Annotated in this window: 53 protein-coding genes, 3 pseudogenes and 2 riboswitches (2 of these 58 running past the window's edge); of the genes and pseudogenes, 30 read left to right on the top strand and 26 right to left on the bottom strand. The window is 70.5% G+C overall.

All coding sequences use genetic code 11. The features are described 5' to 3' along the window. The 5 genes from QE428_RS01995 to QE428_RS01975 form a co-directional block, all read left to right on the top strand. A protein-coding gene (locus tag QE428_RS01995; RefSeq protein WP_091356260.1) for an ROK family transcriptional regulator crosses the window boundary here: on the top strand, positions 1–263 show its end. 874 nt of this gene lie to the left of the window's left edge; 263 of the gene's 1,137 nt are visible here — the last part of the coding sequence; its start codon lies beyond the left edge, outside the window; its stop codon occupies positions 261–263. A 95-nt stretch (positions 264–358) separates the two neighbouring features. Beyond that, positions 359–1,621 carry an extracellular solute-binding protein gene (locus QE428_RS01990; RefSeq protein WP_307462532.1) on the top strand — a complete coding sequence of 421 codons (1,263 nt, stop codon included), beginning with the start codon at positions 359–361 and terminating at the stop codon, positions 1,619–1,621. A 65-nt stretch (positions 1,622–1,686) separates the two neighbouring features. Then, positions 1,687–2,658: a carbohydrate ABC transporter permease gene (locus tag QE428_RS01985; protein WP_307462530.1), complete on the top strand. Its 972-nt coding sequence runs from the start codon at positions 1,687–1,689 to the stop codon at positions 2,656–2,658. Then, positions 2,655–3,617 (top strand): carbohydrate ABC transporter permease, encoded by a 963-nt coding sequence (locus tag QE428_RS01980; protein WP_133400289.1) that lies wholly within the window; start codon positions 2,655–2,657, stop codon positions 3,615–3,617. The genes QE428_RS01985 and QE428_RS01980 overlap by 4 nt, the downstream gene beginning before the upstream one ends. Position 3,618: 1 nt before the next feature. Further along, entirely contained in the window at positions 3,619–4,518 is a 900-nt protein-coding gene (locus QE428_RS01975) for an ROK family protein (protein ID WP_133400288.1), read from the top strand. A 21-nt stretch (positions 4,519–4,539) separates the two neighbouring features. On the opposite strand, the pseudogene nagA reads toward QE428_RS01975, so the two are convergent. Together nagA and QE428_RS01965 are read right to left on the bottom strand one after the other, a co-directional pair. Further along, positions 4,540–5,689, bottom strand: a pseudogene (nagA, locus tag QE428_RS01970) (N-acetylglucosamine-6-phosphate deacetylase). Further along, positions 5,677–7,155 (bottom strand): family 20 glycosylhydrolase, encoded by a 1,479-nt coding sequence (locus tag QE428_RS01965; RefSeq protein ID WP_307462527.1) that lies wholly within the window; start codon positions 7,153–7,155, stop codon positions 5,677–5,679. Before QE428_RS01965 ends, nagA begins: the two are co-directional and overlap by 13 nt. Before the next feature lie 73 nt (positions 7,156–7,228). Continuing rightward, positions 7,229–7,312: riboswitch (ZMP/ZTP riboswitch) on the top strand. 38 nt (positions 7,313–7,350) lie between these two features. Here QE428_RS01965 and glyA point away from each other — a divergent pair. Together glyA and QE428_RS01955 are read left to right on the top strand one after the other, a co-directional pair. Next, positions 7,351–8,625, top strand: a complete 1,275-nt coding sequence (glyA, locus tag QE428_RS01960; RefSeq protein WP_307462525.1) for a serine hydroxymethyltransferase — start codon at positions 7,351–7,353, stop codon at positions 8,623–8,625. Between the two features lie 124 nt (positions 8,626–8,749). After that, entirely contained in the window at positions 8,750–9,640 is an 891-nt protein-coding gene (locus QE428_RS01955; protein WP_307462524.1) for a bifunctional methylenetetrahydrofolate dehydrogenase/methenyltetrahydrofolate cyclohydrolase, read from the top strand. A gap of 145 nt (positions 9,641–9,785) precedes the next feature. On the opposite strand, the gene QE428_RS01950 is transcribed toward QE428_RS01955, so the two are convergent. The 3 genes from QE428_RS01950 to QE428_RS01940 are packed head-to-tail and all read right to left on the bottom strand — an operon-like array spanning position 9,786 to position 12,258. Beyond that, positions 9,786–10,535 carry an amino acid ABC transporter ATP-binding protein gene (locus tag QE428_RS01950; protein WP_307462523.1) on the bottom strand — a complete coding sequence of 250 codons (750 nt, stop codon included), beginning with the start codon at positions 10,533–10,535 and terminating at the stop codon, positions 9,786–9,788. Further along, positions 10,532–11,377, bottom strand: a complete 846-nt coding sequence (locus QE428_RS01945; RefSeq protein ID WP_091356230.1) for an amino acid ABC transporter permease — start codon at positions 11,375–11,377, stop codon at positions 10,532–10,534. The genes QE428_RS01950 and QE428_RS01945 overlap by 4 nt, the downstream gene beginning before the upstream one ends. Before the next feature lie 20 nt (positions 11,378–11,397). Further along, entirely contained in the window at positions 11,398–12,258 is an 861-nt protein-coding gene (locus QE428_RS01940) for a transporter substrate-binding domain-containing protein (protein WP_133400284.1), read from the bottom strand. A 165-nt stretch (positions 12,259–12,423) separates the two neighbouring features. On the opposite strand from QE428_RS01940, the gene QE428_RS01935 reads away from it, so the two are divergent. Continuing rightward, positions 12,424–13,227, top strand: a complete 804-nt coding sequence (locus QE428_RS01935) for an NAD(P)H-binding protein (protein ID WP_307462517.1) — start codon at positions 12,424–12,426, stop codon at positions 13,225–13,227. Positions 13,228–13,266: 39 nt separating this feature from the next. Next, complete coding sequence (locus tag QE428_RS01930) at positions 13,267–14,235, top strand: squalene cyclase (protein WP_307462515.1); 969 nt, start codon at positions 13,267–13,269, stop codon at positions 14,233–14,235. Positions 14,236–14,238: 3 nt separating this feature from the next. Here QE428_RS01930 and QE428_RS01925 read toward each other — a convergent pair whose 3' ends face one another. From QE428_RS01925 to QE428_RS01900, 6 genes are read right to left on the bottom strand one after another with little or no spacing between them, the layout of a single operon-like run. After that, positions 14,239–15,018: an HpcH/HpaI aldolase/citrate lyase family protein gene (locus QE428_RS01925; RefSeq protein ID WP_133400281.1), complete on the bottom strand. Its 780-nt coding sequence runs from the start codon at positions 15,016–15,018 to the stop codon at positions 14,239–14,241. Continuing rightward, positions 15,003–15,788, bottom strand: a complete 786-nt coding sequence (locus QE428_RS01920) for a 2-keto-4-pentenoate hydratase (protein ID WP_307462512.1) — start codon at positions 15,786–15,788, stop codon at positions 15,003–15,005. Before QE428_RS01920 ends, QE428_RS01925 begins: the two co-directional genes overlap by 16 nt. Next, positions 15,788–16,951, bottom strand: a complete 1,164-nt coding sequence (gene hpaD / locus QE428_RS01915) for a 3,4-dihydroxyphenylacetate 2,3-dioxygenase (protein ID WP_307462510.1) — start codon at positions 16,949–16,951, stop codon at positions 15,788–15,790. The genes QE428_RS01920 and hpaD overlap by 1 nt, the downstream gene beginning before the upstream one ends. Before the next feature lie 29 nt (positions 16,952–16,980). After that, positions 16,981–18,492, bottom strand: a complete 1,512-nt coding sequence (hpaE, locus tag QE428_RS01910) for a 5-carboxymethyl-2-hydroxymuconate semialdehyde dehydrogenase (RefSeq protein WP_116228552.1) — start codon at positions 18,490–18,492, stop codon at positions 16,981–16,983. Positions 18,493–18,515: 23 nt separating this feature from the next. Then, complete coding sequence (locus QE428_RS01905) at positions 18,516–19,199, bottom strand: GntR family transcriptional regulator (RefSeq protein WP_307462508.1); 684 nt, start codon at positions 19,197–19,199, stop codon at positions 18,516–18,518. After that, complete coding sequence (locus tag QE428_RS01900) at positions 19,196–20,692, bottom strand: fumarylacetoacetate hydrolase family protein (protein ID WP_307462506.1); 1,497 nt, start codon at positions 20,690–20,692, stop codon at positions 19,196–19,198. The genes QE428_RS01905 and QE428_RS01900 overlap by 4 nt, the downstream gene beginning before the upstream one ends. Positions 20,693–20,796: 104 nt before the next feature. Between QE428_RS01900 and QE428_RS01895 the strand changes: the two genes are divergently transcribed. The 4 genes from QE428_RS01895 to QE428_RS01880 all read left to right on the top strand — a co-directional run bounded on the left by QE428_RS01895 (position 20,797) and on the right by QE428_RS01880 (position 25,108). Further along, entirely contained in the window at positions 20,797–22,179 is a 1,383-nt protein-coding gene (locus QE428_RS01895; RefSeq protein ID WP_133400276.1) for an MFS transporter, read from the top strand. 16 nt (positions 22,180–22,195) lie between these two features. Further along, the gene (locus QE428_RS01890) at positions 22,196–24,076 is read left to right on the top strand and encodes an FAD-dependent monooxygenase (RefSeq protein ID WP_307462502.1); all 1,881 of its coding nucleotides are present in this window, start codon (positions 22,196–22,198) and stop codon (positions 24,074–24,076) included. Between the two features lie 87 nt (positions 24,077–24,163). Further along, the gene (locus QE428_RS01885) at positions 24,164–24,769 is read left to right on the top strand and encodes a DUF1349 domain-containing protein (RefSeq protein WP_065569810.1); all 606 of its coding nucleotides are present in this window, start codon (positions 24,164–24,166) and stop codon (positions 24,767–24,769) included. A 102-nt stretch (positions 24,770–24,871) separates the two neighbouring features. Further along, a complete protein-coding gene (locus QE428_RS01880) occupies positions 24,872–25,108 on the top strand; it encodes a PLDc N-terminal domain-containing protein (RefSeq protein ID WP_091356199.1) in 237 nt (78 codons plus the stop codon). Between the two features lie 89 nt (positions 25,109–25,197). Here QE428_RS01880 and QE428_RS01875 read toward each other — a convergent pair whose 3' ends face one another. Further along, complete coding sequence (locus tag QE428_RS01875) at positions 25,198–26,856, bottom strand: thiamine pyrophosphate-binding protein (RefSeq protein WP_307462498.1); 1,659 nt, start codon at positions 26,854–26,856, stop codon at positions 25,198–25,200. Between the two features lie 161 nt (positions 26,857–27,017). Between QE428_RS01875 and QE428_RS01870 the strand changes: the two genes are divergently transcribed. From QE428_RS01870 to QE428_RS01820, 11 genes are all read left to right on the top strand, one after another. Next, positions 27,018–27,359 (top strand): DUF6054 family protein, encoded by a 342-nt coding sequence (locus tag QE428_RS01870; protein ID WP_307462496.1) that lies wholly within the window; start codon positions 27,018–27,020, stop codon positions 27,357–27,359. A gap of 13 nt (positions 27,360–27,372) precedes the next feature. Beyond that, positions 27,373–28,398 carry a DNA glycosylase AlkZ-like family protein gene (locus tag QE428_RS01865; protein ID WP_307462494.1) on the top strand — a complete coding sequence of 342 codons (1,026 nt, stop codon included), beginning with the start codon at positions 27,373–27,375 and terminating at the stop codon, positions 28,396–28,398. Positions 28,399–28,500: 102 nt separating this feature from the next. Then, positions 28,501–29,052: an RNA polymerase sigma factor gene (locus QE428_RS01860; RefSeq protein ID WP_307462493.1), complete on the top strand. Its 552-nt coding sequence runs from the start codon at positions 28,501–28,503 to the stop codon at positions 29,050–29,052. Next, on the top strand, positions 29,049–29,627 hold the full coding sequence (locus QE428_RS01855) for an Asp23/Gls24 family envelope stress response protein (RefSeq protein WP_307462490.1): 579 nt from the start codon (positions 29,049–29,051) through the stop codon (positions 29,625–29,627). The genes QE428_RS01860 and QE428_RS01855 overlap by 4 nt, the downstream gene beginning before the upstream one ends. A gap of 4 nt (positions 29,628–29,631) precedes the next feature. After that, positions 29,632–29,982 (top strand): hypothetical protein, encoded by a 351-nt coding sequence (locus QE428_RS01850; protein ID WP_231916467.1) that lies wholly within the window; start codon positions 29,632–29,634, stop codon positions 29,980–29,982. 139 nt (positions 29,983–30,121) lie between these two features. Then, positions 30,122–30,595: an Asp23/Gls24 family envelope stress response protein gene (locus QE428_RS01845; RefSeq protein ID WP_091359704.1), complete on the top strand. Its 474-nt coding sequence runs from the start codon at positions 30,122–30,124 to the stop codon at positions 30,593–30,595. Continuing rightward, positions 30,592–30,780, top strand: coding sequence for a DUF2273 domain-containing protein (locus tag QE428_RS01840; protein WP_091356180.1), 189 nt, complete (start codon positions 30,592–30,594; stop codon positions 30,778–30,780). The genes QE428_RS01845 and QE428_RS01840 overlap by 4 nt, the downstream gene beginning before the upstream one ends. After that, the gene (locus tag QE428_RS01835) at positions 30,780–31,175 is read left to right on the top strand and encodes a hypothetical protein (RefSeq protein WP_091356174.1); all 396 of its coding nucleotides are present in this window, start codon (positions 30,780–30,782) and stop codon (positions 31,173–31,175) included. The genes QE428_RS01840 and QE428_RS01835 overlap by 1 nt, the downstream gene beginning before the upstream one ends. Continuing rightward, positions 31,172–31,756, top strand: a complete 585-nt coding sequence (locus tag QE428_RS01830; RefSeq protein WP_307462485.1) for a DUF6286 domain-containing protein — start codon at positions 31,172–31,174, stop codon at positions 31,754–31,756. Before QE428_RS01835 ends, QE428_RS01830 begins: the two co-directional genes overlap by 4 nt. Then, on the top strand, positions 31,753–32,367 hold the full coding sequence (locus tag QE428_RS01825; protein WP_307462483.1) for a hypothetical protein: 615 nt from the start codon (positions 31,753–31,755) through the stop codon (positions 32,365–32,367). The genes QE428_RS01830 and QE428_RS01825 overlap by 4 nt, the downstream gene beginning before the upstream one ends. Positions 32,368–32,428: 61 nt before the next feature. After that, the gene (locus QE428_RS01820) at positions 32,429–32,605 is read left to right on the top strand and encodes a CsbD family protein (protein WP_091356164.1); all 177 of its coding nucleotides are present in this window, start codon (positions 32,429–32,431) and stop codon (positions 32,603–32,605) included. Positions 32,606–32,726: 121 nt separating this feature from the next. Here QE428_RS01820 and efeB read toward each other — a convergent pair whose 3' ends face one another. From efeB to QE428_RS01800, 4 genes and pseudogenes are all read right to left on the bottom strand, one after another. Further along, the gene (gene efeB, locus QE428_RS01815; RefSeq protein ID WP_307462480.1) at positions 32,727–34,031 is read right to left on the bottom strand and encodes an iron uptake transporter deferrochelatase/peroxidase subunit; all 1,305 of its coding nucleotides are present in this window, start codon (positions 34,029–34,031) and stop codon (positions 32,727–32,729) included. Next, positions 34,028–35,266, bottom strand: coding sequence for an iron uptake system protein EfeO (gene efeO, locus QE428_RS01810; RefSeq protein ID WP_307462479.1), 1,239 nt, complete (start codon positions 35,264–35,266; stop codon positions 34,028–34,030). The genes efeB and efeO overlap by 4 nt, the downstream gene beginning before the upstream one ends. Beyond that, positions 35,263–36,213, bottom strand: a complete 951-nt coding sequence (gene efeU / locus QE428_RS01805; RefSeq protein ID WP_307462476.1) for an iron uptake transporter permease EfeU — start codon at positions 36,211–36,213, stop codon at positions 35,263–35,265. Before efeU ends, efeO begins: the two co-directional genes overlap by 4 nt. 152 nt (positions 36,214–36,365) lie before the next feature. Beyond that, positions 36,366–37,800: pseudogene (locus QE428_RS01800) on the bottom strand (helix-turn-helix domain-containing protein). 110 nt (positions 37,801–37,910) lie between these two features. On the opposite strand from QE428_RS01800, the gene QE428_RS01795 reads away from it, so the two are divergent. After that, positions 37,911–39,812: a phosphoenolpyruvate carboxykinase (GTP) gene (locus tag QE428_RS01795; RefSeq protein ID WP_307462474.1), complete on the top strand. Its 1,902-nt coding sequence runs from the start codon at positions 37,911–37,913 to the stop codon at positions 39,810–39,812. Between the two features lie 71 nt (positions 39,813–39,883). On the opposite strand, the gene QE428_RS01790 is transcribed toward QE428_RS01795, so the two are convergent. Together QE428_RS01790 and QE428_RS01785 are read right to left on the bottom strand one after the other, a co-directional pair. Continuing rightward, positions 39,884–41,758: an ABC transporter ATP-binding protein gene (locus QE428_RS01790; RefSeq protein ID WP_307462471.1), complete on the bottom strand. Its 1,875-nt coding sequence runs from the start codon at positions 41,756–41,758 to the stop codon at positions 39,884–39,886. A 4-nt stretch (positions 41,759–41,762) separates the two neighbouring features. After that, the gene (locus QE428_RS01785; RefSeq protein ID WP_065569826.1) at positions 41,763–41,975 is read right to left on the bottom strand and encodes a transcriptional regulator; all 213 of its coding nucleotides are present in this window, start codon (positions 41,973–41,975) and stop codon (positions 41,763–41,765) included. 104 nt (positions 41,976–42,079) lie between these two features. Here QE428_RS01785 and QE428_RS01780 point away from each other — a divergent pair, with 104 nt between their 5' ends. From QE428_RS01780 to QE428_RS01770, 3 genes are read left to right on the top strand one after another with little or no spacing between them, the layout of a single operon-like run. Then, a complete protein-coding gene (locus QE428_RS01780; protein WP_307462468.1) occupies positions 42,080–43,021 on the top strand; it encodes an ABC transporter ATP-binding protein in 942 nt (313 codons plus the stop codon). Further along, positions 43,018–43,899: an ABC transporter permease gene (locus QE428_RS01775; RefSeq protein WP_307462466.1), complete on the top strand. Its 882-nt coding sequence runs from the start codon at positions 43,018–43,020 to the stop codon at positions 43,897–43,899. The genes QE428_RS01780 and QE428_RS01775 overlap by 4 nt, the downstream gene beginning before the upstream one ends. Continuing rightward, positions 43,896–44,717 carry an ABC transporter permease gene (locus QE428_RS01770; RefSeq protein WP_133400261.1) on the top strand — a complete coding sequence of 274 codons (822 nt, stop codon included), beginning with the start codon at positions 43,896–43,898 and terminating at the stop codon, positions 44,715–44,717. The genes QE428_RS01775 and QE428_RS01770 overlap by 4 nt, the downstream gene beginning before the upstream one ends. A 9-nt stretch (positions 44,718–44,726) precedes the next feature. Here QE428_RS01770 and QE428_RS01765 read toward each other — a convergent pair whose 3' ends face one another. The 8 genes and pseudogenes from QE428_RS01765 to QE428_RS01730 form a co-directional block, all read right to left on the bottom strand. Then, complete coding sequence (locus QE428_RS01765) at positions 44,727–45,719, bottom strand: NADP-dependent oxidoreductase (protein WP_307462464.1); 993 nt, start codon at positions 45,717–45,719, stop codon at positions 44,727–44,729. A gap of 129 nt (positions 45,720–45,848) precedes the next feature. Continuing rightward, positions 45,849–47,297, bottom strand: a complete 1,449-nt coding sequence (locus QE428_RS01760) for an MFS transporter (RefSeq protein WP_307462462.1) — start codon at positions 47,295–47,297, stop codon at positions 45,849–45,851. A gap of 171 nt (positions 47,298–47,468) precedes the next feature. Then, positions 47,469–47,820 (bottom strand): annotated as a pseudogene (locus tag QE428_RS01755) (Fe-S protein). Between the two features lie 49 nt (positions 47,821–47,869). After that, positions 47,870–48,343 (bottom strand): 6,7-dimethyl-8-ribityllumazine synthase, encoded by a 474-nt coding sequence (gene ribH / locus QE428_RS01750; protein ID WP_091356115.1) that lies wholly within the window; start codon positions 48,341–48,343, stop codon positions 47,870–47,872. Then, the gene (gene ribA / locus QE428_RS01745) at positions 48,340–49,620 is read right to left on the bottom strand and encodes a GTP cyclohydrolase II (protein WP_091356111.1); all 1,281 of its coding nucleotides are present in this window, start codon (positions 49,618–49,620) and stop codon (positions 48,340–48,342) included. Before ribA ends, ribH begins: the two co-directional genes overlap by 4 nt. After that, on the bottom strand, positions 49,617–50,264 hold the full coding sequence (locus QE428_RS01740) for a riboflavin synthase (RefSeq protein WP_307462458.1): 648 nt from the start codon (positions 50,262–50,264) through the stop codon (positions 49,617–49,619). The genes ribA and QE428_RS01740 overlap by 4 nt, the downstream gene beginning before the upstream one ends. Further along, entirely contained in the window at positions 50,264–51,283 is a 1,020-nt protein-coding gene (gene ribD / locus QE428_RS01735; protein WP_307462456.1) for a bifunctional diaminohydroxyphosphoribosylaminopyrimidine deaminase/5-amino-6-(5-phosphoribosylamino)uracil reductase RibD, read from the bottom strand. The genes QE428_RS01740 and ribD overlap by 1 nt, the downstream gene beginning before the upstream one ends. 64 nt (positions 51,284–51,347) lie before the next feature. Next, positions 51,348–51,488: riboswitch (FMN riboswitch) on the bottom strand. Between the two features lie 69 nt (positions 51,489–51,557). Next, a complete protein-coding gene (locus tag QE428_RS01730; protein WP_133400257.1) occupies positions 51,558–52,517 on the bottom strand; it encodes a sugar-binding transcriptional regulator in 960 nt (319 codons plus the stop codon). 132 nt (positions 52,518–52,649) lie between these two features. Here QE428_RS01730 and QE428_RS01725 point away from each other — a divergent pair, with 132 nt between their 5' ends. Beyond that, positions 52,650–54,347: a glycerol-3-phosphate dehydrogenase/oxidase gene (locus QE428_RS01725; protein ID WP_307462452.1), complete on the top strand. Its 1,698-nt coding sequence runs from the start codon at positions 52,650–52,652 to the stop codon at positions 54,345–54,347. A 52-nt stretch (positions 54,348–54,399) separates the two neighbouring features. Further along, a protein-coding gene (glpK, locus tag QE428_RS01720; protein ID WP_307462450.1) for a glycerol kinase GlpK crosses the window boundary here: on the top strand, positions 54,400–55,103 show its beginning. The gene runs 829 nt beyond the window's last position; only the first 704 of its 1,533 coding nucleotides appear in the window; it begins with the start codon at positions 54,400–54,402; its stop codon lies beyond the right edge, outside the window.

Genomic DNA, 55,103 nt, shown 5'->3' with positions numbered 1-55,103 from the left:
GCGTCCTCCGCGACGCCGGGGAGCGACTCGGCATCGCCCTGGCGCCGATCGTCGGAGCGCTCGACCTTTCGGAGATCGCGCTCTCGGGGCCCGCCGACCTCCTCGGAGGGGCTCTCGCCGACGCCGCGGCGAAGACGGTCCGCACCCGCACCCTCGCCACGTTCCACGACGGGCTCCAGGTCCGCATGTCGACCCACAGCGAGGATATCGTCCTCCGCGGCGCGGCCGTCATGGTCCTGTCCGGCCGTCTCGGAGTCTCCTGATCCGCACCACCCGCACCACCCGCGTCACCCCCGCACCACCCGCATCCGCGACGGCTCGACCGGGCCGCCGCATCCCACACAGTGAAGGAACCGCTATGAAGAAGACCCTCGGAGCACTGTCGCTCCTCGGCGCGTCAGCCCTCGTCCTGTCCGGCTGCGCCGGCGGCGGCACACCCGCGAGCGGGAGCGCCGAAACCGGCGACCTGACCGTGTGGCTCGTCGGCACGGACACCCCGCAGGACGCGCGCGACTACCTGAAGAAGACGTTCGAAGACCAGAACGACGGCTGGACTCTCACGATCGAGGAGAAGACGTGGGCGGACACCGGTGAGGCGTACGTCGCGGCGCTCTCGTCCAACGACGCCCCCGACATCGTCGAGGTCGGCAACACGCAGGCGCCCGGGTTCATCTCGCAGGGCCTGTTCGCCGACCTCTCCGGCATCCAGGACGATCTCGGCGGCGACGACATGCTGAAGAGCTTCGTCGACCTCGGCTCCGAGGACGGCACCCTCTACGCAGCGCCGTACTACGCCGGATCGCGCGTCGTGTTCTATTCGCCCTCGACCTACTCGGGGGAGGTGCCCACGACGCTCGCCGATTACGTGAAGGCCGGCATCGATGGGACGACCGCGACGAAGTCGGGTATCTACGCCCCGGGCAAGGACTGGTACAACGCGCTGCCCTACATCTGGGCGAACGGCGGAGAGATCGCCACCCTCGACGGCGACCAGTGGGTCGGCGGCTTCTCGAGCGAAGGCGGGATCGCCGGCCTCGAGATGCTGCAGGACGTGTACACCAACGCGACGATCGCCCCCGCCGACTCCGACGAGGCCGACCCGCAGGTCCCGTTCTGCGCCGGTGAGGTCGGCTTCCTCTCCGCGCCCGCATGGGTCAAGTGGTCGATCCTCGCGGCGGCGGACGCCGAGGCTCCGGGGTGCCCCGACGAGGCCGGCAAGGACCTCGCGGCATTCGCGCTTCCCGGCATGACGGCAGGCGAGGTCGCGCCGGTGTTCGCGGGCGGCTCGAACATCGCGGTCGCCGCGAAGTCCGACGCCCAGGAGAAGGCGCAGGCGGCGCTGCAGGTCATCCTCTCGGAGGGCTACCAGAAGATCCTCGCCGAGAACGGATTGATCCCCGCGCGCACCTCGTTCGCGGAGTACCTGCCCGACGACGCCATCACCGCCGAGGCGGCGAAGGCCGCGGCATCCTCCAAGGCCGTCCCGGCCAGCCCCAAGTGGGCCGAGGTCGAGTCGGCCGGTGTCATCAAGGACGCCCTCGTGAAGATCGCGCAGGGAGGCGATGTCACCGAGATCGCCACCGCCCTCGACGGTCAGATCGAAGCGATCCTCAACTCCTGACCGGGCCGGTGCAGGGGGCGGTCACCGTCTCCTGCACCGCCGACCGACCTCTCACGGAGACGACGATGTCCGGAACACTCACCCGTCCGCGGCCGGGGACCTCGCCGCGCGACCGCCTCGCGTCGACAGCCCGCGCGCGCGGGCGTCGACGCAAGGACGGCGCGGCGGCGCTCACGCTGCTCGGCCCGTCGCTCGTGATCCTCGCGGTGATGGTGGGCTACCCCGCGGTCCTCATGGTCGTCCAGTCGTTCACCGACTACTCGATCCGCGACAAGGTGCAGGGGACCCTCCCCGACATCGTCGGCTTCGAGAACTACCTCGAGGTGTTCACCGCGTCGGACTTCCCGGCGGTGCTCGTCCGCAGCCTCGGACTCATGCTCGTCATGACGGTGTTGATCGTCGGGCTCGGCGCGCTCGTCGCGGTGCTGATGACCCGCCTGACCCGCGGCTGGCGGTTGCTCGTCTCGATCGGCCTGCTCCTCGCCTGGGCGATGCCGCCGCTGGCGGCGACCACCGTCTGGGGGTGGATCTTCGACGCGCAGTACGGACTCGTGAACTGGCTGTTCAACACCGTGACCGGCACGACCGACTTCACGAACCACTCCTGGCTGCTCGACCCGTGGTCGTTCTTCGTCGTCCTCACGATCATCGTCGTCTGGCAGGGCGTTCCGTTCGCGGCGTTCACGCTCTACGCCGCGCTCGGCCAGGTCCCCGGCGAGGTGCTCGAGGCCGCTTCGCTCGACGGTGCGACGGGCCTCCAGCGGTTCCGACTGGTCGTCTACCCCTACCTCCGTAACGTCGTCACGGTCGTCGTCGTCCTGCAGGTGATCTGGAACCTCCGCATCTTCACGCAGGTCTACACGCTGCAGCAGCGCGGCGGCCTCGTCTCCGAGACGAACGTCCTCGGCACCTACATCTTCCGGCAGGGGGTGGGGGAGTTCGGCGTCACGAGCGCGATCGGCGTGCTGACCGTCATCCTGCTGCTCGCCCTCTCGTGGGGTTACGTCCGCACGACCCTCAAGGAGGAGGAGCTGTGAGCACGCAGATCACCCCTGCCGCGCAGTTGTCCACGGTCGGCGTCGACGAGATCGCCGGCCCCGTCGGCGACGCCCGGACGCCCCTCCCCGGCTCGCTCGCCGCGCGACGGCGGCGCCGCTCGCCCGTCGGCCGCATCCTGCTCAACCTGGCTGCGCTGGTCGTGTTCGCCTGCTCCGTGTTCCCGGTGTACTGGATGCTGAACATGTCGTTCACGAGCGGCGAGTCGATCATCAGCCGTACGCCGAGCTTCCTGCCGCTGGACTTCACGCTCCGCAACTACGAGACGGCGTGGACACGGCCCGCAGCCCCCGGTCAGACCGACTTCGTGCACGGGCTCCTCAGCTCGAGCCTCGTCACCGTCGGCGTCCTCGTCGTCACCCTGCTCGTCGCGTTCCTCGCCTCGATCGCCGTGGCCCGCATCCGCTTCCGCGGACGTCGCTCCTTCATCGTCTCGGTACTCATCGTCCAGATGATCCCCGGTGAGGCGATGATGTTCACGATCTACGGGATGATCGACGACTGGCGTCTCATGAACACCCTCCTGGGCCTCGGGATCGTCTACGTCGCCGCGGTGGTCCCGTTCACCATCTGGACCCTGCGCGGCTTCGTCGCAGGAGTCCCCGTCGACCTCGAGGAGGCGGCCATGATCGACGGCTGCACGCGGTCGCAGGCGTTCTGGAAGGTCACGTTCCCGCTCCTCGCCCCGGGGCTGGTCGCGACCGGCGTGTTCGCCTTCATCCAGTCCTGGAACGAGTTCACGATGGCCCTCCTCCTGCTGCGCGGCCAGAACCTGACGTTGCCGCCGTGGCTGCTGTCGTTCCAGTCCGCGACCGAGGCGACCAACTGGGGGGCCGTGATGGCGGCATCCACCCTCATCTCGATCCCCGTGGTCGTGTTCTTCCTCATCGTGCAGGGACGGATGTCCGGTGGGCTCGTCTCCGGCGCTGTGAAGGGCTGAGATGCGCGTCGGAGTGGATGTCGGCGGGACGAAGACGCTCGCCGTCGCGGTGGACGAGGCCGGTCGCGTCCTCGGGGTCGAACGCCGTCCGACCGGCCGCGGTGCCGCCGCGGTCGTCGAGGGGATCGCGGCGGTCGTCGAGGTGCTCGCCGGCGGCCGAGAGCTCGACACCCTCGGCGTCGGCGTCCCCGGCCAGATCGCAGGGGACGGCGTCGTCCGTCACGCCCTCAACCTCGGTATCGCGGAGTTCGATCTGGCCGCGGCGCTCGCCGCACGGCTCGGACTCCGGCCCACGGTGGACAACGACGTGCGAGCCGCTGCCGTCGGGGCCCGAGCGCTCCTCCCGGGTGTCGATTCGCTCGCCTACCTCAACCTCGGGACGGGCGTCGCCGCGGGGATCGTCCGGGACGGGATGCCGTGGCGCGGCGCGCGGGGCGCGGCCGGGGAGATCGGGCATCTCAGCGTGGACCCCGCCGGTCCCGTCTGCCCCTGCGGGCAACGGGGCTGCATCGAGGCGCTCGCCGGAGGTGCTTCGGTCGCGGCGCGATGGGGGAGGCCCTCCGCGTTCCCGGTGGCCGACGTGTTCGACGCGGCCGCCGCCGGCGATCCGTTCGCCGAGTCGCTGCAGGCGGACGTCGTGCGCGGCGTGGCCGCCGCGGCGCAGCTTCTCGTCCTCACAGCAGACGTCGACGTCGTCGTGCTCGGCGGCGGGGTCTCGCACCTGGGGGAGCGGCTGCTCGGGCCGGTTCGCACGGCCCTGCGGGCCGCGGCATCCGGGTCGGCCTTCCTCGCCTCGCTCGATCTGGCGGACCGCGTCGCGCCGGTTCCGTCCGGCGCGCCGGTCGGCGCGGTCGGCGCGGCGCTCCTGGCGGAAGCCCCTGCCGGGGTCGTGCCGGGCTGAGCGTGGCGCGGACGCCGCGGCTCAGACCATCCCGCTGAAGACCCGCCGCACGCGGAGCCCGGCGTCCAGGATCACCGCGTCGGCGACGGACCCGACGGCGAGCGAGCCGAGTTCGGGCCGGCCGATCGCGCGCGCAGGAGTCGTCGTGAGGGCCGTGACGGCGTCGGGCAGCGCCACTCCCCGCGGCGACAGCGGTGCGGAGCGCGGCATCCTGTGTCAGCGTGGAACCCGCGATCGTGCCGTCGGCCAGGCGTGCGACGCGCGCCTCGACCGTCACCGGGAGCGACCCGAGCAGGTAGGTCCCGTTCGCCGCGCCGGCGGCGGCCATCGCGTCGGTGATGAGCGCGATGCGTCCGGGAGCTGCCGCGAACAGCATCCGGATGACGTCGGGGTGCACGTGTACTCCGTCGGCGATGACCTCGATCGTCACACGCGGGTCGCCGGTCGCGGCGCCGACGGGGCCGGGGGCGCGGTGATGGAGTCCCGGCATCGCGTTGAACGCGTGGGTGAGGACGGTGGCGCCCGCATCGAACGCGCGGCGGGTGGCCTCGACGTCGGCGTCCGTGTGACCGACCGCGACGACGACGCCGGCCGCGGCGAACTGCGCGATCGCCTCGTGTCCGCCCGGTAGCTCGGGCGCGAGTGTCACCTGTACGAGCGATCCGCGGGCCGCCTCGATCAGTGCCGCGACGGTCTCGGGCTCGGGGTCGAGCAGCAGCGCCGGATCGTGTGCGCCGTGGTGCCCCGGGTCGAGGAAGGGGCCCTCGAGGTGCGCGCCGAGGACCGAGGCATCCGCTTCGGCGAGGTCGGCGATCGCACCGAGGCGGGCCGCGAGGTCGGCAGGTGAGCCGGCGACCAGCGAGATGACGGCGCGCGTCGTGCCGTGCGCGCGGTGGGCTGTCCGGGCCATGCGGATCGCCTCGACGCCCTCCTCGTGCGCGCGGCCGCCGCCGCCGTGCCCGTGCAGGTCGACGAAGCCGGGCGTCAGCACGGCGTCCGCCCCGGCGACCGCGCCCGCGTCGACGACCTCGTCGGCGTCGAGCGCTCGCCACGATCCGCCGGTGCCGGATGCCGCGACCCGGCCCGCCTCGATGCGGATCCACGCGTCGGGGGTCTCCGTGCCCGCATCGATCAGCCGGGCGGAGTGGATGATGCGGGTCACGTCGTCCACGTGACCTCCGCGACTGCGGGGAAGCGGATGCCGAGCGAGGTCCACAGCGGCCCGAGCCCGCCGACCCGCGCCCGGAACGAACCCCACGTGCGCTCCGATCCGGCTGGTGCGGACCAGGCGATCTCCGCCGCCGCTGCGATGCGCGGGAACGCGAGCGCGTCGATGTCGGCGAGGCTCGCGACCGTCTCGGTCCACAAGGGTGCCTCGATCCCGAGGATCGCGTTCTCGGGGAGGCCGTCGACGACCTCGGTCGGCTCCCACGAGTACGCGCGCTCGAGGCTCGTGGGTCCGTTCGCCCAGGTGAGTCCGAGGGGCGCGTCGTCGGTCGGCTTCATGTCGAGGTAGATCGCGTCGGCGGGAGAGAGGATGACACGACCGCCGCGCTCGGCGAAGGCGCGGGCGTGCTCCGGTGCGGCATCCGTCGGCATGACGAAGCCCCAGTACTGGCCGATCGTGCCGGGAGCCAGGCCCGCGGCGGCGCCGGCCTCGTGCCAGGCGATCGGCGTCTTGCCGAGGTCGGCGATCACGGTGCTCGCGCGGGCGACGAAGTGCGCGAAGTCCTCGGGCGTCGTCCCGTGGGACTCGTCGCCGCCGAAGTGCAGCCACGGTCCCGGGGTGAGCTCGGCGAGCTCGGCGAAGACGTCGCGCACGAACGCGTAGGTGGCGTCGTCGTGCACGCGGAGCGACGAGAAGCCGACCGCGGTGCCGGTGTAGGGCTCGCCGGCGACCGGGATCGCGCCCTCGGTGATGACGTCGGTGACGGGTGCTTCGGCGATCTCGGGATACGCGAGGGCGACGGCGTGCGTGTGTCCCGGCATGTCGAACTCGGGGACGACGGTCATGTGACGGGATGCCGCGTACGCGACGATCGCGCGGTAGTCGTCGCGCGTGTAGAAGCCTCCGGGAGCCCCGTCGACCGCCGTCGCCGATGCCCTCTCGGTGAGCTCGGGACGCGATCGCAGTTCGAGCCGCCAGCCCTGGTCGTCCGACAGGTGCAGGTGCAGGACGTTGAACTTCAGCGATGCGGCCCGGTCGATGTACGCCGTCACCGTGTCGACCGCGTGGAAGTGCCGGGCCACATCGAGCATCACCCCGCGGTAGGCGAAGCGCGGGGCGTCCGCGATGCGGACAGCCGGCACCACCCAGCGCTCGCCGTCACGGCGGACGAGCTGCACGAGCGTCTGCACGCCGTAGAACAGGCCCGCGGCATCCGCTCCCGTGATCCGGATACCGGTGGTCTCGACCTCGAGGGTGTACGACTCCGTCGGGCCACCGTCCTGCACGGCGAGCGAGATGGCGTCGCCGTCCGGCAGGTCGATGCCCGTGCGCGCGGCGACGATCGACCGGAGGGCGGTCGCGGCATCCGGATCGCCCCACAGACCGGCGCGCGACAGGTCGAAGGCGGGTGCGTCCGCGACGTCGACGTCGACGTCCGCGGGGAAGGGCACGAGGGGGAGGGGGAGCATGTCCGCCGCCGATCTGTAAGGTGTCCTAACAAAACCGATCGCGCCAGCCTATCAGCGGCCTCATCCGTTATGCTCGCAGTGTCGCGACTGGCGTTGAGGTGGGCTACCACCGGGGAGCGATTGACACGGCATTCGACCGCGCGCCTGGGCCGATGCGAGATTCCTCATCCCGAAAGCCGTCGTCAGGAGATCGTCATGACCGATTCGCTGTTCAACGCCCCCCTCTCCGAGGTCGATCCCGAGATCGCCGATGTGCTCGAGCGGGAGCTCGACCGTCAGCGCGGGTTCCTCGAGATGATCGCCTCCGAGAACTTCGTTCCCGTCTCGGTGCTGCAGTCGCAGGGCTCCGTCCTCACCAACAAGTACGCCGAGGGCTACCCCGGCCGCCGCTACTACGGCGGCTGCGAGGTCGTCGACGTCGCCGAGGAGCTGGCGATCGAGCGCGCCAAGGCGCTGTTCGGTGCCGGGTTCGCCAACGTCCAGCCCCACTCGGGTGCGTCGGCCAATGCCGCCGTCCTCCACGCGATCGCCCGTCCCGGCGACACGCTGCTCGGCCTCTCGCTCGACCACGGCGGCCACCTCACGCACGGCATGAAGATCAACTTCTCGGGCCGCCTGTACGACATCGTCGCGTACGGCGTCGACGCCGAGACCTCGCTCGTCGACATGGACGAGGTCCGCCGTCTCGCGGTCGAGCACAAGCCGAAGGTCATCATCGCCGGTTGGTCCGCCTACCCGCGCCAGCTCGACTTCGCCGCCTTCCGCGCGATCGCCGACGAGGTCGGCGCGCTCCTCTGGGTCGACATGGCGCACTTCGCCGGTCTCGTCGCCGCGGGCCTGCACCCGTCGCCCATCCCGCACGCGCACGTCGTCTCGACCACCGTGCACAAGACGATCGGCGGCCCGCGCTCGGGCCTCATCCTCACGAACGACGCCGACATCGCGAAGAAGATCAACACCGCCGTCTTCCCCGGCCAGCAGGGCGGCCCCCTCATGCACGTGATCGCCGCCAAGGCCACCGCGTTCAAGCTCGCGATGACCCCCGAGTTCAAGGAGCGTCAGGAGCGCACGCTCCGCGGAGCGGCGATCCTCGCCGACCGCCTCACGCAGGACGACGTGAAGGCAGCCGGTGTCGCGGTGCGCTCCGGCGGCACCGACGTGCACCTCGTGCTCGTCGACCTGCGCGACGCGGCGATCGACGGCAAGCAGGCCGAGGACCTGCTGCACGACATCCGGATCACCGTCAACCGCAACGCGGTGCCGAACGACCCGCGCCCGCCGATGGTCACCTCGGGGCTCCGCATCGGCACGCCCGCGCTCGCGACCCGCGGTTTCGGCGACGCCGAGTTCACCGAAGTCGCCGACGTCATCGCGCTCGCGCTGCTGCCGGGCGCCGACCACGAGGCGCTCCGCGCGCGCGTCGCCAAGCTCGCCGATGCGTTCCCGCTCTACCCGAGCCTCCAGCAGTGACCGCCGGCATCCGGCCCCTCCTCCGCCCGCGAGACTGCACGCACGCCGCGAGACAGTGGTCCCGGACCGCAGTCTCGAGCTTCGGGTGCAGTCTCGCGGTCGAGGGGCGACGACAGGAGGCATCATGACCGCGCAGATCCTCGACGGGAAGGCGGCCTCGGCCGCGATCAAGACCGAGCTCGCCGAGCGCGTCGCCGTGCTGAAGGAGCACGGCGTGACGCCTGGGATCGCCACCGTGCTCGTGGGGGCGGACCCGGCATCGCAGCTCTACGTCGGCATGAAGCACCGGCAGTCCGAGGCGATCGGAATGAACTCGATCCAGCGCGAGCTGCCCGCCGACGCGGCGCAGCAGCAGGTCGAGGCGCTGATCGACGAGCTCAACGCCGACCCCGCCTGCCACGGCTACATCGTGCAGCTGCCGCTGCCGAAGCACCTCGACACCGACCGCATCCTCGAGCGGATCGATCCCGAGAAGGATGCCGACGGCCTCCACCCGACGAACCTCGGTCGCCTGGTGCTCAACGTCAACACGCCGATCACGTCGCCGCTGCCCTGCACGCCCCGCGGCGTCATCGAGCTGCTGGTGCGCAACGGCTACGACCTGGCGGGCAAGCACGTCGTCGTCGTCGGCCGCGGAGTCACGATCGGCCGGTCGATCGGTCTGCTGCTCACGCGCCGCGAGTACAACGCGACCGTCACGCTCACCCACACCGGGACGACCGACCTCGGCGCGCATCTGCGCGAGGCCGACGTCATCGTCGCCGCGGCGGGCGTCAAGCACATCGTCACGGCCGAGCACGTGAAGCCCGGTGCGGCCGTCCTCGACGTCGGCGTCACCCGCGAGGACGACCCCGAGACCGGCAAGAGCCGCGTCTACGGCGACGTCCACCCGGATGTCGCCGAGGTCGCGGGCTGGGTCTCGCCGAACCCCGGGGGTGTCGGACCGATGACCGTCGCGCTGCTCATGACCAACGTGGTCGAGGTTGCCGAGCGCGCGGCGGGGCTGCGGGTCTGAGGCTTCTCACGACCTCAGCCGTTCGCGGACGGGCCGTTCGCGGACGCAACAGATCGCGCCCGCCACGCCGGTGAGGTGACGAGGGATGCCGCGTGTCGCCCGGCATCCCTTGCATCCGTCGACGCCCGGCGGCTGCGCGCGCCGCTCAGGCGGTGACGCGTGCGAGGAAGGCGCGGGTACGGGCCTCCTGCGGGTTCCGCAGCACCGATGCGGAGGGGCCCTGCTCGACGATCGTGCCGGCGTCGAGGAACACGACGCGATCGGCGACGTCGCGCGCGAACGCCATCTCGTGCGTCGCCATGAGGATCGTCGCGCCTTCCGACGCGAGATCGCGGACGAGCTCGAGGACCTCGCCGACGAGCTCCGGATCGAGCGCCGAGGTGATCTCGTCGAGCAGGAGCACCTCGGGGTCGGTCGCGATCGCGCGCGCGATGGCGACGCGCTGCTGCTGACCGCCCGACAACCGATCGGGGTGATCCCTCGCCTTGTCGGCGAGCCCTACCCGGGCCAGCAGCTCGGCCGCGCGGGCCTCGGCGTCGCGGCGCGGCATCCGGTGCACCACTCGCGAGGCGAGCGTGACGTTGTCGAGCACGGACAGATGCGGGAACAGGTTGAAACTCTGGAACACCGCGCCCAGGCGCGCCCGCACGCGGTTGCCGTCGACGCGGGGATCGGAGATGTCCTCGTCGCCGAGGAAGATCTGCCCGTCGTCGATGGGTTCGAGAAGCCCGAGGCAGCGCAGCAGCGTCGATTTTCCCGACCCGCTCGCGCCGATGAGCGCGACGACCTCGTGCGCACCGAGCGTCACGTCGACGCCCTTCAGGACCTCACGGTCTTCGAACGACTTGTGGATGCCCGTGGCTCGAAGGACATCCGCCCGCAAGACGTCGCTCACAGGACCGATCCCGACTGCTCGCGCTCGCGGAGTCTCGCCGTGTACCAGTCGGTCAGACGGATCGTGGGGATCGCGAGCAGGATGAAGAGGATGCCGGCCACGACGTACGGCGTGAAGTTGTAGGTCGTCGCCACGACGCCCTTCGCGCGCGCGATCGCGTCGAGCCCCGCGATGATCGAGATGAGTCCCACATCCTTCTGCATCGAGATGAAGTCGTTCATGAGCGCTGGCGTCATCTTGCGGAGCGCCTGCGGCAGGACGACCCGTCGGAGCGTCTGCACGTGGTTCAGGCCGAGCGCGCGCGCCGCGAGACGCTGCGACGGGTGCACCGATTCGATGCCCGCCCGGATCACCTCGGCGACGTACGCCGAGTATGTGAGGGTGACCGCGAGGATGCCGAGGAACAGCTCATCGATGCGTTCTCCGACGATCGTGGGCAGGCCGAATCCGACGAGGTACAGCACGATGATGAAGGGCAGCCCGCGGAACAGGTCGGTGTAGCCGGCCGCGACCGCGCGGACGGGGAAGAAGACGGGCCCGCGGAGCGTCCGGAGCAGAGCGATGAGGAGTGCGACGGCGCCCACGGTGAAGATCGAGATGCCGAGCACCGTGAGGTTGATGAGGAAGCCGTCCCACACCTTGGGAAGAGCCTCGAGCGCGGTCGCAGGATCGAAGAAGCCCTGCTGGACCTTCGCCCAGCCTTCCGTGTTGATGACGGTCGCCCAGACGATCACCGCGAACGCGGCGGTCGAGAGGATCGCGATCAGCACGGACCGCCGCTCTCGGCTCCGCCGATAGGCGCGGCGGTCGAGCTCGAGCGCGCTCGGGGTAGGGGTACTCACGGATCGACGCTAGCGCGTCCTCACTTGAGTTCCGTCACACCCTCGGTGAGCCCCGACAGCCACTCCTTCTCGAGCTCCGCCAGGGTGCCGTCCTCGCGCAGCTCATCGACGGCGGCGCTCACGGCGGGCGTCAGCGGCGAGTCCTTCGCGAGCAGGAGTCCCCACTGGTCCTCGATGCCGGCCTTCGGGAGCTCGCCGACGAAGAACGAGTCCTCGATGTAGAAGTTGACCGCGACGTAGGCGGTGGGGGTGTCGAGGACGACGGCATCCACCTGTCCGGCGCCGAGGGCCGCGGTCGCGTCCTCGTTCGAGTTGTAGAGCTTCGGCGTCACGCCGAGGTCGAGGGCGTCGAGGGTGAGCGCGCTCGTCGAGTTCGCCATGGCGCCGATCGTCAGGGACTTGAGCCCCGCGAGGTCGGTCACACCGTCGGCCTTGCCGCCCTTCAGGGCGATGATCGACTGGGACGCGGCGTAGTACGGCGACGAGAAGTCGACGCCCTTCTTGCGGTCATCGGTGATCGTGTACTGCTGGATGTTGACGTCGAAGCTCTTGGGGCCGGGGGCGATCGCGGCTTCGAAGCTCGTGCGCACCCACTCGACGTCGTCCTTCGCGAACCCGAGCTTGTCGGCGACGGCGTACGCCACGGCGGCCTCGAAGCCCTTGCCGGTCTCAGGCTTGTCGTCGATGACGTAGGGCTCGTACGCGGTCTCGCCGGTCGCGACTGTGAACTTGCCGGCCGTGACGTAGTCGTCGGGGGAGGGTGCGGCATCCGAGGACGGCGCGGACCCGGGTGCGGCGCTCGTCGCGCAGCCTCCGAGGAGCAGAGCGAGGGCCGCGGCGGAGGCGGCGAGTGCGGTGCGCAGGGCGGGACGTCGGGTCATGAGGGCCTCCGGGGGCGCCGAGGGTGCTCGGACGAGGGGTCGGGTGGGCATCGCCGCGTTTCGCGGGGAGCCGGAGTTCATTCTCGCGCGCAGACGGATGCCGCGGGTGCGGCGGCGTCGCTTTGTTACACGGCCGTCATCCCGCGCCGCTGAGAGGATGGGGGCATGGTCCCTCCACGCACTCTCCTGGTCGGTTCCGGACGCATCGGATCGCGGGTGGCGGAGGAACTGCGCCGCGCGGGCGGCGAGGTCGTCACGCTGCGGCGGTCGGCGGCATCCGGTGCGGACGGCTGGCGGCACATCGCCGCGGACCTGTCCCAGCCGCTCACGGAGTCGCTGCCGGCGGTCGACGCGGTCGTCGTGACGCTGCCGCCGGGGGATGAGCCGGACTTCCTCGACGGTGCGATCAGCCGTGTCGCCGAGGCGCTGCCGGCGCGGCCGGCGCGCACGATCTGGGTGTCGTCCACCCGGGTGTTCGAGGGGTACGGCGACGAGAGGCCGCTGACCGAGAGCGACGAGCCTCGGCCCCGCGGGGAGCGCGCGCACCAGCTCGTCGATGGCGAAGAGCGCGCGGTCGCGCTGCTGGGGGCGACGATCCTGCGACCCGCGGGCATCTACGGACCGGGACGTGACCGGCTCATCCGTCAGGTGCTGGCGGGCGCCGACGTGGACCACGACCGCCGCACCAACCGCATCCACGAGACCGACGTCGTCCGCACGATCCTGACGCTGCTGCAGGCGGACCAGGTGCCTGCTGTGCTGCACGCCGTCGACAGGCGCCCGGCGACCCTGGGCGAGGTGGTCGCGTTCCTCGCCGACCGGCTGGGCGTGCCGGTGCCGCCGCGCGGCGAACCCGCCGAACGGCGCGGCACCGTGCTCGACGGTACGCGCTTGGGTGAGGTCGTCGACGGCCTCGCGTACCCGACGTTCGAGGACGGCTACGGCGAGATGCTCGCTCAGCGGGGCTGAGCCCTGGCGGATGTCGGCGGCCCGCGCGAGGATGCGGACATGACCCTCACGCAGGCGACGCTGGACTGGCTGCTGGACTCGGACCCTTCGCTCCGCTGGCAGGTAGAGCGCGACCTGCTCGGCGCGCCGCCCGCGCAGTGGGAGGCCACGCGTGCGCGCGTCGCGACCGAGGGGAACGGAGCGACGCTCCTCGCGCATCAGGGGGACGACGGGCAGTGGGAGGGCGGTGCGTACTTCCCGGCCGGGTTCTTCGGCAGCCCCGAGTCCGAGATGCCGGGCCAGCCGTGGACGGCGACGACCTGGACGCTCAAAGACCTGCGCGAGTGGGGAGTGCCGGCATCCGCTCTCGGGGACACCGCGGCGAAGCTCGACCGCAACAGCCGCTGGGAGTACGACGACCTGCCGTACTGGGGCGGGGAGGTGGACGTCTGCATCAACGCATTCACGCTCGGGACGGGCGCCTGGCTCGGCGCGGACGTCTCGACGCTGGTGCGCTGGTTCCCCGCGCATCAGCTCGCCGACGGCGGCTGGAACTGCGAGGCGGAGGAGGGCGACTCGGTGCGTGGGTCGTTCCACTCCACGCTGAATGCCCTGCGCGGCATGCTCGCCTACGAGACGTCCACCGGCGACACGGCACTGCGCGACAGCCGCCACCGCGGCGAGGAGTACCTCCTCGAACGGCGGCTCGCGTACCGGCTGTCGACAGGGGACCTCGTCGGACCGTTCGTGACCGATTTCGTCTACCCCAACCGGCATCGGTACAGCACGCTCGCCGCGCTCGATCACTTCCGGGATGCCGCTCTGCTGGACGGCACCCCGCCGGACCCGCGGCTCGCCGAGGCGATCGAGATGGTCCGCGCCGCACGTGACGCCAACGGCACGTGGCACCAGGGGCGGACGCTCGAGGGCAGGCGCTGGTTCGACATCGACGCACCCGAGGGTCAGCCGTCGCGGTGGCTCACGTTCCTCTCGCTCCGCGTCCTGCAGTGGTGGGATGCCTCCCGCTGACGCTCAGCGCGGAACTGACCATCGAGCGGCCAGCGCCTCGGAGCCGCGGGCGAGGAGGGCCACGTCGGCGCCGACCAGCACGAACGACGCCCCCTCGTCGAGGTACCGCTGCGCGGCATCCGGATCGAAGGCGTTCACGCCGACCGGCTTGCCTGCACCGCGCACGGCCATGAACGCCTCGAGGACGGCGGCGACGACGTCGGGATGCGTCTGCGCGCCGAGCAGGCCCATCGAGGCCGCGAGATCGCTCGGACCGACGAACACGCCGTCCACACCGTCGACCGCCGCGATCTCGGCGGCGTTCCGGACGCCCTCGGTCGTCTCGACCTGCACGAACAGCGACACGTGGCGGTCAGCGCCGGCGAGGTAATCCTCGACGCGGTTCCAGCGGGCGGAGCGAGCGAGGGCGGACCCGACCCCGCGGCGCCCGCGCGGGGGGTACCGCACGGCGTCCACGAGCTCCGCCGCCTGCGCGGCCGTATCGACCATCGGCACGAGGATGTTCTGCGCGCCGAGGTCGAGCACCTGCTTGATCGTCACGACGTCACCGATCGGCACGCGGACGACCGCCGTCACGGGGGCGGCGGCGACGGCCTGCAGCTGCGCGAGCACCGACTCGAGCCCGTTCGGAGAGTGCTCCATGTCGATGAGCAGCCAGTCCAAGCCCGAGCCTGCGCAGATCTCTGCGACCAGCGGCGATCCGGAGCACACCCACATGCCCGCGAGGGGACGGTCGGCATCCGCCAAGGCGTCCCGGAACGTCGGGTTCAGATGAAACGGCATTCGATGACTCCCATCGGCCCATAGTCGCAGCGCACCTCGTCGCCCCGCGACACCCACATCGGGCGCGTGAACGAGCCCGCGAGGATGATCTCGCCCGCCTCGAGCCGCGCACCGTGCTGGTGGAATTTGTTCGCGAGCCAGGCGACGCCGGTCGCGGGGTGTCCGAGGACGCCCTGGGCCACACCGGTCTCTTCGATCTCGCCGTTCCGGGACAGCACCCCCGGCACCCAGCGGAGGTCGATCTCGTCGGGGCGGCGATGCTCAGTCCCGAGGACCATCGCCCCGTACGCGGCGTTGTCGCTGATCGTGTCGACGATCGTCCGCCCCTCGAGTTCGATATGCGAGTTCAGCACCTCGAGCGCGGGCACGGCGTAGTCGATCGCCGCGAGCGCGTCGTCGAGCGTGCAGTCGGGACCTTCGAGGGGCCTCGCCAGGACGAAGGCCAGCTCGACCTCGATCCGCACGTTCGAGAAGTGATCGACGGGGATGCTGTCGCCCGACCGGTAGACGGTGTCGTCGAACATGACCCCGTAGTCGGGCTCCGTGATCCCGGTCGCCTGCTGCATCGCCTTCGAGGTCAGCCCGATCTTGCGGCCGACGAGACGCCGGCCCGACGCGATCATCCGGTCGCGCCAGACGCCCTGGATGGCGTAGGAGTCCTCGACCGTCGCCTGCGGGTAGCGGGTGGTGATCCGCGGGATGACGCCGTGCGTGCGGTCGGCCTCGGCGAGCTCGTCGGCGATGCGCGAGACGTCGTCGTCGGACAGCATCAGAGCTGGTTCCCCAGCTTGTACTCGCCCTGCTTCCACGACGGCATCGCCTCGTCGTCGCCCTCGCGGGTGTACGAGAAGCCGTCGGCGCCGATCGTGACCGCCATCTCGCTGCGGTGCTCGCGGGTGCGGACCGGCTGCGGGTTGCCGTCGAGATCGAGGACGAGGGATGCCTCGGTGTACCAGGACGGGACCACGGGGTTGCCCCAGAAGTCGCGGCGCTGGTTGTCGTGCACGTCCCACGTGACCACGGGGTTGTCGGGGTCGCCGGTGTAGTAGTCCTGCGTGTAGATCTCCACACGGTGGCCGTCGGGGTCGCGGAGGTAGAGGTAGAACGCGTTCGAGACGCCGTGACGGCCCGGCCCGCGCTCGATCGCGTCAGAGCGTCGCAGGGCGCCGAGCTTGTCGCAGATCGCGAGGATGTTGTGCTTCTCATGCGTCGCGAAGGCGACGTGGTGCATGCGCGGGCCGTCGCCGCCGGTCGCGGCGGTGTCGTGCACGGTGGGCTTCCGCCGCATCCACGCCGCGTAGACCGTGCCGTCCTCGTCCTGGATGTCCTCGGTCACCCGGAACCCCAGGTCCTGGTAATGGCGCACCGCGCGCGGGACGTCGGGCGTCACCTGGTTGAAGTGGTCGAGGCGCACGAGCTCGCCGGGGATCTGCAGGTCGTAGCGCCACGACAACCGCTCCACGTGCTCGCTCTGGTGGAAGAACTCGTACGGGAAGCCGAGCGGGTCCTCGACGCGCACCGAGTCGCCGATGCCCTTCGTGAACCCCTCGGTGCGGCGCTCGACGCGGCATCCGATCTCCTCGTAGAACGCGACCGCCCGGTCGAGGTCTTCGGGCGTGCGGACGCGGTACGAGAACGCGGCGACGGCGGCGACGGGACCCTTCCGCAGTACGAGGTTGTGGTGGATGAACTCCTCGGTCGAGCGCAGGTAGATGACCTCGTCGTCCTCCTCGGTGACGTGGAGTCCCAGGATGTCGACGTAGAACTGGCGGGATGCCGCGAGGTCGGTGACGACCAGGTCCATGTACGCGCAGCGCAGGATGTCGGGGGCGGGGGAGGTGGGGGTCTGCACCGGGTCGTCGGTGTGGATCGGGGCTTCTTGCGAGACGAAGAACCCGGAGGAGGTCTTGGTCATGCCGTCGCGGTGGCTCATGTCAGCGTCCTTGCGTGATCGAGGCGGGTTCAGCGCGTGCCGAAGGTGGGATTGTGGACCTTGCCGAGCGTGATGTGCACGGCCTGCTGGTCGGTGTAGAAGTCGATCGAGCGGTAGCCGCCCTCGTGACCGAGTCCGGAGGCCTTCACGCCGCCGAAGGGCGTACGCAGGTCGCGGACGTTGTTCGAGTTCAGCCACACCATGCCGGCCTCGACGGCTTGCGAGAAGTTGTGGGCCCGCTTCAGGTCGTTCGTCCACACGTAGGCGGCGAGGCCGTATTTCGTGTCGTTGGCGAGGGCGAGAGCGTCCTCATCGGTGTCGAAGGGCGTGATCGCGACGACGGGTCCGAAGATCTCCTCCTGGAAGATGCGCGCCGTCGGGGGCACGTCGGCGAACACCGTGGGCGCGACGAAGTTGCCGTCCGCGAAGCCGTCCGGGCGGCCGCCGCCGGCGACGAGTCGGCCCTCGGTCTTGCCGAGCTCGACGTAGGACATCACCTTGTCGTAGTGCTCCGGGTGCACGAGGGCGCCGACCTCGGTCGCGGGGTCGTGCGGGAAGCCGACCTTCACGCGCTGCGCCTGCGCCGCGTAGCGCTCGACGAACTCGTCGTAGACCTCCCGCTGCACCAGGATGCGGCTGCCCGCCGTGCAGCGCTCGCCGTTGAGCGAGAAGACCCCGAAGATCGTCGCGTCGACCGCGGCGTCGAGGTCCGCGTCGGCGAAGACGACGGCGGGGCTCTTGCCGCCGAGCTCCATCGACAGGCCCTTCAGCCACGGCGCCGCGTTCGCGAAGATCAGCTGGCCCGTCGAGCTCTCGCCGGTGAAGGAGATGAGCGGCACGTCGGGGTGCTTCACGAGCGCATCCCCCGCGTCCTCGCCGAGCCCGTTCACGAGGTTGAAGACGCCCTGGGGGAGTCCCGCCTCCTCGAAGATCCCGGCCCAGAGGGATGCCGACAGCGGCGTGAACTCGGCGGGCTTCAGCACCACCGTGTTGCCCGTGGCGAGCGCCGGTCCGAGCTTCCAGGACTCGAGCATGAACGGCGTGTTCCACGGGGTGATGAGCCCTGCGACGCCGATCGGCTTGCGGTTGACGTAGTTGATCTGGCGACCCGGCACCTTGAACGTGTCGTCGGACTGGGCGACGATCAGGTCGGCGAAGAAGCGGAAGTTCTCGGCGGCGCGACGCGCCTGACCGAGCGCCTGCGTGATCGGCAGGCCCGAGTCGAAGGACTCGAGTTCGGCGAGCCGGGCGTCGCGGGACTCGACGAGGTCGGCGATCCTGTGCAGGATGCGCGAGCGCTCGCGGGGCAGCATCTTCGGCCACGGGCCGTCGGTGAAGGCGCGGCGCGCGGCGGCGACCGCGGCATCCACATCGGCCTTCTTGCCGGCCGCGGCCTGCAGGTAGACCCGGTTCGTGACGGGGTCGAGGACGTCGAACGTGTCGCCGTCCACAGAGTCGACGAACGCGCCGTCGATGTAGTGCTGGATGCGGGTGGGCAGGTCCGCGGGCGTGTGCGGCGCGGCCAGGGTGGGATCCGTCATGTCGTGCGTCCTCGCTCGATGGGTCAGAAGTTCGGCAGGCCGAGGGCCTGGTCGGGGTGTTCGTGGGTCATGTAGGCGTCGAGGGTCGCCGAGCGGTGCCGACGTGCGGCGTGCTCGATCTCGCTGAGGGGAGCGCTCCGCTCGATGAGCACGAGGATCTGCTCGTGCTCGCGGACCGACTCCTGCGCGCGCCCCGGCACGAAGCTGAACGTGGAATCGCGGAGGTGCCCGAGCCTCGCCCACTCGGTCTGGACGAGCTCCAGCATCCGCGGGTTCGCGCAGCGCTCGAAGAGGGTCGCGTGGAACTCCTGGTTCAGGCGGGTGAACGCACGTGGGTCGAAGTGGTCGAGCGTCTCGATCATGAGCTCGTTGATGTCGCGCGCTCGCCGGACGTCGGACTCGGTGAGGGCGCGGGCGGACAGTGCCGTGGCGGTGCCCTCGAGGATCGACAGCGCCTGCATGCTGAAGCGGTACTGCGAGTCGTCGACCATCGCGACGCGCGCGCCGACGTTGCGTTCGAAGGTGACGAGCCCCTCGGCCTCGAGCTGGCGGATCGCCTCGCGCACCGGCACGACGCTCATGTCGAGCTCGCCCGCGATGCTGCCGAGCACCAGGCGGTAGCCGGGCGTGAAGGTCTCGTCGACGATCCGCTCCTTGAGCCAGGCATACGCCTGCTGCGACTTGCTCTGCGCGGCGACGCCGCTCATCGGCTGCTCCGCTCGGCCTCGTAGCGCTCGCGCCACTGCGCGTTCATCGGGAAGAGTCCGTCGATGGGCTCGCCCTCGGCGACGCGGGCGGCGATCCAGGCGTCCTCGTCCTCCTGGGCGAGGGCCGCGTCGGCGACCTCCTCGGCGAGCGCGGGCGGCAGCACGATGACGCCGTCGCGGTCGCCGACGATGATGTCGCCGGGCTGCACGGTCGTGCCGCCGCAGGCGATCGTGCCCCCGGCATCCCACGGCACGTGCTTGCGACCGAGGACCGCCGGGTGCGCTCCCGCCGTGTAGACCGGGATGCCGACCGCGGCGACCGCGGCGGCGTCGCGCACGCCGCCGTCGGTCACGATGCCGGCCGCGCCCTGCGCGTGCGCACGGATCGCGAGGATGTCGCCGAGCGTTCCGGATCCGGCCTCGCCCCGCGCCTCGATCACGATGACCTCGCCCTCGCGGACCGCGTCGAACGCGCGCTTCTGCGCGTTGTAGCCGCCGCCGTGGCTCTGGAACAGGTCCTCGCGGTTCGGGACGAAGCGGAGCGTCGCCGCGACGCCCACGAGCTTCGCGTCGGGGTGGAGCGGGGCGACGCCGTCGATCGTGACGTTGTCGAGCCCGCGCCTGCGCAGCTGCTGCGACAGCCCCGCGACCGGGACGCGCTCGAGTTTCTCGCGGAGGTCGGGGGAGAGGGCGGATGCCGCGACCAGCCCGGCGGCCTCGCGGGAGCCCCACGCCTCTTCGCGCTGCGTGTCGTCGACCTGGGGGAGTGAACCGAGCGCCGCGTCGAAGGGGATGTCGGGGCCGTCGACGACAGTCGTCGTGAGCCGGCCGGTGGACGCCCCGGTGTCGGGGGCGTCCACCTCGACCTCGACGACGTCGCCGGGGACGATGACCGACGAGCCCGCCGGCGTGCCGGTGAGGATGACATCGCCGGGCTCGAGCGTCATGTGCTGAGACAGGTCGGCGACGATCTGCGGGAGGGGGAAGAGGAGGTCGTCGGTGGAGCCCTCCTGGGCGAGCTCGCCGTTGACCCAGGTTCGTACGCGCAACGCGGCCGGGTCGAGCAGGCGGGCGTCGAGGACGACGGGGCCGAGCGGGGTGAAGCCGTCGCCGCTCTTGGAGCGGACGTTCGACCCCTTGTCGTTCGCGCGCAGGTCGTACAGACCGAGATCGTTGGATGCCGTGACCCCCGCGACGTGCTCCCACGCCCGGTCCGCGCCGACGCGACGGGCGGGCGTGCCGATGACGAGCGCGATCTCACCCTCGAAGGCGAGCAGTTCGGTCCCGGCGGGCCGCTCGACCGTGCCGCCGGAGGCGGCGACCGAACTCGAGGCCTTGAAGAAGTAGGACGGCGCCACCGGGGTGCGACCGCGCTGTGCGGCGCGCGAGCGATAGTTCAGGTGGACGGCGATGATCTTGCCGGGTCGACCGGGGAGGGCGGCGAAGCGCGGGTCGCGGGATGCGGCATCCGTCACCGTGTCGTCGTTCTGCATGTCCGGAGCTCCCTCGCTCTTGCGTCGTATCTCAAATCGTATATGATCGTGCTGCACCGGACAACCGGTAATCGACGAAGACGTCGGATGACACAGGAGTCAGCATGAGCACTTCCCCCTCACCGGACGGGTTCACCCCCACCGGGACCATCGCCACCGCCGCGGACCGCCGTCGCGTCGTGTTCGCCACCGTCGTCGGGACCACCGTGGAGTGGTACGACTTCTTCATCTACGCGACCGCCGTCGGCCTCGTCTTCGGGCAGCTCTTCTTCGCGCCGCTCGGCAAGGACAGCGTGCTCATCGGGTTCGCGACCGTCGGGGTGAGCTTCCTCTTCCGGCCGCTCGGTGCGTTCCTCGCCGGGCATCTCGGCGACAAGTACGGTCGCAAGGTCGTGCTCATGTGGACGCTCATCCTCATGGGGATCGCCACCGCGCTCATCGGCGTGCTCCCGAGCTACGAGTCGATCGGGCTCGCCGCGCCCATCATCCTCGTGCTCCTGCGCATCCTGCAGGGCATCTCCGCCGGCGGCGAGTGGGGCGGCGCCGTGCTCATGGCCGTCGAGCACGCCCCCAAGACCCGCCGCGGCGCGTTCGGAGCGTCGCCGCAGATCGGCGTACCGCTCGGCCTTCTGCTCGCCTCGGGCGTCATGGCGCTCATGTCGGCGATCGCGCCGGGGGAGCAGTTCCTCCAGTGGGGCTGGCGAGTGCCGTTCCTGCTCAGCGTCGTCCTCATCCTCGTCGGCTGGTACGTCCGTCGACGCGTGGAGGAGAGCCCCGTCTTCCTCGAGCTCGCCGAGCGCAAGGAGCACAGTCGGATGCCGATCGTCGAGCTGTTCCGCAAGCACGCGGTGCTCGTGATCATCGCCGCCTTCGTCTTCGCCGGGAACAACGCCGTCGGCTACATGACCACCGGCGGGTACATCCAGGGCTACGCGACCAACCCCGAAGGCCCCCTCGGCCTCGACCGCGGCCCGGTGCTCTGGGCGGTGACCGGGTCCGCGGTCACGTGGCTGCTCTCGACGCTCGTCGCGGGATTCGTCTCCGACCGGATCGGGCGCCGCACGACCTACATCGCGGGCTGGATCATGCAGCTCGTGGGCGTGTTCACGCTCTTCCCGCTGGTCAACACGGGGAACGTCTTCGTCCTCTTCCTGGGGCTCGCGATCCTCACGATCGGCCTCGGCTTCACGTACGGACCCCAGGCCGCGCTCTACGCCGAGCTGTTCCCCGCGTCGATCCGCTTCTCGGGCGTCTCGATCTCGTACGCGATCGGAGCGATCCTCGGCGGCGCCTTCGCACCGACGATCGCGACGGCGCTCGTCGCCGCCTTCGGCTCGACCACCCCGGTCACCTGGTACCTGGCCGGCATGACCGTGCTGGGCCTGGTGGCGACGCTGCTGCTGCGCGATCGCAGCGGCATCCCGCTCGACCCCGATCACGAGGCGGAGCAGGCGGTCAGCCCGGTCCGCGGCCTCACCCGCGCCTGACCGTTCGAGGAGAACCATGCAGTTCCACCACCACGGCTACGTCTCGGGAGATCCGCGGGTCCTGCCCGCCGCCGGCACCGGGATCGGCCGCCCCGAGGAGCTCCCCGACGAGACCGACGTGCTCATCGTCGGCTCGGGCCCGGCGGGGATGCTGCTGGCCGCCCAGATGTCGCAGTTCCCGCAGGTCTCGACGCGCCTCATCGAGCGGCGCACCGGCCGGCTCGAACTGGGTCAGGCGGACGGCATCCAGCCGCGGTCGGTGGAGACGTTCCAGGCGTTCGGGTTCGCGGAGCGGATCATCGCCGAGGCGTACAACATCGGCTACATGAACTTCTGGGGCCCCGACCCGGCCGATCCGAGCCGCATCCGCCGCACGTCGCGGACCGACGACTACGGCCTGAAGATCAGTGAGTTCCCGCACCTCATCGTCAACCAGGCGCGTGTGCTCGACTACTTCGCCGAGGCCGCCGCGCACGGTCCCGGCCGGATCGTGCCCGACTACGGCGTCGAGTTCGTCGGGCTGGAGGTGCCCGAGGATGCCGGTGCCCCCGTCGCCGTCACAGTCCGCCACGTCGGCGGCCCGCGTGCGGGGGAGGAGCGCGTGATCCGGGCGCGATACGTCGTCGGTTGCGACGGCGCCCGGAGCGGTGTGCGCCAGGCGATCGGTCGCGTGCACGTCGGCGACGCGTCGAAGCATGCCTGGGGCGTCATGGACGTGCTGGTCGACACCGACTTCCCCGACTGGCGCATCAAGTGCGCCATCAACAGCTCGGCGGGGAACATCCTCCACATCCCCCGCGAGGGCGGGTACCTCAGCCGCATGTACATCGACCTCGGCGCGGTCGCCGCGGACGACAACCACCGCGTCCGCGAGACGCCCATCGAGGAGGTCGTCCGCCGGGCGAACGAGATCCTCCACCCGTACACGATCGACGTGAAGCAGGTCGCCTGGCACAGCGTCTACGAGGTCGGGCACCGCGTCACCGACGGGTTCGACGACGTCCCCGAGGGCGTCGATCGCGATCCGCGGGTCTTCCTCACCGGCGACGCCTGCCACACCCACAGCGCCAAGGCCGGGCAGGGCATGAACGTCTCGATGCAGGACGGGTTCAACCTGGGGTGGAAGCTCGGTCACGTGCTGACGGGGCTGGCCCCGGCATCCCTCCTCGCCACCTACGGTGCCGAACGGCGGCCCGTCGCGCAGCAGCTGATCGACTTCGACAAGGAGTGGTCGTCGCTGATGGCGCGCAAGCCCGAGGAGATCACCGATCCCGAGGACCTCGCGACCTACTACCTCGCGACCGCCGAGTTCCCCTCGGGGTTCATGACGCAGTACGGGGCCTCGGCGATCGTCGCAGGGGCCGAACACCAGGACCTCGCGACGGGGTTCCCCCTCGGCAAGCGACTGAAGTCGGCCGAGGTCGTCCGGGTCGCGGACGGCAACGTCGTGCACCTCGGCCACCACGCGACCGCCGACGGGCGGTGGCGCGTGTACGCCTTCGCCGACGCCTCGGGCGAGGACCTCTTGGCGTGGGCGGAGTGGTTCGCCTCGGCATCCGGTCCGATCGCCCGGCACACGCCGGCGGGCGCCGACCCCGACGCCGTCTTCGACGCGAAGGTGATCTACCCGCGGCGGTACGAGGAGGTCGAGATGGCGGCGGTGCCCGCCGTGTTCCGGCCGCACTCGGGGCCGCTCGGGCTCATGGACTGGGAGAAGGTCTATGCGACCGGACCCTCGACCTGGACGGACGTCGACATCTTCGCCGAGCGCGGGATCTCGGCGCGCGGCGCGGTCGTCGTCGTCCGCCCCGACCAGTACGTCGCCGCCGTCCTGCCGCTGGCCGCGACCGCCGAGCTCGGCGAGTTCCTGGCCGGTGCCTTCCGTCCCGCCGACTGAGACGCGACGCGTCGAGCCGTCGCAGATGGCCGCTTTCGCGGCATCCCGCCGACCATCTGCGACGGCTCGATCTGATAGAAACGCGGCATGCGCCTTCCTGACCTGCCCTTCGAGCTCCACGCCTCCGACGAGTCCGGGTGGACGCTGAGGGGGACGGTCCTCGAGGGGGTCGCCCCTGCCGGTACGGATCTGTTCGTCGATCCCAGCGGGACGACCGGGGTCGCCGCGGAGACACTGCTCAACGCGAACACGCTCCTCGGCGCGCCCCCGGAGGGCGACTTCACCCTCGTCGCTCGGGTGCGTCCCGAGCATCACGCGACGTTCGACGCCGGGGTGCTCCTCGCGTGGGTCGACGACACGAACTGGGCCAAGCTCTGCGTCGAGCGGTCCCCGGCGGGCGAGTCGATGGTCGTCTCGGTCGTGACCAAGGGGACCTCCGACGATGCCAACGCGTTCCTCCTCGACTCGTCCGAGGCTCGGCTGCGGATCGCGCGGGTGGGGAACGTCCTGGCGTTCCACGCCCACGACAGGGGCGTCTGGACCTTCGTGCGCGCGTTCACGCTGCCGGGTGTCTCGGACCGACTGAGAGTGGGTTTCGAAGTGCAGAGCCCAACCGGCGAGGGATGCCGCGCCGCGTTCGACGAGGTCGGCTTCGAGCGCCGCACCGTCGCGGACCTGCGCAGCGGCGACTGAGCGGCGCCCCGACGTCTCGGCGAGCCGAGCCGACGCGAACTGCACCCACGCGGCGGGAATGAGCGCCGTTCGTGTCGGGTCGAGCGCCGCTAGGGTCGGGGTGTGGACACCGTGAACCCCCTGCTCCCGGCCGGATACGACATCGTCTGGTCGGTCGTCGCTCTGGTGGCGGCCGTGCTGGCGATCGTCGCCCTCGTCTCGCTCACGCGGTCGGCGCGGCGGCTGACGTCGACGCAGGCGCTGGTGTGGGTGCTCGTGGTGCTGCTGGTCCCGGTTGCGGGTCCCGTCGCGTGGCTCGCAGTCGGCCGACGAGCAGGGATGCCGCGACGCGAGGCGTGAGCGGGACGCTCGCCGTCGACCCGACGCAAAGTGCGGCCAAACCGGCGCGTTGACGACAGTTCGCGTCGGCTCGACGCCTGGCCGGCGCCTCAGCGCCGCAGGTTCACCTGCAGGATCTCCTCCTGGTAGGGGGCGCGGACGGCGCCGGAGACCCTCAGGTCGAGCAGCAGGAACGGCCGCTCGTCGGCGGGGAGCTCGCGCCAGCGCGCGAGCGCCTGCAGGTCGTCGAGCGTCCGCACGATGACCCCCTCCGCCCCGACGGCGCGCGCGAGGCCGGCGAAGTCGACCTCGGGGATCTCCATCGGCCCGCGGGCGAGGCCCATGACGCCGTAGAGGTGGACCTCCGCGCCGTACGCACCGTCGTTCCACACCACCGCGAGCCCGCGGCCGCGCGCCACGCGCACGGCCGACTCGAGGTCGGCGATCGCCATCAGCCCGCCGCCGTCGCCGGTGGTCAGGACGATGGTCGACTCCGGCCGTGCGCGAGCGGCACCCGGCACCGACGGGAAGCCGAGGCCGATCGACTGGTACGCCGTGCCGATCATCATCATCCGGTCGGGCGAGGCCACCGGCCAGAACATGTTCGCCCAGCCGATGAAGTGCCCGCCGTCCGAGACGACGACCCGGTCCTCGGGCAGCAGCTCCGCGATCGCCGCGGCGGCGCTCCGGGGGTCGAGCCGTCCGTCGGGCGCGAGACCGTCGCCGGCGTCGTACGTCCGGAGCCCCGCGACGTCCACCGCCTCCCGCCAGCCCGACGGCGCCCCGCCGAGCTGCTCGAGCTCGTCGGCGAGCGCGCGCGCCGCGAGGGCGGCATCCGCCCGCAGATACCGGCCGACCTGCGGATGAGTCGCCGCGGCCGCCACATCGACCTGCACGATCGTCGCGTCGGGAGAGAACAGCTCGCCGAACCGCATCGTGAACTGGTTGAGCGATGCCCCGAACACCACGACGACGTCGGCCTCGCGGATCGTCGCCATCGCGCCCTCCGCCCCGAATCCGCCGGTGACCCCCAGATCGTACTCGGCGCGCGGGAACACCCCACGGCCGAGGGCGGTGGATGCCGTGAGTGCCCCGACCGCGTCGGCGAGGCGCCCGAGCTGCTCGCCGGCGCCCGCCGTCCACGCGCCGCGGCCGGCGAGGAGCAGGGGTCGCTCGGACGCCGCGAGCGCACGGGCGACGGCCGTGACCGTCGCCAGCGCGTGCGGTCCGGTCGGGGCGAGGGGCGCGGGCAGGACGGGATCGGGCGTCGCCGGGATCTCGCCCGCGTCGCGCCCGCCGACGTCGTAGGGGATCGCCAGGACGACGGGGATGCGGAACGACAGCGCGTGCTCGATCGCGATGACCGTCGTGGCCGCGGCATCCGTCCGTCCCACGGTGTACGTGCGTACTCCGACGGCCGACGCGAGCGACAGCTGGTCGACGTCCCACGGCCGCGGGCCGGAGGTCGGTTCGTCTCCGACGACGAGCACGAGCGGCACGCGCGCCTGCGCGGCCTCGGCGAGCGCGGTGAGCGTGTTCGTGAAGCCCGCCCCATACGTGGATGTGGCTGCGGCGAGGCCGCCGCCGGCGCGGAAGTGCGCATCGGCGGCGACGACCCCGCCGGCCTCGTGGCGGACTGCGGTGAACGTCACGTCGTCGCGCCGCTCGAGGGCGTCGAGGACGAGGGCGTTGCCGTTGCCCATCACCCCGAAGACGTTATCGACGTGGGCGGCGAGGGCGGCGGCGACGTGGGCGGCGACGGTGGGCATGACAGCTCCTGGAGACGATGACGACGGATGCCGTATATGTCTCGCGCTCCGCGACGATGCGGGTGGCTGCGTGCCCCTTTTCCGAGCACCAGGACCTCGAGCGGTCCCGGACGCCACAAGTATAGGCACGCGGAGAGGCGCGCCCGTGGCACACTGCGATCATGCTGCAGACGATGGAGATCAGCCTCACGCCGTTCGACGCTGCCCGGATCGTCCTCGACCACGTGCAGTCGTCGGGGATGACGGTCGAGTGCGTGGGACAGCACGCGACGGCGACGGATGCCGGGCATCAGAGCGCGCTGCTGATCTTCGAGAAGTACTACATGCGCACGAGCAGTCGGGCCTCGCTGACGGTGCTCTTCGAGAACCTGGCGGGTCCGTCGAAGGTCGTGTTCCGCGGCTCGGGCGGCGGGGAGGGCGCTCTGTTCCGCTTCGACTGGGGCGCGAGCGCCGATTTCGCCGCCACCGTCGTCGATGCGCTCCAGCCGTACGCGACGGCCTGACGCGGGCCGACGAATGGATGCCGCAGAGGTCCGCAGCCGGCGACTCCGGTCGCACCTGCTCGCCGAGCCGGCGGCGACCGTCACCGACGTCGCGGGCCGCCTTTTTGCGGTGCAGGCGCAGGATTTCGCTGCGGGCCGGTTGGCCCTCGGCATCCGTACCTCCGGCGAGGTCACCGTCGGCGAGGTCGACCGCGCGTTCGACGACGGACGCCTCGTGCGCGCCTGGACGCAGCGCGGGACCCTGCACATCGTCGAGCCGGCCGCCGTCGGCGCCATCCTCGCCGTCACGGGCGAACGGCAGGCGCGCGCGTACGGGATCGACGCGGAGGTCCTCGATCGCGGCGAACGCGTCTTCCGGACCGTGCTCGCCGCGGCAGGGTCCCTGACGAGAGCGGCGTTCGTCGACGCGCTCCAGCGAGACGGCATCGCCGGGTCGGTCACGGCGGGCAGCCGCATCCTCACCGCGCTGTCGATCCGCGGCGTCCTCGCCCTCGGCCCCGTCGTCCCGCGCGAGGAGGGCGTCGCGCGGGAGCAGTACCTCGTCGCCCTTCCTCCCCCCGGCGCCGCCTCGGAAGATCCGACGGCGGACCTCCTGATCGCCTACCTCCGCGGGCACGGGCCTGCGTCGAGCAGCGACTTCGCGTGGTGGGCCGGCCTGCCTGCGGGTGCAGCCCGCGCCGCGGCCGATCGGGCCGAGGAACGGCTGATCTCGCTCGGCGACGGGCTGCTCGCCCTGCCCGACACGGGAGGGGCAACCCTCGTCGGGACCGTGGCCCTCCCCGCCTTCGACGAGTACGTCCTCTCCTACGCCGACCGGTCGGTCGGGATGGGCGCCGGCGACCGGCTCACGGTCGGACCCACCGCCAACGGAATGGTGCGTCCCGTTCTCCTGCGCGGCGGTGTCGCCGCCGGGACGTGGGCTCTGTCGCTCGCTGCCGGCAGCCGCGGCATCCCGGAAGCGACACTCTTCCCCGCCGAATCGGATGCCGGAGTCAGCGAGGCGCTCGCCCGGGTTCGCGGCTTCTTCGGATTCGCTTAGCGATCCTCGCGTCGTTGCGCAACAAGTTCTTGCTCTCTTCCGGCCGGATTACCGTGCTCTCATGCGCGCCGATCCCGGCGGGCCCGTCGAAGGGAGAGCATGATGCCCTCTCTTCCGCGCGATGTTCCCGACCGGATCCTCGTCGAGCGGGCCATCGACGGCGACGCGGTCGCGTTCGGTGAGTTGCTCCGGCGTCACTCCTCGCTGGTCCGCGCCTACGTCTACCGCATCGTCGGCTCGATGGCCGACACGGACGACGTCGTGCAGGATGCGTTCGTCACGGCCTGGAAGCAGTTGCCGACCGTCCGGGACCCGGCGGCCTTCCGGTCGTGGCTCATGCGCATCGCCGGCCGCGAGGCACTCGCCGTCGCCACGCGCAGGTCGAAGGAGGATCCGCTCGATGAGGCGATCCTCCCGGCGTCGTTGCAGGCGCAGCCGGAGCGGACGGCCATCCAGAACGACCGCTTGGCAGCCCTGTCGAGAGCGCTCGATCGACTGAAGGAGGATCAACGCCGATGCTGGTTGCTGCGGGAAGTCGCAGAACTGAGCTACGCCGAGATCGCAGAAGAGATGACCATGACCGAGAGCACCGTCCGAGGAGTGCTCGCCCGCGCGCGGGCGAGCATCGCGATCGAGATGGAGGGATGGCGATGACCGACGACGACTCCGCGCTCGACTGCGGCCGCACCATCGAGCACCTCAGCAGGTACGTCGAGGCCGGTCGCACGCCGCGCGACCCCCACATCGAGTCGTGCCCCGACTGCCTGAACGCGATCGAAGCGCTCGAGCGCGTCGGCCAGTTGTCCCGCGACCTGCTGGCGGATGACGCAGAGCGGATGCCGCGCCCTCCCGAGAGCTGGTTCGAAGGGATCCTCTCCGTCATCCATTCCGAGCTCCGCGCCGGTCGCAGCTTCCCCATCCATCACCCCGACCCCCGCGTCACGATCACGGTCACCGAGGGCGCCGTCCGCTCCCTGGTGCGATCGAGCGCCGACGAACTCGACGGCATCTACCTCGGCCGAACCGAGATCGTCGGCGACGCCGAGACCCCGGGTGCTCCGGTGCGTATCGAGCTCACGGCATCCGTCGCCTGGGGGAAGTCCATCCCGGAACTCACGAGTTCCCTGCGCACCCTCGTCTACCGGGTGCTCGCCGAGCACACCGAACTGAATGTCACCGCCGTCAACGTCGCCGTGGATGAGCTCCACGGAACAGAAGGGAAGGAGTGAGCACATGACCGGACCGCTCTCCACCGACCACCCCGCGGACAACCCCGACGGACAGGCCGACCAGCTCGACCTCGTCGCGCGCGTCCGCGCCGTCGACGGTGTGACCGACGTCTACTCGCCCCGATCCGCCATCAGCCGCGTCCCGGGGCTGATCGCGGCGGCCGCCGGAGCCGCCGACGACCGCATGGCGGAGATCGCGGTGACCGTCCGGGACGGGATGCCGCTCGTCGCCGCACGGATCGCGACAGCCTCGCACGACAACACGCCCGCTGCTGCCCGCCGCGTCGCCGATGCACTCCTGACGAACACCCCGGAGGACGCGCAGATCAGCATCCAGATCGCCCGGATCCACTAGGCCGAACCTCTCCTCGAAGATTCTCCGAACTTTTTTGTGACGAATCGGGACGCCGGTCCCTCTTATGTACGAGGCCGAAAGCAACGGCCCGAGACGCGGAACCCGCGTCGACAAGATCGTTCGAGAAAAAGGAGACATCATGGCCACCGAGACCCCGAAGACCACCACCCCCGCCGTGACCGGAACCGGCCGCGTCGACCGCACCTTCCCCACCGCGGAGGAGACCTCGTCCGCGACGAGCGGCACGACCGTCATCGCCGATGGCGTGGTCGCCAAGGTCGCCGGTATCGCCGCCCGTGAGATCCCCGGTGTGCACGCCCTGGGCGGCGGCGGAGCCCGCGCTCTCGGCGCCATCCGCAACGCGATCAACGCGACGGACCTGGGTCAGGGCGTGAAGGTCGAGGTCGGCGAGACGCAGGCTGCCGTCGATCTCACGATCGTCGTCGAGTACCCGACGCCCGTCCACCAGGTCGCGTCGCAGGTCCGAGACGCCGTCGCCGGCGCCATCACCCGCCTCGTCGGACTCGAGGTCGTCGAAGTCAACGTGACCGTCGACGACGTGCACATCCCGGGTGACGAGGACGAGGAGCACGAGGAGTCGCGCGTCTCATGAGCACCACTGTCATCGGCGCCCTGACCGGCGCCATCCTGGCCGTCGTCGGTCTCGTGTTCGGGTTCTGGGGATTCCTCCTCACCGCCCTGTTCATGGCCATCGGCGCCGTGATCGGGCGAATCGCGTCGGGCAAGCTCGACGTCCGAGCCGTCACCGACGCCTTCACGGGACGGCGCACCTCCTGATGCGTACCGACACCGACGGAACGGCGGGCGGCGGGTCCGTGCGACCCGCCGCCGCGGCCCCCGGCGTCGCCGGCCGTACCGATGTCGCCGAGCGTGTGCTCGTCGGCGTCGCGCGGGCGGTGTCCGCCGATGTCATCGGCGTCCCGCGGGGCGAGGTCTCCGTGGGTGTCGCCGATCGGCGGGACGGCATGGCTCTCAAGGTTTCGAGCCCCCTGCCCGTCCCCGACCTCGATGACCCGGACGCGGTGCGCAGCACCGTCCCCGTCCTCGAGCGCGCTGCGCAGATGCAGGAGCAGCTGCGCGAGCGACTGACCCATCTCCTCGGGCGTGATGTCGCCCGTGTCGACATCACCATTACCGGTGCCCGGATGCCGGAAAGGAAGCGTGTGCGATGACCACCCCCGTGCTGCGTCGCGTCGTCCGCCGCGAGACCCACTCGCCGCGCAGCGTCGCGTTCGCCGTCGTCGTCCTCGTCGGGATCGTGCTGGCCCTGTACGTCGCGGTCGAGCTGATCCTCGCCCTCGCGTCCCAGACTCCGCTGCTCGTGCGGCCGATGACCGCCCTGGAGTGGCTGGCGGGGCTCCCGGGCAACGCGCCTGTGGCGGCCGGCGTCGCCGGAGGTGTGGCCGTGGCGGCTGTGGGCCTCTGGCTCGTCATCCTGGCCATCTCGCCGGGGCGCCTGTCAAAGCACGAAGTGGATGCCGGCGGCCGCGTCGCCGTCATCGACAACGGTGTGCTCGCTTCGGCGCTGGCGCAGCGGGTGAGCGACGAGACGGGGATCGCCCGCGACCGCGTGACCGTCGGGGTCGCCCACCGCAGCGTGGATGTCTCCGTCCGGCCGGGAGCAGGCATCCCGATCGAGAAGTCCCAGGTCGCGTCGTTCGCGGAGGCGGAGGTCGCCTCGCTGAAGCTCGCGCGCCCCGTCCGCACCCGCGTCCGCATCGACCGCACCGATGACGAGGAGAAGGTGGCATGAACGGCACGAACCGAGCGCTGAACCGCACCGTGGTCCTGATCGTCGGACTCGTCCTGCTGATCGGCGGAGGAGCGGCGGCGACGGCAGCAGCCGTCCCGGCCGTGGCCGACGTGTGGACCACGACGGGTAAGACCGTCGTCGACGGGCTCCGCGCCGCCGGCGACGCCACGACGATCGCCGGCACCACGCTCAGCTGGGCCGTGATCGGTGCGACAGCCGTCGCGATCGTCATCGCAGGCGTGCTGTTCGCGAGCCTCACCACCCTCGTCAGCCGTCGCACCCGTACGGTCCTGCGCTCGAGCGGATCGCAGACACCGCTCGGCCGGGTCACCGTCACCGAGGGATTCGCCGCCGACGCGGTCAAGAACTCGCTCGCCCGTCAGGACGGCGTGCTCTCTGCCTCCGTCACGGCTCATGCGGTCAAGCAGGAGCCTGTCCTCCACGTGAGCGTGACGGCTCGTCAGGGGGCCGACCCCCGGAGCCTCGTCGACGACGTCGACCGCGTCATGGACGGGCTGGCGGCTGTGACCGGCGCGGAAACCGCTGCGTACATCTCCGTCCACGGGGGGCTGCGAAGCAGACTCGCCACCGACGCACCGCGGGTCAGCTGACCCGCCCCGAGCCCCGGTCCAGGCACCGGTTAACCACCCACCACACAGAAGGGAGACCCTCATGGGACTCGACGACAAGATCAAGAACGCCGCCCAGGACATCACCGGCAAGGCGAAGGAAGCGATCGGCAAGGCCACCGACAACGACAAGCTCGTTGCCGAGGGCAAGGCCGACCAGACCAAGGCCGACGCGAAGAAGGCCGGCGAGAACGTGAAGGACGCCTTCAAGAAGGACTGATCTTCACCACTCGCGCCATCGGGCAACTGGGGGGCGGCGCGAGAAGAGCGGGGAGCACGAGGGGACCGTGCTCCCCGCTTTCGCGCGCCGACGGGGCGCGCACGTCGACCCGGGGTCGTCCTCAGCCGAACAACCCCGCTCCCACGAACGATCCGCTCTTCGCGCCGGGCGGGATCACCCAGATGCCGGACGCGATGTGCCGGACGTACTCGTTCATGAGGTCGGTCGAGAGGGCCCGCTGGAGCGTGACGAACTGGTCGGGGCTCCGCTGGTAGGACAGGAAGAACAGCCCGGCGTCGAGGCGACCGAGACCGGTGTTACCGTCGACGTAGTTGTACCCGCGCCGGAGGATGCGGATGCCGCCGTTGAGGTCCGGATGGGCGAGGCGCACATGCGAGGCGTGGTCGATGGCGGGGGAGCCGGCGGCATCCTTCGTGCGGAAGTCCGGCGCCGTCGTCTCCTTCCCGCCCGACAGCGGCGCGCCCTCTGATTTGTCGCGGCCGATGATGCGCTGCTGCTCCGAGAGCCGCACGCGGTCCCAGGTCTCGATGAGCATCGCGACCTTCCGCGCGACGAGGTACGAGCCGCCGGCGAGCCAGGCGGGTTCGTCCGTCCCGCCGACCCACACGTGGTCGGCGAGCGCGGCGGTGTCGTCGGCCAGGATGTTCGCGGTGCCGTCCTTGAACCCGAAGAGGTTGCGGGGTGTCGCCTGCGCGGCCGTCGTCTTCGAGGTCTTGCCGAATCCCAGCTGCGACCACCGCAGGCGCGCACGCCCGAACGCGATCCGGCTCAGGTTGCGGACCGCGTGCACGGCGACCTGCGGATCGTCGGCGCACGCCTGGATGCAGAGGTCGCCGTTCGACGCGTCGGGCGCGAGGTCGTCGCCGAGGAAGGCGGGGAGCTTCGCCAGACCGCGCGGCCGCTGCGACGCGATTCCGTAGCGATCCTTTCCGTCCTCCGTCTCGAAGAGGGTCGGACCGAAGCCGATCGTGATGGTGAGGCCGGATGCCGGCAGCCCGAGGGCCTCACCGGTGTCGTCCGGCGGCGCTTCGGGTGATCCGCCGACGGCGCCGGTCGCGCTCACCTGGAGCCCCTGCGTGATCCGGGCCGCGGCGTAGCTCCAGTCGGTCAGGAGCGACCGCAGGTCATCCCGGCTGGTGCCCTCCATCATGTCGAAGGAGGCGAAGTGCAGATGGTCCTGCATGGGCGTCGTGATGCCCGCCTGATGCGTGCCGAAGAACGGGTGGACGGATGCCGCCCCCTCCTGCTCCGCACGCTCGCGCCCGACCGCGACGCCGACCGCCGAGCCCGCACCCGCACCGAGCGCGAGGCCCGCGGCGCCGACCCCGGCGGCCAGACCGAACAGGCCGCGCCGGCTGAGCGACGGTCGAGCGGCCTCCTCGGGTGACGATTCCTCGGTGCTCATTGCAGCACGGTCGAGGTGAGACGGGACAGGGGCTCGGCGAGAGCGTTGATCAGGTCGGTGAATTCGCGCTTGTCGTCCTCGGTGAGGGTCTTGTAGGCGACGAAGCCCTCATCGAGGGAGCCGTGGGCGGCGAGTGCGGCGTCCAGGTCGTCGTAGCGACGAGCGATCTCGGTCGAGAGCTTCTTGCCGTCCGAGCCTGCGGCCGCGGCGAAATCCTCCACGAGGGAGAACGCCATCTTGGAGCCTTCGACATTCGCCGCGAAGTCGGACAGGTCGGTGCCCGACCACCAGTCCTCCTCGCCGCTGATCTTCCCGGTGGCCACCTCGTCGAGCAGCGCGATCGCGCCATTGGAGATGCCGGCGACGCCCTGGGCGTCCAGTGCCTTCTGGAACTCCTCGGAGTGCACGTAGTCGTTGAGTTCGCCGACGTCCGCGATCAGCTTGTCGCCGTACGTCGCACGTTCCTCGGTCGTCGACGGAGCCCAGTCCTGCCATGCCGGCGTCTCGCCGTCCGCGTTCAGCGCATCCTTCTTCGGGACCCACAGGTCCTTCTCGATCCTGTGGAAGCCCGTCCAGTCGAGGCCTTCCGCGACGGCATCCACCTCGCGGTAGTCGATGCGCGGGTCGAGGTCGCCGAGGGACTCGGCCACCGGCTCGATGCGCTCGTAGAATGCGCGCACCTTCGGGAACTGCGCGCGGGCCTCGTCATCCTCCCCCGACTCGTACGCCGTCGTGAACGCGTCGACGGCGGGCACGAGCTGTTCGACCTGGTCCTTGACGAACGCCGCGTACAGGTCGACGGCTTTCTGCTTCTGCTCGGCGTCGTCGCCGGTGGCGGCGACGGTCCCGCCTGTCACGCTGAAGTCGGCTCGTCCCACTCCCTCGCCGACCATGCCCGGCTTGCAGAGCGTCTTGTACTGCCCCGGCTGCGCGACGACGGTGAGCGTGCGTTCGGCACCGGGGGCGATGTTCTCGACCTCGCCGATGATGCGCAGCCCGTCTTCGGCGAGGAGGTAGAACTCGCTGATCTGCGAGCCGGTGTTGGACACCGCGAACGTCAGCGTCCCGCTCGTGGCCGACGCGGCCGAGACGTCGCACGTCGAGTCGGTGGAGGTGACGGTGAGTGCATCCGCGTTCGCGACCTCGGACTTCGCGACGCATCCCGAGAGGACGAGTGCGCCGAGCGCGGCGAGGGCGAGGGCGGCGTGCACCTTCGTGAGACGGGGGCGGGTCATGATGCTCCTAGGGATGCGTGACGGGATGCGATGGTGTCGGTGGAGGCAGCGGGAGCCCGGCGCGGGCGCCCGATCAGGCCGCGGACGAAGAAGGTGCCGACGACGGCGAGGTAAAGGGCCCAGGCGATCACCTGGAGCCAGGTCATCTCGGGCATGAAGCCGACGGTCGCCTGCAGGATCGCGGCGAGCGCGCTGCCGGGAGGGATCTGCCCGCTGACGTCGAACGCCCATCCGAAGGGGAACCCGGCCCACCCCACGCCGACGGCCCCCGTCGCTGCGTCGATCGTCGCCGCGTCGGAGAACGGCCCGGGGAGGACGCCGGCTTCCTGCAGATCGTGGAATGCGTACGCCAGGACGCCGGCCGCGACGATGACGAGGAACCCGCCGGTCCAGGCGAAGAACCGTCGGAGGTCGAGCCGCACGGCCCCGCGGGCCAGCAGCCACCCGAGGACGACGGCGACGGCGAGTCCGAGCACGGCGCCGAGCCAGCCCGGTCCCTCCTGGCCGGCGGTCTGCACCATCGACCAGAGGAACAGTGTCGTCTCGATGCCTTCGCGCGCCACGGACACGAAGCCGATGAGCACGATCCCCCAGAAGCCGCCCATCGCGAGCGCGCGGTCGACGCCGCTCTCGAGATGGGAGCGCATCGTCCGTGCAGTCCGCTGCATCCAGAAGATCATCCACGTGACCATCCCGACCGCCAGCAGGGACAGCAGCCCGCCGAGGAGCTCCTGGGCCTGGAAGGTGAGCGCGTAGGCGCCGAAGGTGAGGACCGCACCGATGACGAGCACGAGTGCCGCAGCGAGACCGACCCCGGCCCAGAGCTTCGGCAGGACGTCGCGGCGTCCGATCCGGACGAGGTAGGCGACGAGGATGCCGACGACGAGAGCGGCCTCGAGGCCTTCGCGGAGGCCGATGAGGAAGGGAGGGAGGAGCGACGCGAGCACGGGTATCTCTTCGGGTGTTCGGGAGTGAGGCCGGTGCCCGCTGCCCCGTCGCAGCCCGTCCGCGGACCTGCTGCACGAGACGGCAGATTAGGTAAGGCGAACCTCACTCGCGTGAGCGTACACCCGCTGCGCGGTGGCGCTCAACACGACGCTCAGGCGTGTCGATCCAGGAACGCGTAGACCTCGCCGTCGTCGACACCGGGGAACATCCCGCTCGGAAGCGGGGAGAACATCTGCATGTGCACGCGGGCGCTCGGCCAGGCCTTGCCCTGCCATCGCTCGGTCAGCGACGTGTCGGGTCGCCGGCAGCACGCTTCATCCGGGCAGGTCGAGGTGGCCCGCTTCTGCGTCTCCCTCCCGCGGAACCACCGTGCGTCGTCGAACGGCACCCCGACCGTGATCGAGAACTCGCCGTCTGCGGTCGTGCCGGTCTGGCTGGAGCACCAGAACGTTCCGCTGGGAGTGTCGGTGTACTGGTAGTGCTGCGGTCGTGCGGTTCTGCTCGGCGAAGGCGGACCGCGCTGCGAACTTCCGGCACACCATCTGGCCCTCGACCGATCCGGTCACATCCATCGGCAGGGGGAGGCCGTCGTTCTCGTACACGCGGTTGATCGCGCCTGCGCCGTCGACGCGCAAGAAGTGCAGCGAGATGTCGAGATGCCGCGTCAGGAGGTTGGTCATCCGCATCGCCGCGGCTTCGTGCGTGACGCCGAACGCATCGCGGAAGTCCTCGACGGCGAGGTTCCGATCCTTCTTCGCCTGCGCCAGGAAGGCGACCGACGCGGTCTCGGGCATGAGGCAGCAGGCCGCGTAGTAGTTGATCTCCAGGCGCTGCTGCAGGAAGTCCGCGTAGTCGGTCGGGGGCGTGTGTCCGAGCAGGCGGTGCGCCATCGCCTGGAGGGCCATCGAGCGCAGGCCGTGACCGCCGGGAATGGATGCCGGGGGCAGATAGATCCGCCCGTTCTCGAGGTCGGTGACCGATCGCGCCGAGTGCGGCAGGTCGCTCGCGTAGATCAGCTCGAACCCGAGCTGCTCCGCCATGATGCTCACCGTCCGGTGGGTGAGGGCGCCGGTGGTGTGGCCGGCGGCCTTCAGCTTCTTCTCGGCGAGCTTCTCGATCTCGGGCAGGTAGTTGTCCTGCTCCCGCATGCGCAGGCGCAGCTCGGTGTTGGCACGGCGAGCCTCTTCGGGCGTCGCGATCGACTCCCGCTCGCGTCGTTCGAGCTCGCGGTGGAGGGCGAGGATCCCCTCGATCGTCTCGTCCGACATCGTCTTGGTGACCCGTACGGGCGGCACGCCGAGGCGGCGGAAGACGGGGCTCCGCTGCGCGCGCTCGAGATCGAGCTCCAACGCGGCACGGCGGTTCGGCGGCTCGGTGGAGAGGAGGTCGGCGACATCGGTCCCCGTTGCGGCGGCGATCGCCTGGAGGACAGAGAGCTTCGGCTCCCGCTTGCCGTTCTCGATGAGGCTGAGCTGGCTCCCGGCGATGCCGACGATCGCCCCCAGTTCGTCGAGCGTGTACCCGTGGGCGGTCCGCTGGTGGCGGATGCGGTGACCAAGGGTCGAGAGCTGGAGGGGCGTGGCCATGATCTTGATGTTAGCGAAAGAAAACCGATTCTTGACGCCGCCGAGTCGCGAAAAACTGGTCGAACGACGCGCACAGTGGAAGCACGTCCACCCCGACCGAGGAGCGCCGAATGGCCATCGCAGACCTGTTCACCCGCCCCATCCGCACCGGCTCGACGCCGATCGTCGCCCATGGGACGACGGCGCCCACCGGCATCCGTCCCCGCGCCACCGGCGATGCCATGGCCGCCCTCCACGCCTGGGTCGACGAGATCGCGGAGCTCACGCAGCCCGCCCGCATCCACTGGGTCGACGGCTCGGCCGCCGAGAACGACGCCCTGCTGCGCCAGCAGGTCGACGAGGGCAAACTCATCAAGCTCAACCCCGAGTGGCGTCCCGGTTCCTACCTGGCGCGCTCGCACCCGAGCGACGTCGCCCGCACCGAGGGTCGTACGTTCATCGCCTCTGAGCGTGAAGAGGATGCCGGTCCCACCAACAACTGGATCGCGCCCGACGAGATCCGCGCGACCATCACCCCGCTGTTCGAAGGCAGCATGCGCGGTCGCACGATGTACGTCGTGCCGTTCTCGATGGGCGCCGTCGGCGGCCCGCTCTCGCACATCGGCGTCCAGGTGACCGACAGCGCCTACGCCGTCACCTCCATCGGCATCATGACGCGCGTCGGCGCCGAGGTGCTGCAGCAGATCGCCGACGGCAAGCCCTGGGTCAAGACCGTGCACTCGGTGGGAGCGCCGCTCGCCCCCGGACAGCAGGACGAGGCCTGGCCCTGCAACGACGAGAAGTACATCGTCCACTTCCCCGAGACGCTCGAGGTCTGGTCGTTCGGCTCCGGCTACGGCGGCAACGCGATCCTCGCCAAGAAGTGCTTCGCCCTGCGCATCGCCTCGGTCATCGGCCGCGACGAGGGCTGGCTCGCCGAGCACATGCTGCTCATCCGCGTCATCGACCCGGCCGGCAAGACGTACCACGTCGCCGCCGCCTTCCCCTCGGCCTGCGGCAAGACGAACCTCGCCATGCTGCGTCCGACCATCCCCGGCTGGCGGGTCGAGACGCTCGGCGACGACATCGCCTGGCTCCGCCCGGGCGAGGACGGTCGCCTCTGGGCCATCAACCCGGAGGCCGGTTTCTTCGGCGTCGCGCCGGGGACGGGCGAATCGACGAACGTGACGGCGGTCGACACCCTCTGGGGCAACACGATCTTCACGAACGTCGCGCTCCGCCCCGACGGCGACGTGTGGTGGGAGGGCCTCACCGACGAGGCGCCCGCCGAGCTCACCGACTGGGAGGGCAAGCCCTGGACCCCGGCATCCGGTCGTCCCGCCGCCCACCCCAACTCGCGCTTCACCGTCAGCGCGGGGCAGTGCCCGCAGATCGCCGACGACTGGGATGCGCCCGAGGGCGTGCCGCTCGACGCGATCCTGTTCGGCGGACGCCGCGCCACCAACGTCCCGCTGGTCGTCGAAGCCACGGACTGGACCCACGGCGTCTTCATGGGCTCGAACATCTCCTCCGAGCGCACCGCTGCAGCCGAGGGCCTCGTCGGCGAGCTGCGCCGCGACCCGTTCGCCATGCTGCCGTTCTGCGGCTACAACATGGCGGACTACTTCGGCCACTGGCTGAAGGTCGGTCAGAAGCTGCGCTTCGACCGGGCTCCGCGCATCTTCCAGGTCAACTGGTTCCGCAAGGGCTCGGACGGGCGCTTCCTGTGGCCGGGCTTCGGCGACAACGCCCGCGTCATCGACTGGATCATCCGCCGCATCGACGGGTCCGTCGGCGCCGTGGACAGCCCCGTCGGGCGCCTGCCGAAGACCGACGACCTCAACCTCGCGGGGATCGAGGTGCCGCAGACGGACCTCGTCGAGCTGTTCGCGGTGGACCCGGCATCCTGGCTCGCCGAGGCCGACCTCACCGAGGAGTTCTACCGGACGTTCGGCGGCAAGGTCCCGCCCGCCCTCTACGCCGAGCTCGCCGCCCTGCGCTACCGCCTGCAGCGCGCGCAGCAGGAGGCCTGACCCTCCGCACGCCGAGACGTCGCAGATGGTCGCCTTTCCTCGCGGGAGGCGACCATCTGCGACGTTTCGCGTCAGACGAGCAGCTGACGAGCGGCGAGGTCGCGATAGAGCGGGACGTCGCGGATGAGCTCGTCGTGCGTGCCCTGACCGACGACGCGGCCGTGGTCGAGCACGACGATGAGGTCGCTGTCGACGACGGTCGACAGCCGGTGGGCGATGACGACGAGCGTGCGCCCGGCGGCGACGGCGTCGATCGCCTCGCGCATGCGCTGCTCGTTGAGGCCGTCGAGCGACGACGTCGACTCATCGAGCAGGAGGATCGGGGGAGCGGCCAGCAGCGCGCGCGCGATCGCGAGACGCTGACGTTCACCGCCCGAGAGCATGACCCCCGCCTCGCCGACGGGAGCCTGCAGGCGCAGCGGCGACCGTTCGAGCACCTCGGTGAGGTTCACGGCCTCGAGCACGCGCTCGCAGTCCGCGTCGGACGCGTTCGGCGAGGCGAGGCGCAGATTGTCGGCGATCGTTCCGGCCAGGGTCGGGGCGTCCTGCTCGACGTATCCCAGACGCGCGCGCAGCGAGAGCCGGTCGAGCGCACGCGCGTCGACGCCGTCGACGAGGACGGCGCCCGAGGCCGGGTCGTAGAAGCGCTCGATGAGCGCGAGAGTCGTCGACTTCCCCGCGCCCGACGGACCGACGAGCGCGACGCGCGAACCGCGCGGTACCCGGAACGAGACACCGCGGAGGACGGTCGACTCGGGTTCCGGCTCGGCGTCCTCGGGGAGCGGTGCCCGAGCGTCGGCGAGCGTCTTGAGCGCCTCGTCCTGCGCATTCCGCCGGGCGCGGACGACCGCGTCGGGGTACGAGAAGTGCACGTCGCGGAACTCGATCGCGGCCGGGGAGCCGGCCTCGGGCGCCGCCGCGGACGCGGCGATCGCGGCATCGTCGGCCGTCTCGTCGGGCAGGTCGAGGACCTCCTGGATGCGGCCCAGCGCGCCGAGTGCTTGGTTCACCGAGGTGATGGCGCCGAAGAACGACGCCAGCGGCTGCACGAGGAAGAACAGGAACATCACGAAGACGACGAGCTGAGCGATCTCGATCGCGCCGGATGCCACGCGGAACCCGCCGACGCCGAGCACGACGAGCAGCGAGACCTGGAGCGCGATGCCGGCCACCGGCACGACGATCGCGGAGGCCTTCGCGACCTTCACGCCGGCGTCGTACGCCTCGCTCGCCGTCGCCGAGATCGTGTCTTGCTCGCGCGACTCCGCGCCGGACGCGCGGATGGTGCGGATCGAGCCGATCGCCCGTTCGACGCCCGAGGCGAGCGCCCCCACCTTCTCCTGCTGCACCGACGTGGCTCGACGGATCCGACCGCTCAGGATGCCGACGACCGCCGCGGACGCACCGATCACCACGACGATCAGCAGGAGCAGGACGGGGTCGATCACGAGCATCGCGATGATCGCGCCGACGAAGATCAGGGCGTTGCCGATCGAGTCGGCGAAGCCCTGCGTGAGGACGGCGTAGAGGAGCGTCGTGTCGGTGCCCACTCGTGAGACGAGATCGCCGGTGCGGCGAGCGTCGTACTCCTGCACCGGCAGGCGCAGGAGCTTCGCGATGAGGCGGCGACGGCTCGAGTAAACGACGGCGGTGCCGGTGCGCTGCAGCAGGTAGTGCTGGAACCCGCCGACGAGGGACGACACCACGACGAGTCCGACCAGGACCCAGACGAGGATGCCGAGGGCCTGGCCCGCCTGCACGCGGCCGATGACGTCGCCCACCAGGAGCGGCTGCACGAGGGTCGCGGCCGCTTCGAGCACACTGAGGACACCGACAACGACGAGGACGCGCTTGTGCTCGAGGAGGAAGGGCAGGAGCTGGCGGAGGCTGGCCCGGGGGCCGTCGTCCTTCGAGGGGCGGCGCAGACCGCGGCGGGGCGTGGACATCCCTCTATCTTCCCCCGTACTTCTTATGGGCAGCTTGCTTGCTGACGCCCAGCGCGCTGGCGACCGCCTGCCAGGAGTAGCCCTGGACGCGTGCGCGTCGCACCTGCGCCTCCTCGGCACGCGCGAGTTCGCGCCTGATCTCGGCGAGACGATGCAGCTCGGCGATCGGTTCGCCGTCGGGCGACGAACCGATCAGGGTCCGGATGTCGGTGGTCATGTCATCGCCTTCCTTTTGCGTCAACGTTAATTGACGCATGCGCGGGTGTCAATATTGGTTGACGGTCACCCTGTCGTGTCCCAGCCCGTCGATAGTGTGGTCCGGTGCCAGAACCCGTGATCCGCGCCGAAAGCCTCGTCAAGGCCTACAAGAGCAAGGGCAAGCCCGACTTCGTCGCCGTCGACGGACTGTCGTTCGAGGTCGCCCCGGGGGAGTCCTTCGGCCTCCTCGGTCCCAACGGCGCCGGCAAATCGACGACCATGAAGATGATCGGCGCCGTCTCGACGCGCACAAGCGGCGACCTCTCGATCCTGGGGCTCGACCCGGACCGGTACGGCCCGGAGATCCGTTCGCGCCTGGGCGTCGTCCCGCAACAGGACAACCTCGACGGTGAGCTCAACGCCCGCGAGAACCTGTACATCTACGGCCGGTACTTCGGCCTCCCGGGCAGGGTCTGCGCCGAGAAGGCCGACGAACTGCTGGCGTTCGCCCAGCTCGAGGACAAGGCGAAGAACAAGGTCGACCAGCTGTCCGGCGGCATGAAGCGCCGGCTCACGATCGCGCGCGGGCTCATCAACGATCCGCGCATCCTGCTCCTCGACGAGCCCACGACGGGCCTCGACCCGCAGGCGCGTCACGTGCTGTGGGACCGGCTGTTCCGCCTGAAGGAGCGGGGCACGACGCTGGTCCTCACGACCCACTACATGGATGAGGCGGAGCAGCTCTGCGACCGGCTCATCGTCGTCGACAAGGGCCGCATCATGGCCGAGGGGAGCCCGTCGACCCTCATCCGCGAGCACTCCAGCCGCGAGGTGCTCGAGGTGCGCTTCGGTTCGGATCGCAACGAGCAGGTCGCCGCGCAGCTGCAGGGCATCGGCGACCGCGTCGAGGTGCTGCCCGACCGCATCCTCGTCTACGCCCACGATGGCGAAGCCGCCCTCGAACGCGTGACCGCCTCGGGTCTGCAGCCGATGACGAGCCTCGTCCGGCGTTCGAGCCTGGAGGACGTCTTCCTCCGCTTGACCGGACGGTCGCTGATCGAATGAGCGACACGACCGAGGCGGCGCAGCCGACGCTCGACGAGCTGCGCGCCGAGGCGATGCAGTGGGGTCGCAAGCCCCGGCGTCGCGGCAGCTGGTACGTCACCGAGCACATGGTCCGTGCGATGCGCGCGTACGGATGGACGATCGTGGTCGGCGCGCTGGGCCAGCCCGTGCTCTACCTCCTGGGGCTCGCGGCCGGACTCGCCGCCCTCATCCAAGCCCCCATCGACGACCGGGGCGTGCAGGTCGACTACCTCGTCTTCGTCGCCCCCGCCCTGCTCGTCACGGCGGCGATCTCGGTCGCCTCGGAGGAGATGACCTATCCGGTCATGGCGGGGTTCAAGTGGCGTCGATACTTCTTCGGGTTCAACGCGTCGGCGCTGTCGAGTCCTCAGATCGCGAACGGCGTCATCATCGGGGCGGCCGCGCGGATGGCGTTCGCGGTCGCGGCGTACTACCTGTTCATCTGGCTGCTCGGCGCCCTCGGCATCGGCTGGACCACCGTGCCGAACCCCGAGACCGGCTGGCTCGCGATCCCGGCGGGTCTGCTCGCAGGTCTCGCCTTCGGCATCCCGCTCATGGCGTATGCCGGCTCGATCGAGGACGACAAGGGGCAGTTCGCCCTCGTCCAGCGCTTCATCTTCATGCCGATGTTCCTGTTCTCGGGCACCTTCTACCCGCTCGAGACCCTGCCCGTCTGGCTCCAGTGGATCGGGTGGGTCTCGCCCCTGTGGCACGGTGCCGAGTTGGGGCGCCTCGCCACCTACGAGGCCGCGGTGCCGCCGGTGATGGTCGTCGTCCATCTCTCCTACCTGCTCGTCCTGTCGGGGGTCGGCTACTTCTGGGCACGGAAGGTCTTCATCGAGAGGCTCGCGAAGTGAGCGTCGCGACGGTCGAGGCCGCCGCCCGCCGCGGCGGCGTGCGCGCCCTGTGGGCGGGCAATCCGGGCGCCGTCGTGCAGCGCGGGTTCCTCGCCGCCCGATCCTCGAGCTGGGCCGTCGTCCTGTCCGGTTTCTTCGAGCCGGTGTTCTACCTCGCCTCGATGGGGCTCGGGCTCGGGTCGCTCATCGGCGACGTCCAGACGTCTCAGGGCGTCGAGGTCAGCTACGCCGCCTTCATCGCACCGGCGCTCCTCGCCGTCTCGGCGATGAACGGCGCGATCTACGACTCCACCTGGAACGTCTTCTTCAAGCTGAACTACGGCAAGCTCTACGAGGGCATGCTGGCGACCTCGCTCGGACCGCTCGACGTCGCCCTGGGCGAGATCCTCTACGCGCTGCTGCGCGGCCTGCTGTACGCGACGGGATTCATGATCGTCATGCAGGTCCTGGGGCTGAACCTCGCGTGGACGGCGATCCTCGCCATCCCCGCCGTCCTGCTGATCGCCTTCGGTTTCGCGAGCCTCGGCATGGCGATCACGAGCTACATGAAGACCTTCCAGCACATGGACTGGATCACCTTCGTGCTCCTGCCGATGTTCCTGTTCTCGGCGACGTTCTACCCGATCACCGTCTACCCCGGGTGGGTGCAGTCGATCGTCATGGCGCTCCCGCTCTGGCACGGCGTCGAACTCATCCGCGGGCTGACGACCGGCATCCTGTCCGTCGGGATGCTGTGGCACGTCCTCTACTACGTCGTGATGATCGCCGTCGGGCTCGTCTTCACGACGAAGCGCCTGCGCGCCCTGTTCCTCGACTGAGGATGCCGCTCAGCGGCCGGATTCCATGACGTCGCGCGCCTTGCGGATGCGACGGGGGTTCACCGGGTGGGTCGCGAGCACGACCTTGCCCCGGGAGTGCAGCTTCAGCAGGTCGTCGTACGCCTCGGCGACATCGGCGAGCGGGTAGAAGCCCGACACGAGGACGTTCACCACCCGCTTCTCGGCGAGGTCCACGACCTTGCGGAGCTGGTCGGTGCCGTGCGCGACGGCGTCCGGTTCGTCCGACAGCAGGGCGACCTCCCGGTCGCGCCGGTCGGCGCTGGAGCGGAACTTCCCCGCCGGGACGCCGAGAGCCTCGGCGATGTCCTGACCGTCCTGGCCGAAGTTGTCGATGTAGGCGCTGACCCCGTCGGGCGCGAGCGCCCGGATGCGGTCGACGATGCCTTCGCCATAACGCACGGGCTTCACCCCGAGCTGACGCAGGTAGTCGAAGTTGCGGTCGCCGCACGTCCCGATGACGCGGGCGCCTCGGTGCATCGCGATCTGCGCCTCGATGCTTCCGACGCCGCCGGCCGCCGCCGAGATGACGACGGTGTCGCCCGCACCGACTTTGAGCTCGTCGAGGATGTCGAGCGCCGTCGTCCCGGCGAGGTAGAGGCCGCCCGCGGTCTCGAATGTCACGTTCTTGGGCTTTCGGGCCAGACGGCCCACGGGCACTGTGAGGTGGCTCGCCTGTGCTCCGGAGCGGACGTGACCGACGACGTCGCTGCCGACGGGGAAGCCGGCGGTGTCGGGGCCGACGGCGATGACGGTTCCCGCGAAGCAACTGCCCGAGCGGCGGGGGAAATCGTCGTCCCATTCCTTCTCGGCGCCGGAGCGGACGAAACCGTCGATGTGGTTGAGGCCCATCGTCATCACCTCGACGGTGACCTCGCCCGGACCGGGTTCGGGCAGGTCGCGGGTGACGAGGTGCAGCACCTCGGGTCCGCCGGTCTGGTCGTACTCGACGACCGATGCCTGGGTCACCTTCTTGATCGCCATCGCTTGCTCCTCGTGTGCCTGTGGGACCGACGATAAACCCGGACCCACGCCCAGGGGAGCTCTTGACAGAACGGATGCCGCGGCCCTCCCGGTGGGGTGGGCCGCGGCATCCGACGGTTCAGGTGAAGGTCAGCGCGTGCGCAGCTCCGCGTGTCCGATGTTGGTCTCGTACTCGACGTCCTTCGTCTCCTTCGAGAGCCACAGGGCGATGAAGGTGAGGACGGCCGAGCCCGTCAGGTAGACGCCGACGAGCCACGGCGAACCGCCGGCGGCGGCCCACAGCGCGGTCGCGACGATGGGCGCCAGGGCTGCACCGAGGATCGACGACACGTTGTACGAGATCGCCGAGCCGGTGTACCGGACGTTCGTCGGGAACAGTTCGGGCAGGAGGGCTCCCATGGGGCCGAAGGTCGCACCCATGAGCATGAACCCGAGGATGAGGAAGCCCTGCACGAGGGCGCCGGTGAACTTCGGGTCGACCTGCGGCAGGAGGAACACGTTGAACAGCAGACCGAAGACGCCGATCAGGCCCGTGATCCAGAGCAGCAGCCGGCGGCGGCCGATGGTGTCGGCGACGGGGCCCGACAGCAGCGTGAAGATGCCGAAGAAGATGACGCCGACGATCTGCATGATGACGAAGTCCGTGTACCCGAAGCCGAGGCCGGGCACGTACGTCGCGGCGTCGAATGCCGTTCCGGTCGCCTCTGCGGCCGCGGCGGCGCCCTCGGTCGTCGCCTTCGTGCCGTAGGCGAGGGTGAACGCGGTCATCAGGTAGAAGAGCACGTAGGTCGCCAGCATGATGAACGTGCCGAGGATCAGCTGCTTCCAGTGCCGGCGGATGACTTCACCCAGCGGGAACTTGCGGATCGCGCCGGTCTTCTCGGCCTTCGCGAATGTCGACGACTCGACGAGCTTCAGGCGCACATAGAGACCGACGATGACCATGACCGCCGAGAACAGGAAGGGCACGCGCCAGCCCCACGCGAGGAACGCCTCGGAACGCTGTGCCGGGCCGTCGGGGTGGGGGAGGGCGAAGTAGATCGCGAGGAAGACCGAGTTCGCGATGATGAAGCCGATCGGAGCGCCCAGCTGGGGGAAGGTGCCGTACCAGGCGCGCTTGCCCTTGGGGGCGTTCTCGGTCGCGACCAGTGCCGCACCGGACCACTCGCCGCCGAGCGCGAAGCCCTGCGCGAGACGGAGAACGAGCAACAGGATCGGAGCGACGATGCCGACCTGATCGAAGGTCGGCAGGAAGCCGATGAGGAACGTCGCGACGCCCATCGTGAGGAGCGAGCCCACGAGGGTGGCCTTGCGGCCGAACTTGTCGCCGAAGTGACCGAAGATCACGGCGCCGACGGGGCGCGCGACCATGGCCGCGCCGAAGATGCTGAACGAGAGCAGCAGGTTGGTGGTGTCGTTCCCGGCGGGGAAGAACAGGATGGGGAAGACGAGGACGGCGGCGGTCGCGTAGACGTAGAAGTCGTAGAACTCGATCGTCGTGCCGACCAGGCTCGCGGTGATGACGCGGGAGCGTGGATTGGCGGGTGCGGCGGATGCCGCGGGTGCTGCGGATGACATGCGGGGGACCTTCGGAATGAAGCGGTGGGTCCTCATGGGACGCGTCGGCGGCGGATGCGCTCGCAGGGGTGTCGCGAGGGCATCACAGCACTGGGATCACCGAGGCGCCGACGGAGTGGTCGACGCGCAAACCTCCACCCTACTCCCGCGCTGAACCGCGGGAAGCCCCGGTCAGCGCCAGATGACGGCGAGACCCGCGTTGACGAGCGTCAGGATGCCGATGGGCCAGAAGATCCCGGCGGGGACCGAGCCCGTCTTCCGCAGCCGTCCGGCGCCGGCGCCGAGGAGCCCGCCGATGAGCACGAGGATGACGAGTTTGATGCCGATCTTCGCGTAGTTGAGGTCGTGGTCGAGTCCCCACGGAGCCGACAGTGCGAGACCGGCGATGAGAGCGATGCCCAGGGCCCCAGTGCATGATGCGCGTCACGCGCCGCTGGCCGACGAGTTCGACCACCCACGCGCCGAAGAGCGTCGCGAAGCCGATGAGGTGGACGAGAACGACGATGCTGCGCAGGGTCTCCATGCCCTCAGGCTACCTGAAGGTGGTGACCCTGCGCAGCAGGACGGTGAGGTCAGCCTCGGAGGTCGCGGAGCACCAGGGCGGTGCGGATCGCGGCATCCGCAGCTTCCGCCCCCTTGTCCTCCTTCGAGCCTTCCAGCCCGGCACGGTCGATGCCCTGCTGCTCGTCGTCGAGGGTCAGAACGCCGAAGCCGACCGGCTTGCCGGTGTCGAGCGCGACACGGGTCAGTCCGTCGGTCGCGGCGGACGATACGAAGTCGAAGTGCGGGGTGCCGCCTCTGATGATCACGCCGAGGGCGACGGCCGCGTCGGCGCCGGCATCCAGCGCAGCCTTCGCGACGACCGGGAGCTCGAACGAGCCGGGCACCCGCACGAGGCGCCAGGAGGCGCCCGACGCATCGAGGATGCGCGTCGCGCCGGCGATCAACCCGTCGGTGATGACGTCGTGCCACTGGCCGGCGACGACGACGACCGAGAGTCCCTTCGCATCGACGGCTTCGGCCTTGGGGGCTCCGTGTCCGCTCATGCGGTGTGCTCCTCACTGTGCGCGAGGGCCTCGCGCAGCTCGTCGGCGTCGATGATGTGACCCATGCGGTCGGCCTTCGTCGCCAGGTACTGGTGGTTGTTCGCACCGACACCGACGAGCAGGGGCACCTGGTCGACGATCGTGAGACCGAGCGCACGCAGCTGCGCCACCTTGTCGGTGTTGTTGGTCAGCAGACGGATCTGCTTCACGCCGAGGTCGGTCAGGATGCCGGCGGCCGCCGCATAGTCGCGGGCATCGGCCGGCAGGCCGAGCGCGAGGTTCGCGTCGACGGTGTCGAGGCCCCGCTCCTGCAGGCTGTACGCGCGCAGCTTGTTGATGAGGCCGATGCCGCGGCCCTCGTGACCGCGCATGTAGATCACGACGCCGCCGTCCTGCTCGATGGCGTCGAGCGCCGCCTCGAGCTGGGGGCCGCACTCGCACTTGAGCGACCCGAACGCCTCGCCGGTCAGGCACTCCGAGTGCACGCGCACGAGGGGGGCGTCTTCGGTGAGGTCGCCCGAGACGACGGCGATGTGGTCCGTGCCGGTGATGCGGTCCTTGTACGCGAGGAAGCGGAACTCGCCGTGCGAGGTGGGGACCTTCGCCTCCGCGCGCAGGCTCACCCGGCGCTTGGCCGGGTGGTCCGTGTGGGCCGAGGTGCTGTCGCCGTCGGCCGCATTGAGGTGCGCGATGAGCTGCTCGATCGTGATGACGGGGATGCCTTCGCGCTCGCCCATCTCCATGAGCCCCGGCATCCGCATCATGCTGCCGTCGTCGGCGACGACCTCGCCGATGACGCCGACGGGCTGCAGGCCCGCGAGCTGCATGAGCTCGACCGCGGCCTCGGTGTGTCCGGCGCGCTCGCGGACGCCGCCGTCCACGGCGCGCAGCGGCAGAACGTGTCCGGGGCGGATGAGCGAGGAGGGAACGGAGCTCGGGTCCGCCAGGACGTTGACCGTCCGGGCGCGGTCCGAGGCGCTGATGCCGGTCGTGACGCCTTCGGCAGCGTCGACGCTCACGGTGTAGGCCGTGCTCCGGGCATCCTGGTTGACCTCCACCATCGGGGGGAGGTCGAGCCGGTCGGCCCAGTCCGCGGGCATCGGCGCGCAGAGGAAGCCGCTGGACCAGCGGATGGTCCAGGCGAGCCACTCCGGCGAAGCGAGCTCGGCGGACAGGATGATGTCGCCCTCGTTCTCGCGGCTCTCATCGTCGGCGACCAGGATCGGTCGACCTTCCTTGAGCGCTGCCAGGGCGTCGGGGATCGTGGAAAGGCTCATCGGGAGCCTCCTTCTTCTGTGGACGGGATGCCGTCGGGTGAGGCGAATCGGAGCAGGCGTTGCACGTGCCGCGCCAGGATGTCGGTTTCGAGGTTGACCCGGTCGCCGGGCGCCAGTGCGCCGAGAGTGGTCACCTCGAGGGTCTCGGGGATGAGGGAGATCTCGAACCAGTGCGACGACGCGTCGGCGTCCGACACGTCGGAGACGGTGAGCGAGACCCCCTGGACCGTGATCGATCCCTTGTCGACGACGAGGGGAGCGAGGTCTGCGGGGAGTGAGACGCGGAGGACGCGCCACTGCTCGCCGGGGCGCACCTCGAGCACCTCGCCGGTGCCGTCGACGTGCCCCTGCACGATGTGCCCGCCGAGCCGGGTGTGCGCGGCAAGGGCGCGCTCGACGTTGACCGGGGAGCCGACGGAGAGCGTGCCGAGAGTCGACATGTCGAGCGTCTGCTTCATGACGTCGGCGGTGAACCCCTCGGGTGTCTGGTCGGTGACCGTGAGGCAGACGCCGCTGATGGAGATGGAGTCGCCGCGCTGCGCGTCCGAGACCGCGAGCGGTGCGCGGACCGCGAGGCGCACTCCGTCGCCGGACGGGTCGATGGCGGTGATGACGCCCTGCTCTTCGATGATGCCCGTGAACATCAGCCCTCCTTGGGGGTCAAGGTGACGAGGATGTCGTCACCGAGTCTGTCGAGGCCGACGATGTCGAGTCGGCGCTGCTCGGCGATCGTCGAGACGCCGATGTCGTCCACGGCCACTCGATCGCCCCCGATGAGTGTCGGGGCGATGTAGACGAGGAGCTCGTCGACGAGTCCTTGCCGCAGGAAGGATGCCGCCAGTGTCGGACCACCCTCGAGGAACACGCGGTGCGCGCCGAGCTCGCGGAGCCGATCGAGCAGATCGCGGAGGTCCTCGCCCTCGTCCTGCATGAAGGGTCGCGGGTGACGGCGGAGCGCCGCTTCGTGCGGCACGGCCCGGGTGCCGACGATGACCGGCCGCGGCTGGTCCTCGTAGAGAGCCCCGTCGGGGGTGCGGGCGGTGAGTGCGGGGTCGTCCGCGAGGACGGTGCCGGTGCCGACGACGATCGCGTCGGCCTGTGCGCGGCGGCGGTGCACGTCCGCGCGCGCGTCCGGTCCCGTGATCCATTGGCTGGTGCCGTCGGATGCCGCGGCCCGCCCGTCGAGCGACTGCGCCCATTTGACGGTGACGTGGGGTCGCTCGAGGCGCTGCACGGTCAGCCACGACGAGATGAGCTCCTCGCCTTCGCCCCGGAGCGCGCCGCCCTCGACGTCGACACCGGCGGCGCGAAGCCGCTCGGCGCCTCCGGATGAGACGGCGCCGGGGTCTTCGGCGGAGTAGACGACGCGCGCGACCCCGGCCTCGATGAGGGCGACGGCGCACGGACCGGTGCGGCCGGTGTGATTGCACGGCTCGAGCGTCACGACGGCGGTGGCGCCGCGCGCGGCATCCGGTGTCAGCTTCGACAGCGCGTCGATCTCGGCGTGAGGCGTGCCGGCTCCGTGGTGCCAGCCTTCGGCCAGCACGGTGCCGTCGGGGGAGAGGATGACCGCGCCGACCTGCGGGTTCAGCCCGCGCGGGCCGTTCGCCGCGAGCGTGAACGCGTGACGGAGCGCGCTGCGCTCTGCGTCGGTGACACTCATCCGGATCCTCACGATGGGGTTCTCCGGGGTGCGGGCACGCCAGGCGGTGCGGCGTCGCCGCATCCACCGTGCTGCCTCCCATCCGGACTAGCGACTCTCGTCGCATCACCGTCGGTTCCGGAATTCCACCGGATCAGCAGGACCTGGGTCCCGCTCGCGGACTGTCACCGCCGGTTCGGATTCCCACCGACCCCGGAGCACGTTTCTTGCTCTTGAAGTCTAATCAACCGCTCTTCGCGTGATTCATTCCCGCGTCATCTCTTGACTTCGGGGGTCATTCGGTGAGGGCACGGGCGGTCGCCTCGTCGACGACGAGCTCGGTGACGAGACGGGCGGCGAGAGCGCCGCGCAGGCTGTCGCGCTTGTCGACGCCGGACACGATGCACACTCGGCTCGCGACGCGGCGGAGCACGTCGAACCGGGGGCCGGTGGCCCGGTCGTTGAGCTCGATCCCGCGGGTCGATCCGTCGAGCCGATAGAAGACCGTCGCGACGTCGCCCACGACGCCCTCGCGATCGAGGGCGGCGAGCTCCTCGGGCTCGAGGTAGCCGCCGGAGTACACGTGGCTGGGTACGCGCGAGTCGGCGGCGCCCACGCTGAAGACGACGAGGTCCATCGCCGCCTGGATGGCGAGGATGCGGGTGGTGCTGCGCTCCCGCCACATCGCGTGCTTCGTGCGCGGGTCGTCGAAGAACGCCGGCACGGGGAACTGCTGCGCGCTCCCGCCGTAGGCCTCGGCGAATCGGCTGAGGATGTCGCTCGCGTAGAGCAGGCCCGTCGTCCGGGTGTTGCCCGAACCGTTGAGCTGCACGAACGTCGTCCCGTGCACGGACTTCGGGACGAGGCGCCGGCTGACCGCCGCCGTCGTCGACCCCCAGGCGATCCCCACGGTGGTGTCCGCGACGATGAGGTCGCCGAGCAGGTGGGCAGCGGCCGTCGCGACGCGCTCGAGTCGCTCCACGTCGCTGGCGTCGTCGGGGACCGGCACCACGTGCGCCGTGATCCCGTAGCGGTCGGCGAGATCCTGCTCCAACAACTGAGGTGCGGCGAACGGGGAGCGGATGCGGATGTCCACGATGCCGGTCGCGCGGGCACGCGACAGCAGACGCGACACCGTCGACCGGGAGGTGCCGAGCTCGCGCGCGATGGCCTCCATCGTGCGGTCCTGGACGTAGTACAGGTGCGCCGCCGTGAGGGCACGACGGACGTCGTCGGGATCGAGCGTCTCTTCCACGAGAGACAGTGTGCACGTATGTGCACGGCAACTGCAATCCCGTCCACGAATGTCATCATTGGTCCCATCAGTCACTGCGGTGGCGGTCTGAGGCGACCGGGTCGACACCCGGCAGAAGTGGGAGTGTGTGACGTGGACACCGGAATCCGATCGACGACGGCGGGACTGCGGGAGCGGCCCCACGCGGATGTGCTCATCATCGGCGGCGGCATCAACGGCGTGGCGACCTTCCGCGACCTGGCACTCCAGGGCATCGACGTCGCGCTGGTCGAGAAGAGCGACTTCCTCTCCGGCGCCTCTGCTGCGTCGAGCCACATGATCCACGGCGGCATCCGCTACCTCGAGAACGGCGAGCTCCGACTCGTCCACGAGGCCGTCACCGAGCGCAACGACCTGCTCACCACGGCCGCGCACTACGTTCGTCCGCTTCGCACGACCGTCCCGATCTTCTCGACCTTCTCGGGACTGCTGTCGGCCCCCCTGCGCATGGTGCTGCACCGCAAGACGGCCTCGACCGAGCGCGGCGCCCTCCTCATCAAGGTCGGCCTCATCATCTACGACTCGTTCTCGCGCGGCGGCGGCAAGGTTCCCCGTCACACGTTCCACGGTCGTCGTCGGTCGCTCCGCGCCCTGCCCGACCTCAACCCCGACGTGAAGTACACCGCCACGTACTGGGACGCCTCGCTCCGCGACCCCGAGCGCCTCGGTCTCGACCTCGTCCGCGATGGGATCGCCGTCGGCGGCAGCCGCGCCCGCGCCGCGAACTACGTCTCGGCGGCCGGGGTCCAGGACGGGAAGGTCGTCCTCCGCGACGAGGAGACGGGCGAGGAGTTCCCCTTCGCAGCATCCGTCGTCCTCAACGCGGCCGGCCCCTGGACCGACCTCGCCAACCGCGCGCTCGGTGACGCCACGCACTACATGGGCGGCACGAAGGGCTCGCACATCGTGCTCGACCACCCCGAGCTCATGCAGGCCACCGGCGGTCGTGAGCTCTTCTTCGAGCACTCCGACGGTCGCATCGTCCTCATCTACCCGCTCAACGGCCGCGTCCTCGTCGGCACGAGCGACCTCGAGCACGACATGTCCAAGCCGGCCGTCTGCACCGAGGAGGAGGTCGACTACTTCCTCGACCTCATCGGTCACGTCTTCCCGACGATCCCCGTCGACCGCTCGCAGATCGTGCACCGGTACTCGGGCGTGCGTCCGCTGCCCGGGCACGGCGACATGGCGGCGGGCTTCGTCTCGCGTGATTACCGCATCGAAGAGGCGATCCTCCCGGGATCCGACCGCGTGCCGGTGCTCAGCCTCGTCGGCGGCAAGTGGACCACCTTCCGCGCCGTCGCCGCCCGCCTGAGCGACGAGCTGATGACCCGGATCGGCCGCGAGCGCGTCCGCTCCACGAAGGGTCTGCCGATCGGCGGCGCCGTCGGCTTCCCCCGCACCGACGCCGACCGCGACGAGTGGGTCCACCAGCACCTCGCCGACTTCGGACTCGAGCGCGGGACGCGTCTGCTGCACCGCTACGGCACGCACGCTTTGGCCGTCGCCACCTCGATCCGTCAGGACGACGAGGACGCGCCCCTCGCATCGCTTCCCCGGTTCTCGTCCGGTGAGTTCCGGCACATCGCCCGCACCGAGTCGATCGTCCACCTCGACGACATCCTGCTCCGCCGCACCAACATCGGGTTCCGCGGTGAGGCGACGCACGAGGTCGTCGAAGAGGTGGCCGACGCGATCGCTGATGTGATGGGCTGGGATGCCGCAGCACGGCGCTCCGAGATCGACCGGGCGCTCGCCGCGGTGCACGCCGCCGATCCCGTCGCTGTCTGACGCCCGGCATCCCGTCGCCATCGGCGCCGAGCACTCGAAGAGGAGACGAGACGTGGCTGAACACGTGATCGCCATCGACCAGGGGACCACCTCGACACGCGCGATCGTGTTCGACGGGGAGGGGGCGCTCGTCGCCACCGCCCAGCGGGAGCACGAGCAGATCTTCCCGCGGGCCGGGCGGGTCGAGCACGACCCGGTGGAGATCTGGACGAACACGGAATGGGTGCTCGCCCGCGTCCTCAACCAGGTGGGGCTGGCGCCGTCCGACGTCGCCGCCATCGGCGTGACCAATCAGCGCGAGACCGCGATCGTCTGGGACCGCCGCACCGGCCGGCCGATCCACAACGCCATCGTCTGGCAGGACACCCGCACCCAGCCCGCGATCGACCGGCTGATCGACGCGCACGGCGTCGACGCGTTCGCCGATGTGACCGGGCTGCCGCTCGCGTCGTACTTTTCGGCATCGAAGATCGCGTGGATCCTCGACAACGTCGACGGCGCCCGCGACGCGGCGCGGAACGGCGACCTGATGTTCGGCACCCCCGACACGTGGATCGTCTGGAACCTCACGGGCGGCAGCGACGGCGGCATCCACATCACCGACGTCACCAACGCCAGCCGCACGCTCCTGATGGATCTGAAGACGCTCGACTGGTCTGACGAGATGCTCGAGGCCTGGGACATCCCGCGCGAGATGCTGCCCGAGATCCGCTCCTCCTCCGAGGTGTACGGCGAGGTCGTGCAGCCCCGAGTGGC

Origin of the sequence: Microbacterium sp. SORGH_AS_0505 (assembly GCF_030818715.1) — a bacterium.
In the GTDB taxonomy this organism is placed as follows: Bacteria; Actinomycetota; Actinomycetes; order Actinomycetales; family Microbacteriaceae; genus Microbacterium.
The sequence above is the reverse complement of the archived record's forward strand: the minus strand, read 5'-3'. Positions and strand labels throughout refer to the sequence as shown.

Excerpts from the sequence above, each read along its gene's own strand:
- QE428_RS01790 (WP_307462471.1), bottom strand. The coding sequence starts at position 41,758 with ATGTCCACGCCCCGCCGCGGTCTGCGCCGCCCCTCGAAGGACGACGGC.
- QE428_RS01900 (WP_307462506.1), bottom strand. The coding sequence starts at position 20,692 with ATGCAGAACGACGACACGGTGACGGATGCCGCATCCCGCGACCCGCGC.
- ribA (WP_091356111.1), bottom strand. The coding sequence starts at position 49,620 with ATGAGCCTTTCCACGATCCCCGACGCCCTGGCAGCGCTCAAGGAAGGT.
- ribD (WP_307462456.1), bottom strand. The coding sequence starts at position 51,283 with ATGAGTGTCACCGACGCAGAGCGCAGCGCGCTCCGTCACGCGTTCACG.
- QE428_RS01925 (WP_133400281.1), bottom strand. The coding sequence starts at position 15,018 with ATGCCGTTTCATCTGAACCCGACGTTCCGGGACGCCTTGGCGGATGCC.
- QE428_RS01920 (WP_307462512.1), bottom strand. The coding sequence starts at position 15,788 with ATGCTGTCCGACGACGACGTCTCGCGCATCGCCGACGAGCTCGCCGAG.
- QE428_RS01855 (WP_307462490.1), top strand. The coding sequence starts at position 29,049 with ATGACCGACGACGACTCCGCGCTCGACTGCGGCCGCACCATCGAGCAC.
- QE428_RS01820 (WP_091356164.1), top strand. The coding sequence starts at position 32,429 with ATGGGACTCGACGACAAGATCAAGAACGCCGCCCAGGACATCACCGGC.
- QE428_RS01860 (WP_307462493.1), top strand. The coding sequence starts at position 28,501 with ATGCCCTCTCTTCCGCGCGATGTTCCCGACCGGATCCTCGTCGAGCGG.
- QE428_RS01835 (WP_091356174.1), top strand. The coding sequence starts at position 30,780 with ATGCGTACCGACACCGACGGAACGGCGGGCGGCGGGTCCGTGCGACCC.
- QE428_RS01785 (WP_065569826.1), bottom strand. The coding sequence starts at position 41,975 with ATGACCACCGACATCCGGACCCTGATCGGTTCGTCGCCCGACGGCGAA.
- QE428_RS01850 (WP_231916467.1), top strand. The coding sequence starts at position 29,632 with ATGACCGGACCGCTCTCCACCGACCACCCCGCGGACAACCCCGACGGA.
- QE428_RS01760 (WP_307462462.1), bottom strand. The coding sequence starts at position 47,297 with ATGTCATCCGCAGCACCCGCGGCATCCGCCGCACCCGCCAATCCACGC.
- QE428_RS01935 (WP_307462517.1), top strand. The coding sequence starts at position 12,424 with ATGGTCCCTCCACGCACTCTCCTGGTCGGTTCCGGACGCATCGGATCG.
- QE428_RS01930 (WP_307462515.1), top strand. The coding sequence starts at position 13,267 with ATGACCCTCACGCAGGCGACGCTGGACTGGCTGCTGGACTCGGACCCT.
- QE428_RS01830 (WP_307462485.1), top strand. The coding sequence starts at position 31,172 with ATGACCACCCCCGTGCTGCGTCGCGTCGTCCGCCGCGAGACCCACTCG.
- QE428_RS01740 (WP_307462458.1), bottom strand. The coding sequence starts at position 50,264 with ATGTTCACGGGCATCATCGAAGAGCAGGGCGTCATCACCGCCATCGAC.
- glyA (WP_307462525.1), top strand. The coding sequence starts at position 7,351 with ATGACCGATTCGCTGTTCAACGCCCCCCTCTCCGAGGTCGATCCCGAG.
- QE428_RS01775 (WP_307462466.1), top strand. The coding sequence starts at position 43,018 with ATGAGCGACACGACCGAGGCGGCGCAGCCGACGCTCGACGAGCTGCGC.
- QE428_RS01890 (WP_307462502.1), top strand. The coding sequence starts at position 22,196 with ATGCAGTTCCACCACCACGGCTACGTCTCGGGAGATCCGCGGGTCCTG.
- QE428_RS01885 (WP_065569810.1), top strand. The coding sequence starts at position 24,164 with ATGCGCCTTCCTGACCTGCCCTTCGAGCTCCACGCCTCCGACGAGTCC.
- QE428_RS01940 (WP_133400284.1), bottom strand. The coding sequence starts at position 12,258 with ATGACCCGACGTCCCGCCCTGCGCACCGCACTCGCCGCCTCCGCCGCG.
- hpaD (WP_307462510.1), bottom strand. The coding sequence starts at position 16,951 with ATGAGCCACCGCGACGGCATGACCAAGACCTCCTCCGGGTTCTTCGTC.
- QE428_RS01870 (WP_307462496.1), top strand. The coding sequence starts at position 27,018 with ATGCTGCAGACGATGGAGATCAGCCTCACGCCGTTCGACGCTGCCCGG.
- QE428_RS01845 (WP_091359704.1), top strand. The coding sequence starts at position 30,122 with ATGGCCACCGAGACCCCGAAGACCACCACCCCCGCCGTGACCGGAACC.
- QE428_RS01875 (WP_307462498.1), bottom strand. The coding sequence starts at position 26,856 with ATGCCCACCGTCGCCGCCCACGTCGCCGCCGCCCTCGCCGCCCACGTC.
- QE428_RS01985 (WP_307462530.1), top strand. The coding sequence starts at position 1,687 with ATGTCCGGAACACTCACCCGTCCGCGGCCGGGGACCTCGCCGCGCGAC.
- QE428_RS01965 (WP_307462527.1), bottom strand. The coding sequence starts at position 7,155 with ATGCTCCCCCTCCCCCTCGTGCCCTTCCCCGCGGACGTCGACGTCGAC.
- QE428_RS01765 (WP_307462464.1), bottom strand. The coding sequence starts at position 45,719 with ATGGCGATCAAGAAGGTGACCCAGGCATCGGTCGTCGAGTACGACCAG.
- QE428_RS01975 (WP_133400288.1), top strand. The coding sequence starts at position 3,619 with ATGCGCGTCGGAGTGGATGTCGGCGGGACGAAGACGCTCGCCGTCGCG.
- QE428_RS01990 (WP_307462532.1), top strand. The coding sequence starts at position 359 with ATGAAGAAGACCCTCGGAGCACTGTCGCTCCTCGGCGCGTCAGCCCTC.
- hpaE (WP_116228552.1), bottom strand. The coding sequence starts at position 18,492 with ATGACGGATCCCACCCTGGCCGCGCCGCACACGCCCGCGGACCTGCCC.
- QE428_RS01905 (WP_307462508.1), bottom strand. The coding sequence starts at position 19,199 with ATGAGCGGCGTCGCCGCGCAGAGCAAGTCGCAGCAGGCGTATGCCTGG.
- ribH (WP_091356115.1), bottom strand. The coding sequence starts at position 48,343 with ATGAGCGGACACGGAGCCCCCAAGGCCGAAGCCGTCGATGCGAAGGGA.
- efeO (WP_307462479.1), bottom strand. The coding sequence starts at position 35,266 with ATGACCCGCCCCCGTCTCACGAAGGTGCACGCCGCCCTCGCCCTCGCC.
- efeB (WP_307462480.1), bottom strand. The coding sequence starts at position 34,031 with ATGAGCACCGAGGAATCGTCACCCGAGGAGGCCGCTCGACCGTCGCTC.
- QE428_RS01955 (WP_307462524.1), top strand. The coding sequence starts at position 8,750 with ATGACCGCGCAGATCCTCGACGGGAAGGCGGCCTCGGCCGCGATCAAG.
- QE428_RS01895 (WP_133400276.1), top strand. The coding sequence starts at position 20,797 with ATGAGCACTTCCCCCTCACCGGACGGGTTCACCCCCACCGGGACCATC.
- QE428_RS01825 (WP_307462483.1), top strand. The coding sequence starts at position 31,753 with ATGAACGGCACGAACCGAGCGCTGAACCGCACCGTGGTCCTGATCGTC.
- QE428_RS01840 (WP_091356180.1), top strand. The coding sequence starts at position 30,592 with ATGAGCACCACTGTCATCGGCGCCCTGACCGGCGCCATCCTGGCCGTC.
- QE428_RS01795 (WP_307462474.1), top strand. The coding sequence starts at position 37,911 with ATGGCCATCGCAGACCTGTTCACCCGCCCCATCCGCACCGGCTCGACG.
- QE428_RS01865 (WP_307462494.1), top strand. The coding sequence starts at position 27,373 with ATGGATGCCGCAGAGGTCCGCAGCCGGCGACTCCGGTCGCACCTGCTC.